This window comes from Mangrovicoccus sp. HB161399 (assembly GCF_013184745.1).
In the GTDB taxonomy this organism is placed as follows: Bacteria; Pseudomonadota; Alphaproteobacteria; order Rhodobacterales; family Rhodobacteraceae; genus Mangrovicoccus.
Map to the genome: position 1 here is coordinate 1 of NZ_JAATVU010000040.1, position 52,507 is coordinate 52,507.

Below are 52,507 nucleotides of genomic sequence, written 5' to 3' on the forward strand. Positions count from 1 at the left end.
CCGGACGCCGTGCGATGGGCTTCCGGGTGGGCCGCGCCGATCCTCGCCGCGGTCTCCTCCCCGTGCCCGTCAGCCAGGCCGGCCATGATCCGGGCGAAGACGCCCCTGCCGCTCCGCCGCTTCCAACGGTTGCAGGGCTTTTCCGGGGCTGTCGCGGCGCCGCTGGCGCCACGGTCCCCCGCAACTGTCAGGGCCTTGCTCCCTTGGCACGTCCCGCCACCGCACGCCATGGCGATTGATGAAGACAGTGCCGCTCGGGGCGCGCCGGTCATCAACCCGGGCCTTGCCGTGCGACTTCGGAAAGCAGGGCCAGAGACGCGCCATCTGCGTGCCGCTCAACCGGAGGAGATCTGACATGTTCGCCGCCCGTTTCCGGGCGGTGCCTCACGCCAGCCAACCAAATCAATGTGCCCTGACACTTGCAAGGTGCTGAAATAGTAGGGCTGCCGGAGCGGTTTCCGCGAATTTATTGGCCGCGGCAGACTGGCAGACCTGCCTTTTCCGCCTTGCGGCCTGGAAGCCGCAGCAGTCGCAATCGTCAGACGGCCAGCAGCCGCGGCAGCCGGACAAGGTTTGCCGCCGCCAAGGTGAAAATGAAGAAGCGGGATCACACCCGCTCGACCCCTTGATGAACGCTCAGCTACGCGCCGCCCGGTGTCCGGAACCGCATCGAACAGCTCTTCGATGCGGTTCCGGTGCCCTGGCGACAGGGCGCAGCACATGTGCCGCGCGGTCCGGCCATCGATGGCCGAGAACCGCGCCTCCTGCGCGAAAAGCGGCGCGATGCAGGCGCGCCTGCATTCGGACGCGACTCCAGCGGCATCATGAGCCCTGCCGGCTGCGAGCCGCCAGCCGCCCGGCGGACCCCTGCAAGTGGCGGTGCATCATGCCGGCGCTGCCTTGCGTTCCGCACTGCCGCGCGCCCGGGGCAGCTCGCCACGGCCCCCGGATCTGCCGCGGTGCTCCATCACCGCATGTCCCGTCAAGCATGGCATCGTGCCAGAGCCGGGCGATGTCCGGTAGAGCCGCACGTCCGGTTCAGACGTAGCGGCGAAGCTCGCATTCGAACGCTGCTCACCTCTGCGCGAGCGCACGAACGCCATCGGTCCGAAGGACTGCCCGAACGATTTCGCCATTGCGGCAGCGGCCGGCGGATCAGGCCGCGCGCACTCCGCCAGCGGGACATGCCGTCACCTGCCTTCCGCCGCTGCATCGCTCCGGGCAGCGCAGCCCGGGAGCCTCGGGACCATGCGACGTGCCGGGCCAAGCCCGGTCCCTCCGCCCCCGATTGCGAAAGGCTGCAGGCCAGAGCTGCCGCCACCTGCGCCCCCGTCCCTGCATCAACCGCGGCTTCCCGCGCAGCGCCCGCGGCGACGGCGCCGGCATTCCATGCAGGCTCGCCCCGCTGCAGAATCCGGACATCCAGTCCCCTGCCTCCGCCCGCAAGTCCGCCGGAAACGCAAAGGGGCGGACCGATGGCCCGCCCCGATAGGCTGCGTCTCCGCCTATGGCGCTATTCCGCCGCGATCCGGTCCATTCCGGGCATCTTGCCCAGCCCCTCGACGAAGAACGGGCGGAAGCCCGCAGGGTGCTCGCTCATCGGGAAATGGCCGAGCTCCTCCATCACCGACAGCGTCGCGCCGGGGATCGCCGCCGCGGTGCGCGCCGCGTCCTCGGGCGTGCAGGTGAAGTCATAGGCGCCGACGATCAGGTGCACCGGGGTGCGCGCCGTATCGATGTCGTTCAGCCGGCCGGTCAGGCTCTCGTCCCGGGTGTAGAAGCTCAGGTCGCCGCGGAACACGCCCGGGCCCGAGGACATGAACATCCACAGCGTGTTCCAGCGCTCCGCCTCCGGGGCGAAGGGCGAGATGTTGGTCGAGACCAGCGCCGCGCCCATCTCGCCGCCATGGGCGTCGGGGCGGTGGAACCAGTCGATGTCGTACCAGGCGGGCTGGAAATCCGATGCCTCGATGGCGATGAAGCCCGAGAAGCGCTCCGGCGCCTGCGCCGCCAGCTGCAGCGCGATCCGCCCGCCCATCGAGCAGCCCGCCAGAACCGGCCGGTCGAGCCCGAGCGTCTCGGCGACCTTCAGCACGGTCTCCATGTAGACTTCGGTGGTCAGCAGGTATTCCTCGGTCTGGAACCCCTCCGGCGGCAGCGACTTGCCGTGCCAGGGCATGTCGAAGGCGATGATCCGGTTCGAGGCGGTGATCTCCGCGTCGTTCAGGATGTGGCGCCACTGCCGGGTGTCGGCCCCCGCGGTGTGCAGGCACAGGACCGGACGGCCCTGGCCGGCTTCCTCGAAATAGATGCGCTGGCGGCGGCCGGCGATCTCTGCGGTCAGGTAGCGCCCGGCGATCGGTTCGATGCTCATGCCGCCTTCTCCCCTTGCGCGGCCCTCGGCAGGGCCAGGACTTCCTTGACGAAGCGCAGGTTCTTGACCAGCGCCAGCATGTCTCCGAGAATCTTCAGGCGGCCGATCTTGGCAATGGCGAAAATATCGTGGAAGCCGGGCGGCGGCACCGGCTGCCAGAAGGTCTCCAGCGCCGCGGCGTCGGTGGCGAGCGCGAAGCGCCACGGCGTCTTCTTCGACGGGCCCTCGGTCACCGAGACCAGATGGCCCTTCTCGAAGGCCAGGTAGTACTCGCTGCCGTCCACCTCGACCAGGACGGTCTCGGAGAACAGCGCCCCGAGCCGCAGCAGGTGCGGCCGCGCTTCGATGGCCTCGGCCATCTCCTCGAATCTCTCCAGCATGGGTCCTCCCGTTCGTCTGCCGTCTTGCGCACAGCCTGCATTCCGGCACCGCTGCCGCAATGCCGGGCGGGGTATGGACCGATACCGGCGTCCCGGCGGGGCCCGACCCGGCAGATGCCGGCGCCTGCCTTCCCGGCCGCAGCCGGATCGGGTCGGCACGCCGCTCCGGCGCCGCCGCCGCGGGAGGGCGTTGCCACTCCGGCACCCCAGGAGCCACCGCTGCAGGACACGCAGGGCTTGCAAGCGGCTTCCGGCGGCAGGCACGGAAGCGCCTGCGCGGTCCGCCCCTGCGAGCACCCGTGCGGCATGGCCAGCCGCTGCCCGCATGACAGGCCACTGGCCACGGGCCGGAGGAGCCGCAGGCAGACCCCGCGCCGCGCGCCCCAGCCGCAGGCTGACCTCCAGCCGGAGCGCGGGCTGCAGGGCCGGCCGCGTCTCCCATCCGCCGGAGGCCAGCGCGGGCCCGACCGCGGCCGGCCGGGAACGGCGCGCTGCGGGCAGCCGGGTCGGGCCTTCCTGCGCCTCTCCCGCCCTCTTGCCGGACCGCCGCCGCTGCGAGAGTATCGCGCGATACCGCCGCAGGCATTGGTCGCGCCGCAACGATCGGCCAAGCATTGGGGCGACCGGAAGCCCGCCGGAGGAGAGGCGGGCCGGAAAATCGGAGGACGCCCCATGGGCAAGGTCACGCTTGAAAACATCACCGACATCGTCATCGGCTCGCTCGGCCAGAACGGCGAGATCGACACCCGCCAGCGCGAGATCATGACCTCGCTGATCCGCCACCTGCACGGCTTCGTCAAGGATGTCCGCCTGCAGCACCACGAATTCCTCGCCGCCTGCGACTACCTCGCCCGCGCCGGCCAGACCTGCGATGACAAGCGCCAGGAATTCATCCTGCTCGGCGACATCGTCGGCGTCGAGGTGCTGGTCGACATGCTGACCAACGTGGTCGGCGGCAGCGAATCCGAGTCGACCGTGCTCGGCCCGTTCTACCGCGGCAACCCGCCGGTCCTGCCCAAGGGCGCCTCGACCGTGCAGAAGGATTTCGACGGCCAGGAGTCGGTCTATTTCGAGGGCCATGTCCGCGATGCCGAGGGCAACCCGCTGCAGGGCGTGATCCTCGATGTCTGGGAAGACGCGCCGAACGGGCTCTACGAGAACCACGACCCGGACCAGCCCGACTACAACCTGCGCGGCCGCTTCGAGACCGACGAGAACGGCCATTACGCCTTCCGCGCCATCCGCCCGGTGCCCTACCCGATCCCTTCGGACGAGACCGCGGGCGAGCTGCTGCGCTACATGGGCCACCACCCGAACCGTCCCGGCCACATGCATTTCATGATCGCCCGCGACGGCTACCGCACGCTGATCAGCCAGATCTACGACAGCTCGTCCAAGTGGCTCGACAATGACAGCGTCTTCGCGGTCAAGGACAGCCTGGTCGGCGAATTCGTCCCGGCGCCCGAAGAGCTCGGCACCGATCTCTACGTGAAGTTCGACTTCGTGCTCGCCCGCGCCGCCGCCGAAGAGGCGATCGCAGCGGAGTGATCCTCCCCCGCCCCCGGACCCGTCCGGGGGCTGCCAAGGCAATGAGGCGCCGCGGATCTCAGATCCCGGCGCCTTGTTTCGTTCAGACCTGCCGCGCCCGACGCAGGAGCGCCACCACGCCCAGCCCGCCGGACAGCAGGGCCGCAGGAGCCGGAACCGGAACCGGCACGTCCGGAATGCCGGGGACGATCTCGATCCGGTACGCGCCCGCCCCCATGTTGCCCAAGCCGATCACTGTCACCGAATAGCGCCCCGCGGCCTGGACGCCGAAGATGTCCGTCCCGGCGGAGGTGCTCCCCAGATGGACCGGATCCGGCATCAGCCAGAGCGAATAGCGGGCCGCCTCCCCCGAAAGGGTGACGGCATTGACGGCGAACGGCTGCAGGACGGCGAACGTGTACGAGTCCTGCTCGTCGGCCCCGTCGCCATGGCCCGCTCCCCCCGCCTCGTAGGCGCCGAAGATCGTAGACACGGCATGGCCTGGCAGGGTGCCGACATCCGTGCCTGGAACGACAACGTCTCCGGCATCTCCCGAGAGCGATTCATCGTAGACCGTCGCCGCCTGCGCGCCCGCTGCCGCAAGAGCCGCAGCGGCCGAAAGCGCGGCCAGTCGCTTCCTCATCATCCGATCTCCCTGCAATTTCCGGAACCCATGCAGAGTGTGGAATGCAGGCCGTCCCCCATGTCAAGAATTGCAGCCCCGACCTGCGGCCGCCGGCGCCGCTGCGGGACCCGGCCGTTCCGGCATGCCTTCTCGGGCCGGCCTGCCCCGCCGCGGGCCATGCCGCCTCTGGCATCCGGCAGCGATCCGGGGCAGTGTCGGTTCCCTGACACATGCGCCGGGGAGGGCGTCATGAACCTCAAGCAGCTCGCCTATTTCATGGCCGTCGCCGAAGAGCTCCATTTCGGCCGTGCCGCCGAACGGCTCGGCATCGCCCAGCCGCCGCTGTCGCGCCAGATCAAGCAGTTCGAGGAAGAGATCGGCGCACTGCTCTTCAACCGCGGCCGCTCCGCCGTCACCCTGACCCAGGCGGGCGAGCGCCTGAAGGAGCGCGGCGGCCAGATCCAGCGCCTCGTCGCCGAAACCGAGCGCGAGATCGCGCGGCTCGGCCAGGGCGCCGAGGGCCGCCTGCGCATCGGCTTCGTCGGCTCCTCGACCTACGGCATCCTGCCCAACATCGTGAAATCCTTCCGCGCCCACTGCCCGCAGGTCGACCTGTCGCTGCTGCCGATGAACAACGCCCAGCTGCACCGCCAGCTGATCCGCCGCGAGATCGATGTCGCCTTCGCCCGCCCTGCCCTGCGCGATGCCGAATTCACCAAGATCAAGCTGATCGACGAACCGCTGGTCCTCGCCGCGCCCGACACCTTCGCCCCCGCGCGCAGCGGCTTCGTCTCCCTGCCCGAACTCGCCGACGAAACCCTGGTGCTCTACCCGGAATTCCCGCGCCCCAGCTATGCCGATTTCGTGCTGGAGCGGCTCGAGGCGCAGGGCGCCGACACGGGCGCGCTGACGCGCGTCTTCGCCATGGACCTGCAGACCTCGCTCAGCCTCGTGGCGATCGGCGAAGGCGTCTGCATCGTGCCGGCCTCGGTCGCCACCGGCGCGCGCAACGGCATCCGCTTCCTCGCCTTCGAGCCGGAGCTGGGCCAGACCGAGCTGTCGCTGAACTACCGGCTGGACGAACAGGGCGTGCATGTCCGCAACTTCGCCCGCATCGCCCAGAGCGTCGCCCGCAAGATCCACTGAAACGAAAAGACCCCGGCACGGAGGCCGGGGCGGAACGGCGCCAGGGAGCAGGCGCCAGGGAGCGGGCACCAGTCCTATTCGGCGACGATCGGCACCGCGGCCGACCCGCCGCGGCGGTAGCGGCGCACGCGCTCCTCGTCGAGCGCGACGCCGATCCCCGGCCCTTCCGGCAGCCAGACCTGGAAGTCGCGATAGGTCAGCGGCTCGGCCAGGATCTCGTCGGTGAACAGCAGCGGCCCGAACAGCTCGCAGCCCCAGGCCCAGTGCTCGACCGTGCAGAAGAGCTGCAGCGAGGCCGCGGTCGCCACGCCCGATTCCAGCATCGTCCCGCCATAGAGCCCGATGCCGGCCGCCTGCGCGATGGCGATCACCTCGGCCGCATTGGCCAGGCCGCCCGACTGCGCGACCTTCACGGCGAAGGCGTCCGCCGCCCGGTCGCCGGCATGGCGCAGCGCATCCACCGGCCCGTTCAGCGCCTCGTCCGCCATCACCGCGATGGCCGATCCGTCGGTCAGCGATTTCAGCTGGTCGCGCTGCCGCAGGTCGATCGGCTGCTCCGCCATGGCGACGCCGATCTCCTCCAGCCCGCGCAGGCCCTCGCGCGCGGTATGCAGGTCCCAGGCCTGGTTGACGTCGACCGTCAGCGTGGCCCGGTCGCCGAGCGCCGCCTTGATCCGGCCGACATGCGCCAGGTCGTCCCGCAGCGCGCGCTTGCCGATCTTCAGCTTGAATTGGCGGTGGCGCCGCGTCTCCAGCATCTCCTCGGCTTCGGCGATGTCCTTCTCGGAATTGCCCGAGGCCAGCGTCCAGGCGACCTCGATCCCCTGCCGCACCGCTCCGCCGAACAGCTGCGCCACCGGCACGCCCAGCCGCTTGCCCAGGCCGTCCCACATCGCGATTTCCACCGCGGAGCGCGCGATCGGGTTGCCGCGCACCGCCCTGGCGATCAGGTTGCGGGCCGCCGAGATGTTGCCGGCATCCGTGCCGACCAGCACCGGAGCCAGGTAGTTGTCGATGGCCGACTTGATGCTCTCGGGGCTTTCCGAGCCATAGCTCAGCCCGCCGATCGAGGTGCCCTCGCCGAGCCCGGTGGAGCCGTCGGAGAAATCCATCCGCACCAGAACCACGGATTGCGCGGTCATGGTCGCCATCGACAGGACATGCCCGCGGATGGTCGGAAGGTCTATGATCTCGGTGGTGATGCGGTCGATGGTGATCATGCTGGCCTTGCCGTTCTACTCGTCTGCGTCAGGTGGGGTTCGTCTTCCCGGAAGGTCGCATTTCCGCCCGCGCGCTGTCGATTGCCGCGGCGGTCTCAGGTGATACCCGCGCGGCCCTGCCGGGCCGTCGCGACGCAGCGCCCTCTCCCCGCCCCGCCGCGCGCGCACAGGGCGGCCCCGCAAATGGGCACCCTTGGCGCCGGTGCAATAGCGGCGCTTTGAAGTGATTTAGCTTTCAAAACAGCCGCCGCCTGCCCGCGGCAGCTACGTCCGGTAACCTAGAAAGATCAGCGCTTCAGCGACTTGTCGAAGAACCGCACCAGGGCGGCATTCATGTCCTTGTGGAAGGCCGCGCGGTCGAAGCCCTCGGCATCGACGCAATACATCGCCCATTGCGCCGGATGCGCCATTTCCAGCGCCGGGTTGCAGGGCGCGAGGAAGGCGAAATGCCCGGCCCGCTCGACGACATGCACGTCCGGCGCCGCCGCCAGCCCCGCCGCGACCAGCGCGCCGTTGGTGTTGTGCGGCACCCGCAGGTCCAGGGCTCCCGACCAGATCTGCACCGGGATCTCGACCGCGGCGAGGTCGAGCGCGCCGAAGGCGAAGCCGAGCGCCGGCGCCGCCGCGGCCACCGCGCCGATCCGGCTGTCGCCGGCCACCTGCTCCAGAGCCGGTTCGACCTGCCCTGGCTCGGCGCCGTCGAGGAATCCCTTGCGGCAGGCATATTCCCGGGGATTGCCCGAGCAGAAGGATTTCGCCAGCCCGATATCCGGCAGCGCCCCGGCCGCGACCAGCGCGCTGTAGCCGCCCGCGGAGAAGCCGTAGACGCCGATCCGGGCGGCATCGACCTGCTGCGCCTCGGGCCAGGCCTCGGTCATGTAGTCGATCGCCGCGCGCAGGTCGGCGGGTCGGGTGACCATCCACTCGGACGGCAGCGCGCTCTCGTCCTGCAGGTTGTCGCCGCGGTGCTCGGGGACGGCGACGATGTAGCCCGCCTCCGCCAGCGCCAGCGCGGTATCGGCATGGCCGCCCATCCAGCCGCCCTGGCCGTGGCTGATCACAACCAGCGGATGGCGTCCCTCCGAGAGCGGCGCATCGAGGCTCAGATGCTGGCCGAACAGCGTCTCCGTCCCGGGCGGCGCGGCATCGCTCGGGTACCAGATGCCGACGCGCATCGGCGCCCCATCCTGTCCCTCGGCAGCGGGAAGCTCCTCCATCTCGAAACCGGCCGCCGCCGCCGCGCCGGGCAGCAGCAGGACAAGGACGGCAAGCGGGGCAAGGAGGGCTCTGGGCAGCATGGGACTCGGACAATTTCGGCCTGCGCTGGCTAGCAGGTTCCTGCAAATTGGTAAACGACCCGGGCGCCGCAGGCCTGCGCGGGTTTCGCGGCGAAACCGCAAGGGACTCACGCCGGTCCGAGGAGCCGCGCGAGCTCGTCCATCGCCCGTTCCAGCAGCTCGGCATCGACATGGCGCCCCTCGAAGCGGATGTAGTAGCCCTTGGCATCCGAGTGGCGCCGCAGGGTCACGCCGTTGCCGAGATGGCGGATGCCGAAGCCGTCCTCCCTTTGCCGCGCCGGCTTGGCGGCCTTTGGCCGTCCGCCGCGGCGGGGATCGCGGGTCTGGGCCTCGGCCTCCAGGCACCAGGGCTCCAGCGCCGCCCATTCCTCGGCCGGATCGCCCGAACCGCCCTGCCCGGCCGCCTGGCGCAGCTGCGGCCCCATCCCGGCGCGCAGCGCAGTGGCCAGCCTCAGCCCGGCCCGCTCGGTCAGCGCCTCGGGAAAGACCAGCAGGTCGCCCAGCTCTTCATGCACCAGCGCGAAGGAGCGGATCTTCGACCGCTTGGCCTTGGAGGCCGCGTGGAACAGCCCGTCGACGGCATCCTCGACTCGCTCGAAGGCGCCGTGGCTGACCGCCAGCACGGCGACCCGGCCGCGTTCGTAAGGCGAAAGATCGGCGCGGATCTCGTTCTCCTCGACCATCGCCAGATAGGCCCGCGCAGCCGATCCCGGCTCGCGGACGATGGCCTTGATCTGGGCGAAGCCCGGGTCGCCGGTCTCGGCCTCCAGCGCCCGGATCGCGGCCAGGCGGCGGAAGCCCGAGAGCAGGCCGAAGCGCGCGCCCGACGGATCGGCCTCGGAGAGCTCGAACACCTCCACCGGCAGGCGCAGACCGCTGGCGCGGATCGAGGCCTTTAGCTCCGCCATCTCCTCGGGATCCAGCTGCATCCGGTCGCGGGTCAGCTCGTCGGCGATGATCTCGCGGGTCGGCAGGCTCAGCAGCAGCCGGCCCTCGGCGGAGGCGCTGCGGTAGCTGTCGGCATCCTTGCGGTCGCGGGCACGCTCGGCACGCTCCTCCGGCGGCAGTGTCTCGGTCCGGGCGGCGGCATCGGCCGCGACCTGGGCGATGGGCGGCATCATGCCGGGGCCGCGCGGCGCGGCGGGCGCCGCCGGTTTCGCCGCGAAACCCGCCTCCAGTTCCGACAGCTCGGCAGCCGAAGGCGCGGTGAGTCTGGTCCGTTTTGCCATGTGCTAAATCTCCGTCACTCGGCCGCGCGGGCCATCTGCGCGTCGCGCCACCACGAGCCGATCAGGATCTCCTTCAGCTCGGCATAGGTCCGGTCGAAGGCCTCGCGGCCGCGGACATAGGTCTCGCGGTTGAACTGGCGGTAGTCGGCTTCGTAGATGCCGTTCACCTGCTCGCCGGCCTGGCCCACCAGCGCGGTGAAATCCTGGCGGTGGGCGTTCATGAAATCGCCGAAATAAGCCTGGATGACGTTGGCCAGATCGGCCTGCTGGCCGGTATCGAAGCGGGTGATCAGCGTGCGCACCACGTCCCATTCGAACTTTACCTCGTCGAGCCCCGCGGCGCGGCGCGCCGAGTTCTCGCCGTCCTCGATCGAGGCGAAGGTGGAATAGAGCATGTCGAAGAACCGCCCCGTGGAGTCGAATTCCAGGAAGGACGCCCCGAGCGGCACCAGCAGGATGTCGGCAGCGGCCAGCGCGTTGATCGTCAGGTAGCCGAGCGCCGGGGGCGTATCGAGCATGATGATGTCGTACTGGTCGAGGATGCCGTCGTCGGCAAGGAAGTTGCCGAGGGCATCCCAGAGCGGCCATTGCCGCAGCGCCATCCGCCAGACCGGGATCTGGAACTCGGCCCAGTACAGGTTCAGCTGCGCGCCGATCAGGTCGATATTCGGCCAGTGGGTCGACTGGATCACGTCGGAGGCCTTGGTCTCCAGCGCGGCGCCGAGCGTCTCGTCAAGGGGCAGGGGGGCCTCGCCGCGGGCTTCGCGCACCGCGTTCTCCTGCATCACCGAGCGGGCATAGTCGCGGGCCACCAGCGGGAAGACGGTCTTCCATTCGTCGGGCACCTGGCCGCCCATGATCGAGGTCATCGAGCCCTGGCTGTCGAGGTCGATCACCAGCACCTTGTAGCCGTCGAGCGCGGCCGACATCGCCAGATGCGCCGCGGTCGAGGTCTTGCCGACGCCGCCCTTGAAATTGGCCACGGCGACGACCTTGGCGGGCAGGCCCGGCGGGCGGTAGGGAAGGTAGTCCTTGGTGCCGCCCTCGGCGAGATGGGCGCGCAGGCGGAGGACCTCTTCGAGGGTGAACCACTTGGAGCCGCCGATGCCCTCGCCCTGCGGCAGGTCGGGATTGTTCTTCAGCACGCGGCGCAGATGCGCCGGGGCGACTGGGATCAGGTAGCGGGTGATTTCCCAGGTGGAGAATTTCCGCAGCCGCTTCTTGCCGTCGGGGGCATAGCCGCGCCGGGCCAGGTCGTCGCGGCCGCGGGCTGCAAAAGCGGCAGCCTTGGCGAATCTTGACGTATCGGTAGGATCGGGGAGCTTCGCCGCCGCGGCCTCCGGGTCTAGACCCAGATAGGGCGGGGGCGGAAGATCGGGCTTTTTTGCCATATGTATCGTCTGCCTCGGGATGTGCGCCGTTTCGCGCGATTTGCGGCGAATATCGCACATGCGGGCGCGCATGGGAATCTTTTCGGTCGCGGAGCCCCGTATCCGGGCACCTGGCCCCTGGGGAACCCGGACCGCGTGGTCGGCCAGGTGCGCTTGGCAGTCGCTGGCAGGGGGGAGGCGTCCAAGCCGATGGCGGGATTCGGAAAAAACCGGTTCCCGTGCGGGCGTGTGCTGCAGTTCCGGCCGGACATTTTGCGAGGTGCGGAGGTTTCGCGGCGAAATCCCTGCTTTGATCTCCCGGAGAAGGGCAATTCAAACTGTAGGATCTTTGAGTCTCTTTGGAGTCTTTAGGCAGTGGAAAGCTTGCGATTCCAAGGGGAAAGCGCAGTCCGGGTGTCCGGATCCGGGACAAGGGGCACCTGTTTGCGGGATGATGGGCACCCGGATGCGGTAGGAAGGGAGCCGATTCCCGGGGGCAGGGGCATCCGGATGCGGGAAGGCCCAAAAACGGCCTGTCAGAGTCGCTTTCAGGCGGTTTCGCGCCTTCAGGTGCCCGTTTCCGGGAGGCTTTGCGGGGCTTGAGGTACCTGTTTGCGGGGACCAGATCCCGCCAAAGGTGCCCAGATTCGGGAAGCGCAGGGCAGGGCCCTCCGGCATCCCGTGGACGGGTACCTGAGGAAGAGCTTGGTCCGGGTGCCTGACTGCGATACCCTGCGGGCCCAAGAGCAGAAGACTCGCGAGCAGACGATGGCACAGGCAGAGACCTCCCCGGACAGGACCAGGCTGACCGGATCCCTCCGGCGGGATTCGGTGAAGAAGAACGTGGCGGCGATCCATGTCTCGGGCAAGCTGACGCTGCTGCAGCGCAAGCTGTCGAACGTGCTTCTCCTGAATGCCTATGACACGCTGACGACGGCGCAGACCCACCGGATCGACGCCAAGACGCTGTGCCTGATGATCGGCTACAACTCCAACGACATGGACACGCTGAAGGCCTCGCTGCGCGGCCTGGCGGAGACGGTCGCGGAGTGGGACATGCTGGCCGAGGACGGCGAGCATGAATGGGGGGTCTCGGCGCTGCTCAGCTATGCCAAGCTGAAGGGCGGGGTCTGCGAATACGCCTATTCGCCCGCGCTGGCGGCAAAGCTGCACGACCCGAAGGTCTTCGCGCTGATCAACCTCAACATCCAGAAGCGGTTCACCTCGGGCCATGCGCTGGCGCTCTACGAGAACTGCTACCGCTTCGTGCGGACGGGATCGACGGGGTGGTGGCCGCTGGAGCTGTTCCGCCGTCTCATGGGCGTGGACGGCAGCGCCTATTACGAGGTCTACAAGCAGCTCAACGCCAAGATCATCAAGCCCGCCTTGGCCGAGGTGAACCGGACCTCGAACATCCTGGTGACGCCCGAGGTCCGCAAGCAGGGCCGGGCGGTGACCGACATCCGCTTCCTGATCCGCGAGAACCCGCAGCTGGCGATGCTGGACATCGACGACGGCGAGGGGCTGCGCCAGGGCGGGGTCTACCAGCGGCTGCGGGATCTGGGCGTGCAGGACCGGCTGGCGCGGCAGTGGATCGCCGAGCATGGCGAGGACTACGTCGCCGAGCGGCTGGAATTCGTCGCCGGGCAGGGCGGGGTAAAGAGCCCGCTGCGCTATCTCTCGGCGGCGATCAAGGGCGGCTACGGCGGCCGGGCGGCGGATCCGGAGCCGCCGCAGGAGACCGTGCAGGCGGCGGCGGAGCGGGCGCTGGAGGACGAGGCACGCGCGGCGGCGCAGGCGGCGCGGGACAGCGCGCTGGATGCCGAGCGCCGGGCGCGGGCGGCGCGCATGGAGCGGATCCGCGAGGCGGTGGCGGCGCGCACCCCGACCCAGCGCGACGCCGACCGGCGGCTGTTCCTGTCGCGTCTCTCCGATCCGCTGGAGCGCGGAGATTTCGAGCGTCTGGGCTGGTCCTCTGCGCTGAACGCGCGCGCCATGGCGGCGTTCTGGGAGGAACTGGTGCCGGGCCTGTTCGACGGCGTCTGACCCTTTCGCAGCGAAACCTTGCCCTGGGGGCGGGGGATGTCCGATGCTGCGCCGGAGGCGTGCCAGCGGGGCGCGCCGGATGGGGAGAATTTCCATGAAGGCTTTCATTGCTGCCATTCTGCCGCTGGGGCTTGCCGCCTGCGCCGGGGTCCCGGCGGGCGAGGAGGTGTCGCGCTCGGCGCCGAACCCGCAGGAACAGGCCTGCCTGCAGGCGGTGACCCTGACCACCGACAACGGCGACGTGGCGCTCCTGGGGTCGGAATTCTCCGAGGCCGGGACGCTGGTGCGGGTGGGCGTCGGTCCGGACCGCGTGCCCTGGCAATGCGTGGCCTATGCCGACGGCTCCACCGCGGGGGTGCAGTCGATGTCGGACGAGGGCTACCTGTGAGGTCCTGGCTGGTCCCGGCGGCGGCGCTGCTGGCGGCGGGGCCGGCCGCGGCACAGATGTCGGCGCCGGTGCAGTTCGGGCCGGGCGCGAGCGGCGCGGCGCTGTCGGGCACCATCTCCGGGCACGAATACATGGACTACGTGCTGGGCGCGCGGGCGGGGCAGCACATGTCCGGCACGATCCGGGCCGAGGCCACGAACGGAGACGGCTCTGTCTATTTCAACATCCTGCCGCCGGGCAGCGACGACGTGGCGATCTTCGTGGGCGCCGCGGATGAGGACGGCAATGCCGCGGAGGTGGCCCTGCCCGAGACGGGGGAGTACGTGCTGCGGGTCTACCTGATGGGCAACGACCGGGACGCGGGCCGGACGGTGGGCTACGTTCTGGAGGTCTCGATACGGTGATCTTCCCGGCTTGACCGGTGCGGGAGCGGGCGGCAGGCTTGTTCCCGGACACGGGAGGGAGGAACCGTGGCGGAGACCGAACTGGACAAGCTGGGCTGGCTGGGCCGCCGCCGCGCGCGGATCGCCCGCAAGCGCCGCGCCGAATGGGGTCCGGAGGGCCATCCCGCCCGCGAGGTGATCTTCCAGCTGCGCCAGCGCGCCCGCGCCTCGCTGCGCCGGGCCTTCGTCTTCCTGGTGCTGCTGTTCCTGACGGTGATCGCCGGGCTCGGCTATTTCCTCGGCGTGCCGCTCTACAGGGACTGGGTGGCCAGGACGACCGATGCGGCCCGCGCGCGCGAGGAGGCGGCGATTTCCGCTGCCGCCGTGGTCTGGGAGGGCGAGGTCGCGGAGCTGCGCGAAGGCTTTGCGCCCCTGATGGGGAAGGTGTGGCTGGCGCGGCCGACCGGGGCGCAGGGGGCGATCCGGGACATCGACTTCCGCGACCATGACCGGGGCGCCTTCGTCACCTCGGCAGGGGAGATCTTCCTCACGGCCGATGGCGGCGAAAGTTGGCGGGCGATGGAGCCCGCCGCGGAGGCCGTCCGCGACGCGGGCATCGACATCGCGGATTTCTCGGCGCTGATCGTCCGGTCGGGCTTCAACGCGGTCGACTATGGCGACAGCCTGCTTCTGGCTGCAGACCGCGGCCTCCTGCTGCGCCGCGACGCGCGCACGGGGACAGTTGCGGTCCTCGATCCGGGGATCGATCGCGACCTGCATGATGTCCGGCTCGCCCCGGATGGCCGGATCTGGATCGCGGGCGAAAGCGTGCTGAAGTCGAGCGGCGACGGCGGCGCGACCTGGCGCAGTTCCCTGCCGGTGGTCGATTTCGGTTCGGCCGTCGAGCTGCGGGCCCTGGCCTTCGGAGACGGGACGGGCGGAATGGCGGTCGGGCGGTCCCGCTCGGACAGCGCGGGCTTCGAAGACGCAGTGGCGGAAGAGAGCGGCGACGGGAAGCGCTGGCAGCTGTCCTCGCCGCGCTTCCGGTCGGCTTCGCGCCCGTCCATGCTGTCGGGATTGCGGGCCCTGGCCTTCGATTCCGGCGGAGCGGCCTGGACGGCCGGTGCCGATGGCGCGGTTCTGTACAGGCCGGCCGGGAGTTCCGACTGGCAGCTGAAGGCGCAGTTCGATGGTCCGTTCAACCGGATTGCCTTCGGGCAGGGCGGGCGCGGCTGGATGGCGGGCGACGATGGCAGGCTGCTGTCGACCCAGGATGGCGGCGGCTTCTGGGTCCCGGTGCCGACCAATGTGCGCGGGAACATGGCGGCGCTGGCCGTGCAGCCGCCGGGGCCGGAGGGCGGGCCGGAACGGGCCTGGGCCGGATCCGATGACGGACGGCTGCTGGCGCCCTACCGGCCGGCGCTGCCGCTGGAGCAGATGGGGCCGCGCGGAATGGAGCAGATGCTCTTCGACCTGAAGGATGTGCCGGGACTGGACGTGGAGACGATCAGGGCCGGGGTCACGCGGCTGTCGCAGGAGGAGACGGAGCTGGAGCGGCGGCGGCTGGCGCTGGCGGCGCTGCGTTCGGACGACGGGGAGGGCGCAGCCGTCGCCGCGGCGGCGCGGCTGGCGGAGGCGGCGGCCTCGCCGGAAGAGCGCGGCCGGGCCATGGCGCTGCTGGAGATCGCGCTGCGCCGCGAGGCGGGCGGCGGGGAGTCGGTCTGGCAGCATGTCGCCGACGGCGCCCCGGCCGGCATCCTGACGCTGTTCCTGCTGTCGACGCTTTCGGCGCTCTACCGCTACAACACCCGGCTGGCGGGGTTCTACCATGCCCGCGCGGACGCGCTGGAGCTGGGGCACGGCGCGCTGAGCGGGGAGGCGGCGGGGCTGGCCGCGCGGCTGGCGGAGATGCTCGCCGCCGACGGGGTGGAGTTCAAGGATGTCCGCACCCCCGCCGACCAGGCGGCGGAGATCGCGAAGGAGCTGGCCGGGCGGCTTCCCGGCCGCAGCTGAGCGGGCTCAGCGCACCTTGACGGAGACCGAGCCGACGCCCTCGACCGTGCCCTCGAGCAGGTCGCCCATCAGCACCGGGCCGACGCCCGAGGGCGTGCCGGTCATGATCAGGTCGCCGGGGCGCAGGGTGAAGCTCTGCGAGATATGGGCGATCATCTCGGGGATCGACCAGATCATCTGCTCCAGGTCGCCTTCCTGCTTCAGGTTGCCGTTAACCGCCAGCGCGATGCGGCCCTTCACCGGATGGCCGGTCTCGGCCACCGGATGGATCGCGCCGACCGGGGCGGAGCCGTCCACCGCCTTGGCGGTCTCCCAGGGGCGGCCCATCGACTTGGCGGTCGCCTGGATGTCGCGCAGCGTCATGTCGAGTCCGACGCCGTAGCCCCAGACATGCGCCAGCGCGTCGGCTACCGGGATATGCGACCCGCCCTTGCCGATTGCGGCGACCAGCTCCACCTCGTGATGCACGTCGGAGGAATGGCGGGGATAGGTGAAATCGGTGCCGGGCGGGCAGATCGCCGTATTGGGCTTCATGAAGAAGAAGGGCGGCTCGCGGCTGGAGTCGTGCCCCATCTCGGCGGCGTGCGCCGCGTAGTTGCGGCCGATGCAGAAAATCCGCCCGATCGGGAACACGGCCTCCTCTCCGGCGACGGGCAGCGTGACGGGCACGGGCGGCGCAACGGCGAAGCTTGGGTCCTGGGGCATGGCGGGTCCTTTCGGGATGGTCTCGGGGCCGCGTGTCCTGGGCGCGGCTGGCAAGAGTGAAACCACAAGCGGGCGCCGGGCGGGTTGCGGTGCTTCGCCGCGCATGGGGGCTTGCGCCCGCTGCATGGCCGGGCAGGATCGGCGCCGGACCATGGAGGGCAGGCAATGGCGGACGGATGGGCCGGCGCGGTGCTGGCGGCGGGGCGCTCGACGCGCTTCGGGGCGGAGGACAAGCTGGCGGCGGGGCTGAACGGGCGGCCGCTGGCGTCGCATGCGGCGGCGGCGCTGGCCGCGGTGCCGCTGGCGGCGCGGGCGGCGGTGTGCCCGGCGGGCCGGGCGGGGCTGTTCCCGGGCTTCGTCCGGCTGGAGGCGCCCGAAGGGTCGGAGCAGTCGGCCAGCCTGGCGGCCGCGGCGCGATGGGCCGCGGGGCAGGGGGCGGCCGGGCTTCTGGTGGTGCTGGGCGACATGCCCTTCGTCACGGCGGCGGATCTGGCGGCGGTGCTGGCGGCGGCGCAGGCCGGAGGGGGGGCGGCCTGCGTCACCGACGGGTCGCGGCGGATGCCGCCCGCCGCCTTTGCCGCCGCGCTGTTTCCGGCGCTGGCGGCGGCGGAGGGCGATCAGGGCGCACGGGCCATCCTGCGCGGCCTGGGTCCTGGGCAGCTGGTCGGGCTGCCCGCGGAACGGCTACGCGACATTGACACTGTCGGCGACCTCGCGGCTGCGCAGCGAGGCTAGCGGCGCCAGCCGGGCGCGGGCCTCGCCGGGCGTCATCGAGGTCCAGGACTGGAACGCCCGGTAGAAGCTGTTCGGGTCGCGGTAGGCCAGCAGGTAGCTGATCTCGGGCACCGACATCGAGCCGTCGCGCAGGTATTGCAGCGCCAGCGTCTCGCGGGTGCGGTCGAGCACGCCGCGGAAGCTCTCGCCCTCCTCCTGGAGGCGGCGCTGCAGGCTGCGGCGGCTGAGGCCGAGCTGGGCGCAGACATCGTCGGCGCCGGACTTGCCCGAGGGCAGCAGCTCCGCCAGGGCGGAGGCGACGCGGGTCGAGATCGAGGTGCCGGCCGCGCGGTCGCGCAGGCGGCGGCGCAGGGTCTGCTCCATGCCGCGCAGCAGGTCGTCATTCTGCGACAGCAGCGGCCGCGCGGCATCCTCGGCGGAGATCTCCAGCGCGATCTCGGGACCGGTGGCGACCGGGCAGCCGAGCCAGGCTTCGTATTCCGGCCGGTTGGCCGGGGCGACCGGCATCTGCACCTTCTTCGGCACCACGCGGGCGCCGGAATAGTGGCGGCAGAGCTCGGTCACGAAGGCGATGTCGAAGGCGCCCATATGAGGTTCCGCGGCCAGGTCGGGCTCGGCCATGGAGATGCCGATGCGCAGCCCGCAGCCGGTATCGGCGAAGCTGACCCGGACGGGCGCGGCCAGCGGCTTGAACAGGGCCAGCCGCTGCAGCCCGGTGCGGATGTTGCGGCTGGCGGTGAAGGCGATGATCGGCGCGTGCGAGGGCTGGCGGGCGGCGGCGCGGGCCAGCGCCAGCACCGCGCCGGGCGCGCCGGCCGAGCCGAGCTCCACCAGCGCGGTCCAGGCGTCCAGATAGGCGCGCGCGTTCACGCCGTGGGTCTCGGTTTCCAGATGGTCGGCCGGCAGGCCGGCCTGGCTCAGCACCTCGGCCGGATCGACGTCCAGCAGGGCGCACCCCATCTGGACCATCCGCGCCACCGGATAGAGCGACTTTCTACTCATGGGCTCCCCCTCCCGTTATGGTTGTTTTCGTCATAGTGCCACTCGGGGGGAGTCTGGCAAGCTCTGTGGCGCGAATTGTTAGCAGCTTGGCGCGTTCTGCAAGTTGGATGGCGTGGCGGATTCCGTGCGCCGTGTCAGGATGGCGGGACCGAAGGGACCACCTTGGGGCGCCCCGCGGCACCATGCCGGCGCGCCCCGAGCCCGAAGCCAAAGGTGGAGCGCGACATGACGACTTCTCTGACATTGAACGGCAAGCCGGTGACCGTCGAGGCGGAACCGGGAACGCCGCTGCTATGGGTGATCCGTGACGAGTTGAAGCTGACCGGCACCAAGTTCGGCTGCGGCGTGGCAAGCTGCGGCGCCTGCACGGTGCATCTGGACGGGGTTGCGGTGCGGTCCTGCCAGACCTTCATCGAGGATGCCGAAGGCGCCTCGGTCACGACGATCGAAGGCATCGGGGGCAAGGCCGCGCAGGCGGTCCAGGCGGCCTGGGCCGAGCTCGACGTGGTGCAGTGCGGCTATTGCCAGTCGGGCCAGATCATGTCGGCGGTGGGGCTGCTGTCGGAGACGCCGAAGCCCAGCGACGAGGACATCGACGCGGCGATGGAAGGCAATGCCTGCCGCTGCGCCACCTACCAGCGCATCCGCGCCGCGATCCATCGCGCATCCGACATCATGGAGGCCTGAGATGACCCTGCAGACGACACGCCGCGGATTCCTCAAGGCGGCAGGCGCGGGCGCGCTGGTGATCGGGATGGGGCCGAAGGGCCTGATGGCGCAGGGCGATGACGGCGGCATGCTGACGCCCTTCGTCCGGGTCGACCCCGACGGCACGGTGACGGCCATCGTGAAGCATTTCGAGATGGGGCAGGGCACGACCACGGGCCTGACCACGCTGATCGCCGAAGAGATGGGCGTGCCGATGGAGGCGATGAAGGCCGAATTCGCGCCTTCCGATCCGGAGGTCTACAACAACCTGTTCTTCGGCAAGTTCCAGGGCACGGGCGGCTCGACCGCGATGGCCAACAGCTGGATGCAGTACCGCCAGGCCGGTGCCGCCGCGCGGGAGATGATCCTGCAGGCGGCCGCCCAGGCCTGGGACGAGGACCCGCTGGCGCTGCGGCTGGAGAACGGCATGGTCGCGGGCCATGGCGATCCGGTCGGCATCGGCGGCTTCGTGGCGGCCGCCGCCGCGATGGAGGTCCCGGCCGAGCCGCGGCTGAAGCGCCCCGACGAATTCGTGCTGATCGGCCAGCCGGGGGTGAAGCGCAAGGACACGCCCGCCAAGATCGACGGCAGCGCGAAATTCGCGATGGACGTGCAGCTCGACAACCAGCTGGTCGCGGTGATCGCGCGGCCGCCGCGGATGGGCGCGGTGGTGTCGAATTTCGACGACAGCGGCGCGAAGGACATCAAGGGCTTCGCCATGGCCGGGACGCTGGCCAACGGCGCGGGCGTCGCGGTCTTCGCCGAGAACACCTGGGCGGCGATCCAGGCGCGCGACGCGGTCGCGGTCGAATGGGACATGTCCAAGGCCGAATCCCGCGGATCGGACGAGATCAAGGCGGAGCTGATGGCGGCGGTCGACGCGCCGGCCGAGTATGACGCGGCCGGAAAGCCGGAAGATGCCTCCGGCATCGAGGGCGCGGCGACGGTGGTGGAGAAGACCTTCTACTTCCCGCTGCTCGCCCATGCGCCGATGGAGCCGCTGACCTGCACCATCCGCCCCGATGCCGATGGCGGGATCACCCTGCTCGACGGCGCGCAGATGCCGACCGCGCCGCATATCGCGCTGTCGAAGATCCTCGGGCTGGAGATGCCGCAGATCCGGGTGGAGACACTCTATGCCGGCGGCTCCTTCGGGCGGCGCGGCAACCCGGCGGCGGACTACCAGGTGGAGGCGGCGCTGGCCTTCGCGCTGACCGACAAGAGCCGTCCGGTGAAGCTGGTCTGGACCCGCGAGGACGACATCAGGGGCGGCTGGTACCGCCCGGCCTTCGCGCACCGCGTGCGGGTGGGGATAGACGGCGACGGCAACATCGTCGGCTGGGACCACCGGATCGCCGGGCAGCCCTTGATGAAGGGGTCGCTCTTCGAGGCGGTGATGGTCAGGGACGGGGTCGACCTGAGCTCGGTCGAGGGCATCGCCGACACGCCCTATGCGATCCCGGGGATGTATGCCGGGCTGACCGACACGGCGAAGGCGACCTCGATCCTTTGGTGGCGGTCCGTCGGCAACACCCATACCGCCTATGTCATGGAGACCATGATGGACCAGGCGGCGAAGGCGGTCGGGCGCGATCCGCTGGAATTCCGCCTGGCGCACCTGCCCGGCGACAGGCCCGAGCAGGTGCGGCTGGCCGCGGTGCTGAAGGCTGCCGCGGAGAAGGCCGGCTGGGGCAGCCCGGCGGCCGGGCGCAGCCAGGGGATCGCGGCGCATTTCTCCTTCGGCACCTACGTGGCGGAGGTCGCGGAGATCTCCGGCAATGCCGCGGACGGGGTGAAGATCGAGAAGGTGACGGCGGCGGTCGATTGCGGGCTGGCGGTGAATCCGGACGTGATCAAGGCGCAGGTCGAGGGCGGCATCGGCTACGGCCTGGGCGCGATCATGCGCGACGAGATCACGCTCGAGGGCGGCGAGGTCGTGCAGTCGAACTTCCCCGACTACGAGCCGCTGCGGATCACCGATATCGGCAGGATCGAGGTGGAGATCCTCGCCTCGGCCGAAGCGCCCTCGGGGATCGGCGAGCCGGGCCTGCCGCCGGCCGGGCCGGCGCTGGCGAATGCCATCGCGGCCGCGGGCGAGCTGCCGGTGTCGCTGCCGATGGCCTCGAACGGGGTCAGCTTCGCCTGACCGGGGCGCGGGGCGGCGCGGGCCGCCCTGCGGGCCTTGCGGAATCCTGCCGCGGCGCTAGAGTCCGCCGCCCGCCCGTCCGGTGCTCCGGCGCGGGGGCGGCATCTCTGCAGCGACGGAAAAGGGGACGGCATGGCGGCCGCGGAAAAGAGCGCACGCTCTCTCGGGGATTTGCAGGCGGCCGGCCTGCTCGGCGCCGAGGTGACGCCGGACCTGGCGGCGGTGGCCGGGCGCTATGCGGTGTCGGTGACGCCGGGCGTGCTGCGCGCGATCCGCGGCGGCGATCCGGAGGGCGGCGTGGCGCGGCAGTACCTGCCCTCGTCCGAGGAGCTGCAGGAATTCCCGGCGGAGCTGGACGACCCGATCGGCGACGGGCCCCATTCTCCGGTCAAGGGCGTAGTGCACCGCTATGACGACCGGGTGCTGCTGAACCTGCTGAAGACCTGCGCCGTCTACTGCCGCTTCTGCTTCCGCCGCGAGATGGTCGGGCCTGGGGCGCGCGGGCTCGACAGTGCCGAATTGGAGGCGGCGCTCGATTACATCCGCGGCGAGGAGCGGATCTGGGAGGTGATCTTCTCGGGCGGCGATCCGCTGACGCTGTCGGCGCGGCGGATCCGGGCGGTGCTGGAGGAGCTGGCGCGGATCCCCCATGTCGGCGTCGCGCGCTTCCACACCCGCGTGCCGGCCGTGGCGCCGGAGCTGGTGACGGAGGAGCTTCTGGCCGCCTTGCGCGCCGGTCCGACGGCCTTCGTGGTGCTGCATGTCAACCATCCCGACGAGCTGACCGCAGAGGTGCGGGCGGCGATCGCGCGGCTGGCGGATGCGGGCATTCCGCTGCTGAGCCAGTCGGTGCTGCTGAAGGGCGTCAACAATTCGGCGGAGGTTCTGGGGCGGCTGTTCCGCGCGCTCGTGCAGAACCGGGTGAAGCCCTATTACCTGCACCATGCCGACCTGGCGCGCGGCACCGGGCATTTCCGCACCTCGATTGCCGAGGGGCAGGAGATCGTCGACGGCCTGCGCCAGGGCCATTCCGGCCTGTGCATTCCGGCCTACGTTCTCGACCTGCCGGGAGGCGCCGGCAAGGTGCCGGTGGCGCGGAGCTGGATCCTCGGCGAGGCGGAGGGCAGCTACCTGCTGCGCGACAGACACGGCGCGGAACATGCCTACCGAGACCACGCCGCGGCGCAGCAAAAACGGCCGGATCGCGGGTGACTCCGCCCCGGAAAGGGGCTGCGGCGCAAATTCCGCACAAATACCGGGCAAATACTGGCGCGATTTGCTGCGCCAGCGGGCAGATTTGTTGACCTACGGGTCAGCAGCCCTTACCTGAGGCCCATGCGCAACACGCAGAATATCCGGCCGCTCCCGCGTCTGCGCGGTAGAGGGGCCGTCGGAATCTTCCACCCCGGCCGGAACTCTTTCGCGAGTGCAGCGTTAGCGCATGGCAAAGGAGACACCAATGCAGCATGACCTTCCGACCACGGAAGACAGCCTGGCCGCGATACGGCCGTATTCCCGCGTCGCCATCCTGGGCGGCGGTTCCTGGGGCACCGCCATCGCGGCGATCGCCCGGCGCGCAGGGCGCCAGGTGACGATCTGGGCCCGCGACCCCGACGTGGCACGCGACATCAACGACAACGCCCGCAACGAGAAATATCTTCCCGGCATCCCTCTTCCCGAGGGGATCACGGCCTATACCGATCTTGCGGGCGCGGTCAGGGATGCCGAGGCGATCTTCCTTGTGACGCCCTCGCATTCGATCCGGGACATGGCGCGGCAGCTCAACCCGCTGCTGCACCGGCTGACCCCGATCGTGGTCTGCGCCAAGGGCATCGAGGCCGAGAGCGGCCTGCTGATGTCGTCGATCGTCGAGGAAGAGCTGCCCGGCCATCCGGTCGGCGCGCTCTCGGGACCGACCTTCGCGGCCGAAGCGGCCCGCGGCGACTACACCGCGGCGACCCTGGCCTTCGACTTCAAGACCATCGACCGGATCAACCCCGAGGGCAGCCCGGCCGCGCGGCTGGCCGTGTCCCTGGGCTGCGAGAGCTTCCGCCCCTACCTGTCCGACGATCTCGTCGGGCTGGAGACCGCCGGCGCGATGAAGAACGTCATCGCCATCGCCTGCGGGATGATGACCGGCGTCGGCTTCGCGGAAAACACCCGCGCGGCGCTGATCGCCCGCGGCCTGGGCGAGATCCAGCTGGTGACGCTGGCGCTCGGCGGCCGCACCGACACGGTGCTGGGCATGGGCGGCGTCGGCGACCTGACGCTGACCTGCAACTCGTCCACCTCGCGCAACATGAGCCTCGGCCTGCAGCTGGGCGAGGGCATCCCGCGCGAGCAGTGCTTCGGCGGCAGGAAGATGGTCGTCGAGGGCGAGCGCAACGCGCGCTCGGTCCATGACTTGGCGGGCCGCCTGGGCCTGCGCCTGCCGATCTGCGGCACCGTCTACCGCATCCTGCACGAGGGCGCCGACCTGCGCGAAAGCTTCGCGGCGCTCTGGGCGAGCCCGCTCGAAGCCGAGCCTTGGGCCATGTCCGTCGAAATTCCCCATCCTGTAAGCCTGGAGGCGTGATGACCATCCAAGACCGAGTGACCTTGCCCGAAATTGCCGAGAAGACGATGGTCCTGGCCACGGATCTCGACGGCACCTTCCTCGGCGGGACCCCGGAGGAACGGCGCGCGCTCTACGACTGGATCGAGGAGAACCGCGACACCGTCGGGCTGATCTTCGTGACCGGGCGCGACCCGGAATTCATCGCGGGCCTTGTCGAGGCCGAGGGCACGCCCTGGCCGGACTACGCGGTCGGCGACGTGGGCACCACCATCGCCCATGTCTCGCCCGAGACCGGGGTCGAGCCGATCGAGGAACTCGAAGAGCAGATCGCCGAGATCTGGGGCGATGCGGGCGACAGCGTCCGCGCGCGGCTGGACGGCTGGCCGGGGCTGAAGCTGCAGCAGACGCCGTTCCGCTACCGCGTCAGCTACGACCTGATCGCCGGCGAGTTCGACCATGGCGCCAAGGCCGCCGTGGAGGAGATGGGCCATGACTGGCTGATCTCTGACAACCGCTATTTCGATGTCCTGCCGAAGGGCATCTCCAAGGGTCCGTCGCTGAAGCGGCTGCTGGCGCATCTCGGAATTTCCGAGGGCCGCGTGCTGGCCGCGGGCGACACGCTCAACGATTACTCGCTGCTGACGGCCGGGGTGCCTGCGGTTGCGGTCGGAAATTCCGAGGCACCCCTCAAGGAGGCGCTGGCAAAGGGCGACCATCCCAAGCTGCACCATGCCCGGAAGCATGGCTGCGGCGGGATCGCCGAGGCCATCGTCCATTTCGATCTGCATCCGACGGGAGCGACCGCCCATGCCAAGTGATCTTGTCATCGTCTATCACCGCCAGCCCTACGAAGAAGTCGAGGTCGACGGAAAGATCCAGTACCGCGAGAACAAGTCGCCGAACGGGATCGTGCCGACGCTCAAGAGCCTGTTCGGCAAGGTGCCGACCGGCGCCTGGATCGCCTGGAAACAGGCGGAGGACCCCGCGAATCCGGGCTTCGAACAGGTCATCGAGATCGACGACGCCTACGGCAAGTACCGCGTCAGCCGCCTGCCGCTGACGAAGGAGCAGGTGTCGAGCTTCTACCACATCACCTCGAAAGAGGCGTTCTGGCCGATCCTCCACAACTTCAAGGAACGCTACAACTACGATCCCGTGGACTGGCCGACCTTCCAGGAGGTGAACCGGAAATTCGCCGAGGCCGCCGCGGCCGAGGCCAATCCGAATGCCATCGTCTGGGTCCATGACTACAACCTGTGGCTGGTCGCGGGCTACCTGCGCAAGCTGCGCCCCGACGTGCGGATCGCCTTCTTCCACCACACGCCCTTCCCCTCGGCGGACATGTTCAATGTCCTGCCCTGGCGCAAGGAGATCATGCAGAGCCTGCTGTCCTGCGACGTGGTCGGCTTCCACATCCCGCGCTACGCGGAGAACTTCGTCGGCGCGGCGCAGTCGCTGCTGGATGTCGAGGTCACAGGGCGGCGCGACGTGCCCGAGAGCCTGATGACCGATGGCGGGGCGCTGTCCGACCGCCGCGTGCCGCACAGCCTGCGCTACCGCGACCGCGACATCACCGTGGCGACCTCGCCGGTGGGCGTGAACGTGAACTACATCGAGGATCTGGCCGCCACGCAGGAAACCGAGGACAAGGTCGCCGCCATCCGCGAGGAGCTGGGCGACTGCCGCCTGATCCTCTCGGTCGGGCGGACCGACTACACCAAGGGCGGCGTGGAGCAGCTCCAGGCCTATGAACGCCTGCTGAAGCGGCGCCCCGACCTGCGCGGCAAGGTGCGGCTGATGCATGTCTCGGTGATGGCGAATGCCAACATGACTGCCTACCAGGAGGTGCAGTCCGGGCTGGAATCGCTGGCAGGCCACATCAACGGGCTCTACGGCAGCTTCGAATGGCAGCCGCTGGCCTTCATCTCCAACCCGGTGCCGTTCAAGGACCTGATCGCCTACTACAAGGTGGCGGACGTGGCCTGGATCACGCCGCTGGCGGACGGGATGAACCTGGTCTGCGAGGAATATGCCTCGGCGCGCACCGATGGCGACGGCTGTCTGGTGCTGTCGGAATTCGCCGGTGCCGCGGTGGTGATGTCGGACGCCGTCCTGACCAACCCGTTCTCGCACCGCTCCATGGATGCCGCGATCGAGCGGGCGCTGGCGATGGACGAGGAGACGCGGCGCCACCGCATGGCCTCGCTGCGCGCGGCGACCCACCGCCACAGCGTAGAGGCTTGGGCCGCCGAGCAGATGCGCAGCTTCGACGGTTTCGGCGCGGCGCTCGAAATGGCCGGGGCCAGCTGAGCGCATGGACGCCCTAGCCGCGCGCGCCCCGGAGGCGCTTGACCCGGGCAGCCTTCCGGCGCCCGCCCGAGAGACGCGTCTCCGGCAGCTGTGCCTGACCGCGTCGGAGGCCTATCCCGCGCTGGAGGAGGCCTTCCTCTCTGCACGGCGCGAGATCCACGCCTCCTTCCGGGTCTTCGATCCCGCCACGCAGCTGCGCGGCGAGCGGGCGCGGGCGGCCGGAAAGACCTGGGCCGATCTGGTGGCGCATGTGCTGGGCAAGGGCGTGCATGTCACGCTGGTCCTGTCGGATTTCGATGCCATCGCCCGGCCCGAGCTGCACCGCATGGCCAATGCCCATGCCCGCGCCTTAGAGCGGCTCCGCAGCGGGCTGCCCGGGGGGGCGGGCCGGCTGACCGTGCGGCTGGCGCCGCATCCGGCGCGGATGGGCCTGCTGCCGCGGCTGGCGCTGCTGCCGGTGATCCGCAAGCACCTGTCGGAACATGCCGCGGCGCTGAACGGCATGGCGCCTGCGGAGCGGCAGGCAGCGTTGGAGGAAAGTCCGGGCATCGCGCAGCACCTCGAGGAACGCGGCGGCAAGCTGAGGGTCAAGCGGCTGATCCTGCCCGATGTGCTGCCCGCCACGCATCACCAGAAGCTCGCGGTCTTCGACCGGTCGCTTCTCTATATCGGCGGGCTCGATCTCGACGAGCGCCGCTGGGACACGCCGGAGCACCGCCGCGCGGCCGCCGATACCTGGCACGACGTGCAGGTGCTGATGGAAGGGCCGGTGGTGCAGGAGGCGCAGGCCCATCTGGACCGCTTCCTCGACGAGACCGCCGGACGCCAGGCGCCGGTGCCGGGCAGGGAGCTGCTGCGCACGCTCTCCGCGGCGCGGAAGATGCCGCTGCCGTTCTTCGGGCCGCGCACCCTGGTTGCCGAGCTGAACGACGTGCATCTGGAGGCGATCTCGCGCGCCGAGCGGATGATCTACCTGGAGACGCAGTTCCTGCGCGACACGCGGCTGGCCCGCGCGCTGGCCCGGCGGGGCAGGGAGGTCCCGGAGCTGCAGCTGGTCGTGGTGCTGCCCGCCGCGCCGGAGGACGTTGCCTTCAACAGCGACCACGGGATCGGCATGCGCCATGCCGAGGCGCTTCAGGTGCGCTGCCTGAAGATGCTGGGCAAGGCCTATGGCCGGCGCGCCTATGCGGTCTGCCCGGTGCAGCCGCGCGCCGCCGCGCCCGATCCCGACGGCGAGCGCGACACCGTGAAGGGCGCGCCGCAGGTCTATGTCCATGCAAAGGTCTCGGTCTTCGACGATGCGGTGGGGATCGTCTCCTCGGCCAATCTCAACGGCCGGTCGCTGCGCTGGGATACCGAGGCCGGGGTCGCGCTGAGGCGGCCGGAGGAGGTCGCGGAGCTGCGCGACCGCTGCATGCGCCACTGGATCGGCGGTGCCTTCTCCGCCCATGGCGACGCCTTCCGCTGGCGGGCCGATGCCTGGCGGGCGCGGGCCCGGGCCAATGCCGCGCGCGCGCCGCAGGACCGCAAGGGCTTTGCCATGCCCTACCCGTGGGCGCAGGCCGATGATTTCGCTGTGGAAGTGCCGGGTTTCCCCGAGGAAGCCGTCTGATCGCGGCGCGCGCAACGCGCGCCACCCCCGGCGGGTTCCCGCCGAAAGACGAATTATTTCAAACAACTACACGGGAACTTTCATCACCCTAATCCGGTTTCCCCTCCGATCGCAAGACGACGATCGGGAAATCTGGGAGAGAGAGATGACCAAGTTCACCGTCGCTTCGACCGCACTCGCGCTTGTCCTGGCCGCGCCGCTTTCGGCACAGACGGCCGACGAGATGAGCGGTTTTGCCTACAACCCGACGGGCCAGGAGGTCCGCGCCTCGCAGTTCATCGGCGCCCGCGTCTATGCGCAGGATCCGGACCGCGAAGAGACCGCCGCCGCCGACATGCCGGTCGAGGGCACGGGCACCGAGGATCCCGCGGCCGACCAGGTCGCGGCCGATGCCGGCACGCCGGCCGACCCGCGCGACAACTATTCGGACGTGGGCGAGATCGGCGACGTGCTGATGAGCCAGGACGGCGAAGTCGAGGCAATCCTCGTCGATGTCGGCGGCTTCCTCGGGATCGGCGAGAAGGAAGTCGCCATCTCGATGGACAAGCTGCAGTTCATGCCGGACGGCAAGGATGCCGATGACTGGTTCATCGTCTTCGACTCGACCCGCGAGACGCTGGAGAACGCCCCGGCCTACGAGGATCCCGAAGAGACTGCCGGTCTCGATGCGGCCGATGCCAATGTCTCGGCGCTGCCCGATGCTGCCGACGGCACCGCGGCCGTGGCCCCGGCAGGCCGGGAACTGAGTGAGGCTGCCTCGGATACCGCCGAGTGGACCGAGGAGAAGGCCGCGCAGGCCGATGCCGCGATGGACGAGGCGGGCGACAAGGCTGCCGCCGCGGCTGACAATGCCGGCGAAGGCATCGAGAATGCTGCCGAGGCCACCGCCAATGCCGCGGAGAACGCCGCCGATGCGACGGCCGATGCGGCCGGGAATGCCGTCGAGGCAACCGGCGAGGCGCTGGACAATGCAGGCGACGCGGTTGCCGGCGCTGCCGCCACGGCGGGCGCCGAGATGCAGGATGCCGGGCAGGACATGGCGCAGGCCGCCGACGAGGCGACCGACATGCCCGATGGCGACTACGTGACGGCGGATGTCGGCGAGCTGACGACCGAGCAGCTGACCGGCGCGCGCATCTATGACCTGAACGACAAGCGCATCGGCGAGATCCACGAGATCGCGATGAGTGCCGACGGCCAGGCCGACAAGGCGATCGTCGATGTCGGCGGCTTCCTCGGCCTGGGCGAGAAGCGCGTCGAGCTGGGCTTCGACCAGATGAACATCGAGAAGCTCAATGGCGGCGACGAGCTGCGCATCCAGGTCAATGCGACCAAGGACGAGCTGATGCAGATGCCGGAATACGAGGGGTAACGGCCCCGTGCCCCCCGTGGGCGGTTCCTTCCCCGGGGCCGCCCGCCCTTTCCTCCGGGACCCAGCCGACAGGCCGACAAGATGACCGCCTTCCTGCCCCATATCCAGCTTTCCGCAACGCCCGGCCGCCACGCGCCGGTCGCGCTGCTGCACGGCTTCCTCGAAAGCGCCGCGCTGTGGCAGGCGCTGCCGCCGCGGCTTTGGGAGGGACGGATGGCGGTGGCGCTGCCGCTTCCGGGCCATGCGCCGTGGAAGGGCAGCGATGCCGATCTGGAAATGGCGCTGGAGGGCGACGCCTTCCTCGACGGCTATGCGGAGCTGCTGGAGCGGCTGCGCCCGGGCGAGCCCTGGCGGCTCGTCGGCCATTCCACCGGCGCGATGGCCGCGCTGGCGCTGGCACGGCGGGCGCCGCATCTGGTGTCCGACATCTGCGCGGTGGCGCCGCTCTTTTCCGGGGCGGTGGCGGGGCGCGGCCTGCAGGGCGCGCTGGTGCGGCTGCCGGGCATCGGCCGGATCAGCTTCCGCTGGCTGGTCTCGCGCTGGCTGGCCGATCCCGCGGGCTTCCGCGCGGGCGTGCGCCAGGTGACCGCCCGGCCCGATCCGCGGCTGGAGCTGTTCGACGGGGTGCGGGCCGATCTGGCCGCCAGCCGTCCCGGCCAGCTCTACCGTTTCGGCAGCTGGATCGGCGGCCAGGACATGGCGGCGGATCTGCATGCCCTCGACCGCCCGGTCCATGCTATCATCTGCGACCGCGACCCGGTTGTCCGGCCGCGCCATCAGCTGCAGCTGATCTCCTCTGCGCCGAAAGCCTCGGCGGCCGTGCTGAAAAGCGGCCATCTGCCGATGCTGGAAACGCCTCTGGCTTTCGAGCGGGCCTTCCTGGCCTGGCGCGACCGCCATGGCGCCGCGGCACGCGATCCGGGGGGGCTGCCGCTGCGGGCGGCCGCGTCCGGGCGCGCGCAGGCGATGTGAGGACGCAGATGGAAGACGGGAACGAAAAGGACGACACCGGGCTGATCGGCACGCTGATCCGGCAGGGCATGGGCATCCTGCATGGCGAGCTCGACCTGGTGAAGGCCGAGATCGAGCGGGCGCTGAGGCATGTTGTGATCGCCGTGGTGCTGGCGGTCTTCGCCGCCGTGCTGGGACTGACGGCAATGAATTTCGCGGCCAGCGCGGCCGTGCAGCTGCTGGTGGACGACGGTTGGGATCCGACCGCCGCGACCGGCGCGGTGGCAGGGGGGCTCGGCACGGCCGCGCTGGCCTGCCTGATCGGCGGGGCGCTGCTTCTGCGCTCCATAGGCTTCAAATCTGGACGGGACCGGCGGCACGGACGCCGCTTCTGATCCCCTATCAAGGAGGACTGACCATGGCCAAGGGACTGACGCCGGAAGAACTGGAACGCGAGATCAGGAAGCAGCGCGAGGCGCTGGCCGACACGCTTGAGCAGCTCGGCGAGCGGCTGGGCCAGGGCAATCTCTGGGCCGAGGCGGCGACTCTGGCCTCGCATTACGGCAAGGATGCCGGCAGCTACGCCGTCAAGGCGGCGCGGGCCAATCCGGGCAAGGCGGCGGCGATCGGCGCGGGCGCCGCGCTGGCGATCTGGGGCGCCTCCAAGCTCCTGTCGAAGCCCGAGCCCGAGACCCGGTTCCAGCGCTTCCGCCACCGCGCCGAAGATGCGCTGGGGATCGACGACAAGGACACCGAGTCCCTGGTCAAGGTGCTGAAGGCCAGGCTGGAGGCGCTGGAGCTGCAGCGCGACGCCGAGGAGCGCCGCAAGGCCGAGCGCCGCAAGGAGCGGATGCGGGCGGTTCGCGGTCCTTTGGTCTACGGTCTCGGCGTGCTCGCCATCGGCGCGGCGGCAAAGGCCCTGCGCGGCAAGGACGGCGGCGGCAGCGCCGAGGAGCGAATGGAGGACATCGCCGAGGATCTGGCCAAGGCGATGGACGAGATGGGCGAGAAGATGCCCGAAGGCGCCAAGGAGGCGCTCCGCCCGAACGGCCGCCACTGATGCAGATCGGGATCGGCGACCGCGTGACCTGGTCCTGGGGCCAGGGCACGGGCGCGGGCCATGTCATCCAGCGCTTCACCGGGGACGTGACCCGCGAGATCAAGGGCACCCAGGTGAAGCGCAGGGCATCCGAGGAGGAGTCGGCCTTCCTGATCGAGCAGGAAGACGGCGACCGGGTGCTGAAATCCGTCTCCGAGCTGGACCGCGGCTGAGGCCGCCGCCGCTCGGGGGCAATCCGCGAAAGGAACTTTCCCATGATGGAAGTATCGGGCCTCGGCGCCCTCATCCTGCTGGTCCTCGACGTCTGGGCCATCGTTTCCGTGCTGCAGTCCCCGGCCACCACCGGCAAGAAGGTGCTCTGGGTGCTGTTCATTCTAATCCTGCCGCTGATCGGCTTCCTCGTCTGGCTCTTCGCCGGACCGCGCGGGACCCGGGGCACGGTCTGAGATGGGGCTGCTGCCGCATTACCCCCGCGATGTCTGGAAGGCGTCGCTGAAGGGCGCCTTCGGGCAGATCGACGAGCGGAACCTGTCGCTGATCGCGGCCGGCGTGGCCTTCTACAGCCTGCTGTCGCTGTTCCCGGCGATCACGGCGCTGGTGTCGGTCTGGGGGGTCTTCGCCGATCCGGTGGAGATCGAGGCGCAGCTTTCGCTGCTGTCGCAGCTGGCGCCGCAGACCGCCTACGAGCTGATCGCGGGCCAGGTAGCCGCGCTGGTCAATGCGCCGCCCTCGGCGTTGAGCTGGGCGGGCGCAGTGTCCCTGGTCTTGGCGCTCTGGTCGGCGAAGGCCGGGGTGGGGGCGATGACCCGCGGGCTGAACGCGGTCTACGGCGAGAAGAACCGCAGCGGCTTCGGCGACATCGCCGTGTCGCTGATGCTGACGGTGATGCTCCTGGTGCTCACCGCCTCCGTTCTGGCGCTGCTGGTCGTGCTGCCGGTGATCCTCGCCTTCATCCCGATCGGCTTCCTTGCCGAGATGGCAGTGCGGGCGGCCAAGTGGCTGGTGGCGATCGGGCTGATCGTGCTGTCGCTGGGCATCATCTACCGGATCGCGCCGAACCGCCGTGCGGCCCGCGTGCCCTGGCTGAGCCCCGGCGCGCTGCTGGCCACTGCGGTCTGGGCCGTCGCCTCGGTCGGCTTCACCGTCTACCTGGAGCGCTTCGCCTCCTACAACGAGGTCTACGGCTCGCTCGGCGCGGTGATCGCGCTGCTGATGTGGTTCTTCATCTCGGCGCTGGTGGTGCTGCTCGGCGCGGCGGTCAATGCCGAGCTGGAGCGCCACACGAGGGAGGACAGCACCGTCGGGCGGCCGCGGCCGATCGGCGAGCGCGGCGCGGAGGCGGCCGACACCTATCTGCCCGTGAAATGAGCGCCGCCGGGGCCACGGGCCGCGTCAACCATTTAACCCGAAACGGTTCGGAGGCATTTTAATCTTCTGGTACTCAATTTGGTGACGAATACGTCTCAATTGCGACAACGCCGGAAGAGCCCCGATGCCGAACACCAATCCGCTCATGCGCATGCAGAATGCCCATCTGCCGCTCTATCACCACGGCATCTACACGGCCGCGGTGACGGCGGTGATGCGCGAGCTGATGGGCGAGGCATCGGTGCAGGGCCCGATCGCCGTCGGCACCAGTGCCGAGGTTGAGCTCCGCCCGGGCAGCAGCACGGTCGAGTTCGGCACCGACATGATCGCCTGGTATCTCGATGCCGATCTGGTCGCGCCGTCGCGGATGCGCGTGGTCTGCAGCCCGGTGGCGGAGGCGCCGCTGCCGATGCGGCGCGCGGCCGGCGGCGTCGGCTTCGCGGTCTTCGGCAATGGTCCGCAGCTGGCCGGCATCCGCGCCGGGGCGACCGAAGCCTGCCGCGCCACCGGCAACCGGGCCGGGAGCTATCACGTCGCCTGCTTCGACGGGGGGCTGGTGGTCATCGACCGCGACCTCCAGAAGGACCTGCCGCGCGGCGCCAGCCCGATTGCCCTGCGCGACTGGATGGAATCGCACCTGGGCGGCTACCTGGCGCTGGTGCGCGACCGCGAGGCCTCGCCCGAGGCGACGGTGCAGTTCCTGACCGGGGTCGACCGGATCGTGAAGACGCTGCTGCCGGGCTATCTGACGCCACAGCCCGACCGGCTGTTCGATGCCGCGCTGGAAGGCGTGCGCTTCCTGCCCAGCCGCCATCCCGCGCCCAAGCTGTCGGCGGATATCAGCGCCGCCTGATCCGCCGGGTCCGGAATGACCGGGGCCAGGAAATTTTTCCGCAGATTGCGGGGAACTTTTCCGGCCGGGCCGGGGTTGGCAGGGCGTGATCCCGGCGGAGGGCATGCGGTGTCCCCCGAAAGCCTGCCCTGCCGCTGGTCTCACGCTTCTCCCCCGTGCCTGTTCCGCCCTGGCCTCCGGTCCAGGGCGGATGTCGTTCCGGCGGCGCGCCCCGGCAGAAGAAAGCCGCGCGGAACGGCAGGTTCCGCGCGGCTTTTCCGCATCTTGGGGAAGGGGTGTCCGGTCAGGACGCCTTCTTCAGGAACTCGTCGATCTTGGTTTCGGCCTCGTCCTTGGCCAGGCCGTATTTCTCCTGAAGGATGCCCTTGAGCTCCTCGCGGTCGCCCTTGGCGCGGGTCACGTCATCTTCGGTGAGCTTGCCCCACTCCTGCATGACCTTGCCCTTCCATTGGCCCCAGTTGCCTTCAACGATATCCCAGTTCATGGGTCTCTCCTTTTCTGGCTGCTTCGGGGAGACAACGCGGAAAGGGCCGCTGCGTTCCGGGACGCACGGTTTCGTCAGGTGCCGCGAGCGCGCTCAGGTGCCGAAGCCGCGGTCCGCCGCCGGGCGCCAGGTGTGGGAGTCGAGCACCGCCGGGTCGGTATCCACCGCGTCCCAGTCGCGGGTGATCTCGAAATGCACCGGCTCGTCCTCCATCCACAGTGCATGGGTCAGCCCGTGGATCAAGGGCGGCAGTCCGTAGCGCAGGCCAGACAGGGAGGCGCCGGAATGCGCGTTCGTCACGGTCGCGCCGTAGTTGAAGCAGTAGATGTTGTTCAGCACCGGCGTCTGCCCCTCGACTTTCTCGCGGAAGCGCAGGTCGCGGGTCAGGTACGGGTAGGTGATCAGCCAGGTATCGGGCAGCCCCTCGGGCGGCTGGTACACGTCCTTCCACAGCAGGATGTTGCCGGCGAAGGGACGCAGCTCCGGCCTGTTATGCGCGTCGATGGAGAAGCCGCAGCCGATGAAGACATGGTCGAAGAGATGCACCGTGCCGTCGCTGGCGGTGATCTCGACCTTGTCGCCGATCATCCGCGCCCCGGTCCAGGTGGCGCCGGGATGCAGCGCGAAGGCATCGAAGGCGGCGCAGCGGTCGACGCCGTCCTGAGTCGGCGGCTGGCCGTAGGTGAAGATCGTCTGGATCCAGCGCCATTTCTCCTCGTCGGTCATCGAGGCGAAATGGCGGAGATAGCCTGACTTCTCCAGGTAGCGGAAGGCGTTGGAACTGAGCACCTGCTTGCGCCGCATGAAGAGCGTGACTGCCCCGGCGCCGAGTTCCAGCAGATCCGCTGCGCGGTCCCAGGCGGTTGCCCCGGCACCCAGCACGGCGATGTCCCGGCCGCTCCAATCCAGGCTGTCGACATCGTCGGTGCAGAGCGTATAGGCCGAGACGGGCAGATTCTGCCGCACGAAATCCGGCACGTACCAGTCGCCCATGCCCTCGATCCCGGTGGCAAGCACCACCTTGCGCGCCAGCACGCTGTCCCCGTCCGCCAGCCGCACGCGGACAAGGCCGTTCTCGTCCTCGAAGCCCGCGGCATCGGCCTCGTTCCTGACCGGCAGGCTCAGTGCCGCGCGGAACCATTCCAAATAGGCGTGCCAGAGCTGGCGCGGCCATTTGTCGAGCGCCTCCCAGCCCTCCTCGCCATAGACCGCCTCGAACCAGCTGCGCCCGGCAAGCGAGGGCATGCCAAGCTCCGGCCCTCCGACATGCTTGGGCGAGCGCAGCGTCCACATCCGCGAATAGGTGATCCAGGGGCCCTCGCGGCCCTTCGGCGCGCGGTCGAGGATCAGGAAATTGCCGACCTTCTCCTGCAGCAGTCCGTGCCCGACCGACAGCCCGCATTGGCCGCCGCCGACGATCACCACGTCATAGAGATGCTCGCCCGAAGGGGCCGCGCGCGGGATCACCCATTGGTCCTTGGGATAGAGCAGGACCTCCAGATCGTGATGCACGCGTGCGGTCAGGGCGGCGAGCCGCGCCTCGCAATCGGGCAGGGGCAGAAGGTCGAATTTCGGGCGCAGCCCGGTCCGGAGGCCTTCATGATCCAGGGCCGTCATCGCGATCAGGCGCTCGCGCAAGCCGTTGAAATCCGGGGTTTCCACCGTCCATCCGGTTTCGAGAACACGCGTCTCACCCATACCAAGCCTCATCTCGGGAATCTGCACAAGTCGCAGGCATTCAGGCGGGAATGCCTCGGATGTGTCAAGAATTATCTTTACAAATATATCACCAGAATTTCACAACGGAGATGTTCGAATCGTCCGGGGCGGAGAAAGCCGCGGACCGGAAAAACAGGGATGGCAGACATGACGCAGAAGACAGGGATCACCCGGCGCGGCGCATTGAAGATGGGGCTCGGCAGCGTGGCCGCCGCAGGTCTGATGGCCCGGCCGATCTTCGCCCAGGGCGCGCCGGTCCGCATCGCGCTGGCCGCGCCGATGACCGGCGACTCGGCCTCGATGGGGCTGAACGCGCAGCGCGGCGCCGAGGCGGCGATGAAGCTGATCGAGGCGGCGGGCGGGCCGTCCGTGACCTTCGACATCTTCGACGACATGGGCCAGCCGCGCGAGGCCGCCTCGGTCGCGCGCCGCATCGCGGATTCGGGCGATTACGACCTGGTGGTCGGCCACGTGAACAGCTCCTGCACGCTGGCGGCGATGCCGATCTATTCAGACTACGAAATCCCGGTGCTCTGCGGCTCCTCCTCGAACTCGCAGGTGACGGAGTCGGGCTGGGACAACATCGTGCGGATGACGATCCGCGACGATTACGGCGCGCAGCAGTATTCGGCCTTCGCGGTCAACAACCTCGGCAAGAAGAAGATGGCGATCCTCTTCGCCAATGACGATTACGGCCGGGGCCTGCGCGACAAGATGATGGTGGCCGCCGATGCGCTCGGCGCCGAGGTCGTGGCCGAGGCGGGCTTCACCCCGAATCTCGACAAGGATTTCTCGTCGATCGTCAGCCAGTTCAGGAACGCGGGCGCCGAGGCCTTCATGCTGAACTGCAACTATACCGAGGGCGGTCTCTTCCTCGGCCAGGCCAAGTCGGCGGGGGTCGAGGGCATCGCCACGGTCGGTCCGGATTCGCTGCTCTACAACGAATATATCGAGCTGGCGCAGGGCGCGGCCGAGGGCAGCTACATCCTCGCCGCCTACGACCCCTATGCCGATAGCGACACCACCCAGGCCTTCATGTCGGGCTTCCGCGAGGCCTATGACGCGCTGCCGAGCCAGGTCGCGGTCTTCACCTCCGACCTGTTCATCCTAGCCCACCAGCTGATGGCTGCCGGATCGACCCCGAAGACGCTGATCGGCGACATCAAGGGCACCGAGTTCGTGGGCGTCGGCGGGACCTATCACTGGGATGCCAAGGGCGACGTCAAGGATCGCACCTTCGCGGTGATCACCGTCAAGGACGGCAAGTTCGCGTCCACCGGCGCGGCCGTCGACGAAACCGGGCTCGACGCGCTGCGCTGAGTCTCCGGGCCGGCGGGGGCTCCCAGCCCCGCCGGTTGCCCTTCCATCGCCCGTGACGCGGAGGCCCCCGCTTGGACTACTACCTGGAGCAGCTCTCGAACGGCATCGCCGTCGGCAGCATCTACGCGCTGATCGCCCTCGGCTACAGCCTGGTCTATTCGATCCTCAACCTGATCAACTTCGCCCATGGCTACGTAATCATGGTCGGGGCCTTCGTCGCGCTGGCGCTGCTGCAGGCGGGCCTCCCGGCGATCCCGGCAATCTTCCTGGCCTGCTGCGCGGGCGCGCTGATCGCCATGGGGGTCGAACGCATAGCCTACCGCCCGGTGCGCCATTCCAACCGGATCGTGCCGATGATCTCGGCGCTCGGCGCAGGTCTCGTTCTGGCGGCGGGCGCGCAGCTGATCTGGGGACCCGAGGTCCATGCCTTCCCGCAGCTGATCCCGCGCGTGCCGGTGGAAATCGGCGGCGTCACGCTGTCCTCGCAGTCGCTGATCATCCTGGCGATCTCGCTGGTGCTGGTGGCTGCGGCCTCGTGGTTCCTGCACCGCACCCGCTTCGGCATCGCCGCGCAATGCGTCTGCCAGGACCTGGCGACGGCGCAGCTGATGGGCATCCCGGTCAATCTGATCATCGTCGCGGTCTATGCGATCGGCGGCTTCCTCGGGGTCGCGGGCGCCGTGCTGTTCGCGATGTATTTCAACGCGGTCTTCATCCAGATGGGGCTCCTGGCCACGACCAAGGCCTGGGCGGCCGCCATGCTGGGCGGGATCGGCAGCTTCTCGGGCGCGTTCTGGGGCGGCATCCTGCTGGGCCTCGCCGAGACCGCCGCGGTAATGACTGCCGGATCGGCCTATCGCGACGGGGTGAGCCTCGCGATCATCGTCCTCGTGCTGCTCCTGAAGCCGAACGGGCTTTTCGGCACGGCCTCGGCGGAGCGGTCCTGACATGGCGATGACCGAGACCTTCCGCACGCCTTTCACGGTGAAGTTCGGCCCCTGGCTGTTCCTGATCCTGATGGCCTGCCTGCCGCTGGTCCTGCCTGGACGGTTCTGGCTGCATATCTTCTCGCTGACGATGATCTACGCGATCTTCGTGCTGGGCCAGAATGTCGTCACCGGCTGGGCGGGGATGCTGACGCTGGGCCAGGCGGCCTTCGTCGGCATGGGCGCCTATGCCTCGGTGCTGCTGACCATGCAGGCCGGGCTGTCCTGGCCGCTGGCTTTCCTGGCCTCCGGCGTCATCTGCGCCGCCTGCGGGGCGGCGCTGGCGCTGCCATGCCTGCGGGTGAAGGCGGATTTCCTGTCGCTTGTCACCATCGCCTTCAACCAGATCTTCTTCATGGTCGCGAACAACTGGATGGAGCTGACCCGCGGGCCGATGGGCATTCCGGGCGTGCCCTCGATGCAGATCCTCGGCTGGAAGGCGCGGTCGTCTTCGGACCAGTTCTGGCTCATCCTCGGCGTCGCCGCGATCCTGTTCTTCCTCGTGGCGCGGCTGATGCACGGGCAGCTCGGCCGGACAATGAAGATGATCCGCGACGACGAGGTGGCGGCGGGCGCATTGGGCGTGAACGTCACCGGCTACAAGGTGTTGGCCTTCGCCATCGGCTGCGGGGTCTGCGGGCTCGGCGGCAGCCTCTACGGCCATTACATGCGCTTCGTCTCGCCCGACATGTTCAAGCTCGAGGAGTCGCTTTTGATCATGCAGATGGCGATCCTCGGCGGGCTGGCCTCGATGCCGGGCTGCGCGCTCGGCGCCTTCCTGATGATCATGATCCCCGAGGCGCTGCGCTCCTCCGAGCCCTGGCTGATCACCATCCGTCCGGGCGTGGCCGGGGCGACGCTGGTGGCGCTGATGATCTGGCGGCCGAACGGGCTCCTGGGCTTCGGGCAGATGCCGCGCTCGATCCGGCGGCTGCTGCGGCTGGAGAAGGAGGCGCGGCCATGAGCCTGCTGGAATGCCGGGACATTTCGCGCAGCTTCTTCGGCGTGAAGGCGCTCGACGGCGTGTCGCTTTCCGTCGCCGAGGGAGAGACGCTGGGCATCATCGGGCCGAACGGCTCGGGCAAGACGACGCTGTTCAACATCATCTCGGGGCTCGACCGCAGCCATGAGGGCCGGGTCACGCTCGGCGGCCGAGACATCACGACGGCGCGGCCGCACCGGATCGTCGGTCACGGCCTGGTGCGCACCTTCCAGAACCTGCGGCTCTTCAAGGGCATGACCGCGCTGGAAAACGTCGTCTCCGGCGGGCATTCGCGCAGCTACAAGGGGCTGGCGGGCCAGGTTCTGGGCCTGCCCGCGATGCGCCGCTCGGAGGACGAGCTCGAGATGCGCGCCCGCGCCTGCCTGGCCGAGGTGGGGCTTGCGGGCTACGAGGAGGCCTCGCCCGCCGAGATGTCCTATGGGCAGACCAAGCGGCTGGAGCTGGCGCGCGCGCTCAATGCCGAGCCGAAGATCCTGCTCTTGGACGAGCCGACGGCGGGGATGAACGACGTGCAGGCTGCCGAGATCCTCGGACTGGTGGCGCGGGTGCGCGACCGCCACGGGCTGACGCTGATCGTGATCGAGCACAACGTGCCGGTCCTGTCGCGCTTCGCCGGGCGGATCGTGGTGCTGGACGCGGGCCGCAAGCTGGTCGAGGGGCGTCCCGAAGAGGTCACCAGGGATGCGCGCGTGATCGAAGCCTATCTGGGGGCGGGTGCCGAATGACCCTGAGCATGACCAATGTCACCGCGGGCTACGGCGACCGGATGATCCTCAACGGGCTCGACCTCGATATCGCGCCGGGCCAGCGGATTTCCCTGATCGGCCATAACGGCGCCGGGAAAAGCACGATCCTGAAGGCGATCACCGGGCAGATCCCGGTGAAGGGCGGCGAGATCCGCTTCGATGGCGCGCCGATGAAGGGACTCGCCCCCGAGGCCCGCGTCCGTCACGGCATCGTCCAGGTTCCCGCCGGGCGGCACGTCTTCCCGCAGCTCTCGGTCGAGAAGAACCTGCGCGTCGGCGCCTTCACCCGCTCCGACCGGGCCGAGATCGAGCGCGATCTCGACCGCTACATGGAGAAATTCCCCGTCCTGCGCGCCAAGGCCAGGCGGCCTGCGGGCACGCTGTCGGGCGGCGAGCAGCAGCTTCTGGCCGTCGCCCGCGCGCTGATGGGGCGGCCCCGGCTCCTGCTGGTCGACGAGCCGTCGCTCGGGCTTTCGCCGGTGATGGTGGACGAGGTGTTCTCCTATCTTGGCTCGCTCACCGGCGTCTCGGTCGTGCTGGCCGAACAGAACGTGCGCATGGCGCTGAAGGTCACCGAGGAGGCGGTGGTGCTGTCGCAGGGCGCGATCCAGCACCGGATGGGCGCGGACCGGCTGATGCAGGATGCAGAGTTCCGCCGCTCCTATCTCGGCGGCTGAGGCCGCAGGACAATGACAAAGGCAAGGCCCCGGCAGAGCAGGCGGCCGGGACACGAAGGAAGGTTTCCCGAGAGATGAAGATTGCGGTTCTCAACCCCAACAGCTCGGAGGCGGTGACGCGTTCGATGGCGGCCTGCCTCGAGGGGCTGCAGGCGCTGACCGGCCACCGGATCGAGTGCCACACGCTCGAGGGCGCTCCGATCGGCATCGAAAGCGATGCCGATGTCGCGCTGGTCGCGCCGATGGTGGAGGACTGGGTGCGCACGCATGAGGCGGATGCCTATGTCGTCGCCTGCTTCTCCGATCCGGGGCTGGCGGCGGCGCGCAAGGCAGTGGCGGCGCCGGTCTTCGGCATTGCGGAATCCGCCTATGTCCGCGCGCTGGTGCTGGGCGAACGCTTCGGCGTGATCTCGCTGGGCCCGTCCTCCATCGCGCGGCACCGCGCCATGATCGAGCGTCTGGGGCTGATCGCGCGGCTCGGCGGCGACCGGGCGGTGGACATGTCGGTGGCCGAGGCCAATGATGCCGAGGCGGCGCGCGCCGCCGTGCGCAGGGTGGCAAGGGCGCTCCGGGACGAGGACGGAGCGGAGGTGCTGATCCTCGGCTGTGCCGGCATGGGGCAGCAGCGCGGGCCGCTGCAGGCGGAAACCGGCTGCATCGTCGTCGATCCGGTGCAGGCCGCGGTCTCGGACGCGGTGCAGGCGCTCGACATGAACTACGTGAAAGGAGCGGTCCATGCTTGACCGTGTGGTGAAGGGCACCGTCGTCGCGGCGGAGGCCACCATCGAGAACGGCTGGGTCGGCATCGCCGGCGGCCGGATTGCCGCCATCGGGCAGGGCACCCCGCCGGCTGCCGCCGAGACCGACGACTACCGGACCGCGCTGATCCTGCCCGGCGCCGTCGATGGCCAGACCCACGCCACCAGCTGCAAGGGCCTGCCGGGCATCGCCGATACCACCGCCTCGGCTATTGCCGGCGGCGTCACGACGCTGGTCGACATGCCCTATGACAATCCGCTGCCGCTAGACCGGCCGGAACGCTGGGACGACAAGGCCGCCGCCGTGGCCGGACATGCTCATGCCGACATGGCTTTCTACGCCACGGCCACGCGCGAGACCGGCACGGCCCATGTGGCCGAGCTGGTGGCGAAAGGCGCCGTCGCCTTCAAGATCTCCTCCTTCGAGTCGAGCCCGACCCGGTTTCCGCGCATCGGCGAGGATCTGACGCTCGACCTCTTCGAGGCGTTGGCCGCCACCGATGTGCCGCTGGGGCTGCATAACGAGGATCAGGAGATCGTGCTGGCCCGCATGGCGCGCGCCCGCGCCGCCGGGATCGAGGGCATCGAGGCGCATTCCACCTCGCGCCCGCCCGCGGCCGAGCTGGCCGCCACCGCGCAGTTCTATGCGCTCGGCCAGGCGGCCGGGGCCCATGCCCATCCGGTGCACCTGACCCTGGGCGAGGGCTTTGCGCTGACCGCCATGTTCGCCGCCACCGGCATGCGCGCGACGGGCGAGCTCTGCGTGCATTACCTGTGGTTCGACGCCGCCCGCGACGGCGCCGCCCATGGCGCGCGGATGAAGGTCAACCCGCCGATCCGCCCCGGCGCCATCGAGGGGCTGTGGCAGGCGCTGGAGAGGGGCGAGGTCGCCTTCGTCTCCTCCGACCATTCGAGCTGGCCCATCGACAACAAGCTGACCGCCTCGATCTTCGACGCGGGCGCGGGCATCCCCGGGCTCGAGACGCTGCTCCCGTCCTTCTTCACGCTGGCAAAGGTGCGCGGCCATGATGCGGCGCGGATGGCGGCAGAGTACCTCTCGGCGCGTCCCGCGAAATTCTTCGGCATCGACGACCGGAAGGGCGCCATCGCCATCGGCCGCGAGGCCGACCTCGCCGTGCTGGAGGAAGGCGCCTTCGTCTGGGACGAGGCCCAGGCGCATGACGGGCTTAACTGGAGCCCGTTCCACGGCGCCACCTTCGCCGCCCGCGTCGCGGCCAGCTATCTGCGCGGCACCCCTGCCTGGGACGGTGCCGCCATTCTCAACGCACCCGGATCGGGCCGTCTGGTGACGCGCGCGACCTCCGGCTGGTACGCCTGAAGGACGGACCCATGCCCCTGATCCACGAGAAGACCGGCGGTGTCTTCGTCATCTCCGCCACGCCCTTCCACCCCGATGGCGCCATCGACTGGGACAGCCTCGACCGGCTGACCGACAGCTATTTCGAGGACGGGGCCGACGGGCTGACCATTCTGGGCATGATGGGCGAGGCGCCCAAGATGACCCAGACCGAGGCGGCCGGGATCGCCGCCCGCGTCATCGCCCGTGCGGGCGACCGTCCGGTGGTGGTCGGCGTCTCCGCCCCCGGCCTCGCCGCGCTCGGCGAGCTGAGCCGGGAGGTGATGGACCTGGGCGCCGCCGGCGTCATGGTCGCCCCGCCCGGCAGCCTGAACACCGATCCGAAGATCCACGGCTACTATGCCCAGGTCTGCGAGCTGCTCGGGCCGGAGGTGCCGGTGGTGCTGCAGGATTTCCCGCTGGCCACCAAGGTGCAGATCTCCGACGAGGTGCTGGCCCGGATCATCGCCGACATGCCCTCCATCAAGATGCTCAAGCACGAGGACTGGCCGGGCCTGTCGAAGATCTCGAAGATCCGCGCCGCCGAGGCTGCGGGCCAGCGGCGGATTTCGATCCTCTGCGGCAATGCCGGGCTGTTCCTGCCCGAGGAGGTCGCCCGCGGCGCCGATGGCGCAATGACCGGCTTCGGCTATCCGAAGATGATGGTCGAGGTCACGCGGCTGGTGAAGGCGGGCGAGATCGACCGCGCGCAGGACCTCTTCGACGCCTATCTGCCGCTGATCCGCTACGAGAGCCAGCCGGGGCTGGGCCTGTCGATCCGCAAGCATGTGCTGGCACGGCGCGGCGTGATTGCCTCGGCCGCTGTCAGGAAACCGGGCGGGATGCTCGACGCGGCCGCCATGGCCGAGGTCGACCGGCTGATCGCCCGGCAGGAGAAACGCCTGGAGGAGCTGGGCTGATGGATTTCGGACTTTCGGGGAAAACCGCGCTGGTCCTCGGCGCGAGCCGCGGCCTCGGCGCCGCCTGCGCGCGCGAGCTGGCGCTGGAAGGCGTCACTGTCCATGCGGCTGCACGAAATGCGGCTGCGATTGCCGATTGGTCGGCCGATCTGCCCGCAGGCCGGGTGATCCCGGTGGCGCTTGACCTTTCCGACCCGGATCAGGTCGCCGCGGTCGCGGGCGAGATGGCGAAGACGGGCATCGACATCCTGATCGCCAATTCCGGCGGCCCCAAGGCCGGCCCGGCGATGGGCCAGAGCACCGCCGCCTGGCAGGCCGCATGGGAGGCGATGGCGCTGCCCATCATCTCGCTGGCCGAAGCGCTGCTGCCGGGAATGTGCGCGCGCGGCTTCGGGCGGATCATCACCATCGGCTCGTCGGGCATCGTCTCGCCGATCCCGGGGCTGGCTCTGTCGAACGGCATCCGCGGCGCGCTTGCGGGCTGGTCGAAGACGCTGGCGGGCGAGGTGGCCCATAAGGGCGTGACCGTCAACATGGTGCTGCCCGGGCGGATCGGCACCGATCGCGTGGCCGAGCTCGATGCCGGGCGCGCCGAGAAGACCGGCCAGAGCGTCGAGGCGGTTGCCGCCGCCTCGCGCGCCACGATCCCGGCAGGGCGCTATGGCGATCCGGCGGAATTCGCCGCCGTGGCCGCCTTCCTCGCCTCGGCGCGGGCTTCCTATGTCACCGGCTCGATGATCCGGGTCGACGGAGGGATGCTGCGCAACCTCTGAGCCGCGGCTCAGGCGGGCAAGGGCTCCATCTCGGCCTCTTCGGCAACCGCGCCGATCTGGCCCGTCCGGCTGCGGTATGCGCGGGCGGCCGTCACCAGCGCCCGGAAGATCCGGCGCTGGCGGCGCAGGTAGAACAGGTGCTCGGGATGCCACTGCACCCCGAGCGCGAAGGGATCGCGGATGCGCTCGACCGCCTGGACCATGCCGCCCTCGTCGCGCGCGGCGATCACCAGCCCGTCGCCCAGATCCTTCACAGCCTGCGAGTGCAGCGCGTTGACCCTGAGCCCCTTGCGCCCCATCAGCCGCGCCAGCCGCGAGCCCTCGGCGGTGCAGACCGTTTTGCGCGGCAGCACCGTCCAGACATGGCGGCTGGTGGTGTAGACCTTGTAGGCGTCCTGGTGGAGCGTGCCGCCGAGCGCGACATTCATCATCTGCGCGCCGCGGCAGATGCCGAGGATCGGCGTGTTCTGGGTCCATGCCTCGGAGACCAGGCGGCGCTCCAGCTCGTCGCGGGCGGGGTCGAGCCGGGCCGCGGTGACGAATTCGCCGCCGTAGAAATCCGGCGAGATGTCGTCGCCGCCGCCGATGACCACGCCGTGCACCGCATCGACATCGGCATCGCGCCCGGCCTGCCAGCGGATCGCCCGCCCGCCGGCCAGCCAGACGTTGAAGGCGATCAGCGGGAAGATCCTCCATCCGGAGCGCCGCGAGACTGTGACGCCGATCAGGGGCCTGTCCATCATCCGCTCCGGCTCAATGGTCCTTCAGCACCCGGTCGAGACGTTCGACCCAGGCGCCTTCCGAAAACGGGCGGCCGCGGAAATTCTGCAGCCAGTCGCGTCCCGTGCGCTCCAGCAGCCGCGGCATTGCCGCCAGCGCTTCGACCGTGCGCCATTTCTCCCATTCGCCCGTGATGGTCCAGCCCGGCTCGTCGATGCGGCTGGAGGGCAGGCGGAAATGCCATGTCGGCCTTGCGGAGGGGGCGTCGGCCCCGAGCTTCGCGGTGATCCGCCCGCCGTCGATCGAGCGGAACAAGGGCAGCATGTCGAGCCCGTAATTCCGCGACGGGGCGTGCTCCAGGTAGAGGTCGATGAGCCGGTCGATGGAGGTGCCGTCCGGGTCGAGCCGCAGGAGCGCCTCGCGCAGCGCGTCGGGCCAGGGCGAGGTGAAGGGCAGGGCGCGGCGGGCCATGCTCATCGGCTCGTGCTGGCGGAACCACGGTTCCAGCACGGCCCAGGCCTGCATCACGGGCAGGATCGCCGCCACGCTGCAATCGGTCTGCTCGGGATTGAAATGCACGCCGAAGCCGCTCATCACGCCGGACCGCGTGCCCTCGGCGCCGGCCTCGCGCAGCACCTCGGCCAGCTTGTCGAGCTCGGGCAGGTCCTCTTCGGGGATCGGTCCGGTGATGACCTCGGCCGGGATCACCTGGTGGGCGAGGGTGCCGACCAGGTCCGGGGCGCTGGCCAGCTTGTCCTTGAAGGATGTGTCGAGCTCGATCCGCACATCGCCCAGCCGGGTTCCGGCCACTTCGCGGTCGAAGCGCCCCTTGCGGGCAATCTCGCCGCCGAGATGTCCGGCGACGAGGCTGGCGATGCGGTCCTCGTCGAGGCCGGAGAATTCGATTTCGACGCCGACGCGGCGTCCGGTGGGCGCCCCGGCGGGCGCCAGGCCGAGCGTTTCGAGATGTTCCATGCTCCGCAAACGCGGCAAGTCTCCGCCGGTTCCCTCCTGCCGGGTCATGCGGGCGAGAATTCCTCCTCCGGGTCCTCCTCGGGCAGGGGATCCTCGAAGGGATCCTCCTGGAAGCCCTGCACCACGAAGCGGCAGGTCAGGTGGTATGCGTGCTCGCCGTCCTCGATCTGGGCCGTCGCGCCCAGCTGCGAGGCAAAGGCGCGGATCAGGTTGGTGCCGAGGCCCGAGGAACTGATCGCATCCCCGGGCATCACCGGCACGGGACCCTTGGAATTCTCGACGGTCAGGCAGGCATGGCCGCCGCCCTCGTCGACCAGCGTGACCCGGATCCAGCCCGGCCGCCCCTTCTCGTTCCCTGCATATTTCAGCGCGTTGGTGATCGCCTCGGTGGTCAGCAGGCTGATCGGCACCGCCTGGTCGGGATAGAGCCTCAGCCGGTCGAAGCGGGTCTCGATCTCGGTGCGCCGGGTTGGGCCGGCGAATTCGGCGAGCTGGTCGACCAGGTCCTTCAGCAGGGGGCCGGCCTGGACCGCGCCGAGATTTTCCGTGCGGTAGAGCGTGCGGTGCACCGTGGCCAGCGACAGGACGCGCGCCTGCAGGCGCTTCAGCGCGTGCTTGGCCTCGGGCGCCTTCAGCTTGCGCATCTGCATGTTCATGATCGAGGAGATCAGCTGCAGGTTGTTCTTCACCCGGTGATGGACTTCCTTCAGCAGGACGTTCTTGTCGTGGATCAGCATCTCCAGCTCGGCCTCGTCGCGCAGGATGGTTTCGCTGGCGGTGAGGAACGTGTCGAAGATCTCGGCGATCTCGGCGGGCATGTCGGGGGTCGAGCCCAGCGGCAGGCTGCGGTTGCGGGCGAAGCGGCGCAGATCGTAGCGCAGCCGCCGGACATGGCGCAGCGCCAGCCGGTCGACGGCGACATAGGCGACGAGCAGGCTGGCCAGCCACATCAGCACCGGGAAGAGCGGGATCGCAACGGCCATGCCGACCAGTCCCGGCTGGGACACGTCGGGCGCCCAGATGCCGATCGCGTAGACCGTGCCGTCGATGATCGGGCTGACCGAATAGACCTGCGGGATGCCGCCGCGGCTGTCGGCGCGGAAGGTCATGCCGGTGTCGGTCGCCAGCGAGGCCAGCTCGCGGTCGGCCGGCAGCAGCGAGGTCGCCTCCTCGTCGCCGTCCGAGCTGGTCAGCACCGTGCCGTCGCGGTTGAAGGTCTTGAACACGGCGTCGCCGGGCGTGTCGCCGAGGGCGGCAAGGTCGCCCTGCTCGAGCGAGACGAAGACGAAGGCCACCGGCTTTTCGTTCTTTATCACGGGCACGACGGAGATCAGCACCGGGCGGTGCGAGACCACCGGATTGGAGGAATAGTTCACGAAGGTGCGCGGGTTGGCCAGCAGGTCCTGCAGCACCGGCCAGTCGGAGACGTCGTAGCTTTCGCCGGTCGAGGCGCAGCTGATCGTGCCGTCGGGCAGGATGACCCCGGCGGAGGCGACGTCGGGATGGGCCCCGACGAAATCCTTCATCCCCGCGATGCAATTCGCGGTGTTGCCGGGATAGGCGGCGACGGCCTGGCCCAGGCCGGTGGCGGCACCGAAGGCCCACAGGATGTTCTCGCGGCTCTGCCGCGCAGCCGCGCTGGTCTCGTCGGCCAGCCGCGCTTCGGTCTGGGCGGCGATGCGGTTGACGACCTCATGGGTCTGCAGCACCGCCAGGAGTCCCACCGGCACGAGGGCAAGCGACAGGAACAGCATCAGCCGGACTGTCAGGCGCCGATGGAACTTCACTGGAGTCGTGGGCACGGGCTGGACTTCCTCAGGCGGTGGCGGTCCGGCCGGCGGAGATCACCGCCATCGTCGCCGGATCTGTCATTTCCATCGCTTCGTTCTCGTTGAGGTGCATCAGCTCGGCCAGCCGGGCGCGGCCGCGGTTGATGCGGCTCTTGATCGTGCCGACGGCGCAGCCGCAGGTCTCGGCCGCCTCCTCATAGGAGAAGCCGGAGGCCCCGACCAGGATCAGCGCCTCGCGCTGTTCGTCGGTCAGCTGGTCGAAGGCAACGCGGAAGTCGCGCAGCGCCAGCCGTCCGTCATGGGCGGGCTTTTCCGAGAGCTGCGCGGTCAGCACGCCGTCGCCGTCCTCGACCTCGCGGACCTTCTTGCGGCGGTCCGAGTAATAGGTGTTGCGGAGAATGGTGAAAAGCCAGGCGCGGAGGTTGGTTCCGGTCTGGAACTTGTCGAAATTGCTCCATGCCTTCAGGACGGTGTCCTGCACCAGGTCGTCAGCAGCGGCAGGCTGACGGGTGAGGCTCATCGCGAAGGCGCGCAGCGAAGGCAGCAGCGCGATAAGTTCTTCCCGGGGATCGGGGTGGCTCATTTTCGGGTCTCCTGCTCGCGCAGCTGCTGGAGCAGCTGGGAGAGCTGATCGGGAATGGGCTGGTTCGCTGTCTCCTCGAAAATCCTCTTGAGATTCTCGTCGATCTGTTTCTGGACAGCGTCCTTGTCGGGCTTGGAGCTTGCCATCTCGTCCTCGTGCAATATTTTTTTGGCCGCGCGGAACAAAACGTCTCCCATGGGGTTCGGTTCCCGAGTGCATCAAAAAAAGTTGGAAGCTATGAGCCAGGACATCAATATCGCGGACTCGGTTGCAGCGGAACTTCCCTATCTGCGGCGCTATGCCCGTGCCCTGACCGGCAGCCAGGCTAGCGGAGACCAGTATGCGGTGGCGACGCTCGAGGCGGTTCTGCAGAATTCCTCGGCCGTGACCGAAAGCTCGTCGGTCCGCGTGGGCCTCTACCGGACCTTCCATGCCATCTGGGCCAGCTCGGGCCGCCAGATCGAGTCCGGAGAGACCGGGGCCCTCGCCAAGGCGCAGCGGCGGCTCGACCACCTGACCGCGGGCACGCGCGAGGCGCTGCTGCTGTCGAGCATCGAGGAATTCTCGGAGCGGGAGGTCGCCGAGATCATGGAAGAGACCGTGGAGTCGGTGCACCTGCTGATCGAGAAGGCGCGCGACGAGATGGCCGACCGGGCCGCGGGCCGGGTGATGATCATCGAGGACGAGACCATCATCGCGATGGATCTGGAGGGCATCGTCTCGGGCATCGGCCACGAGGTGACCGGCATCGCCCGCACGGCGAGCGCCGCGGTGGAGCTGGGCAAGGCCGACAAGCCCGACCTTGTGCTGGCCGACATCCATCTGGCCGATGACAGCTCGGGGATCGATGCGGTCAACGAGCTGCTGGCGCATTTCGGCACGCTGCCGGTGATCTTCATCACCGCTTATCCGGAGCGCCTGCTGACCGGCGAGCGGCCGGAGCCGGCCTTCCTGATTGCCAAGCCCTACAACGAGGACCAGGTGCGCTCGGCCGTCAGCCAGGCGCTGTTCCTGTCCTCGACCGAGGAACTCTCGGTCTGAGCGAACCCGGACTGTTCGGACGGAACGGGGGGAGGAGCCGAAGGGCCGCCTCCCCTTTTCCGTTCGGTCCGCGCGGCAGCGGCGGCGGTCCGTGCCGGGAAAAAGAGAGGGCCGGGCGTTTCCGCCCAGCCCCACAACCCCACCTGTAACAAGGGTCGTTCGGTGCGGCGCCGCGGGTGCTCCCGCAGTCGCCTGAATCCTTCCGGCCTGCTGCCGGATCATGATTGGCCTTTGCAACCTTTTCATGACCCTTGGCAAGATCCCGGGCCATGCCCTGGTGTCATGCCGTTCATGCATGTGCTGCATCGGCTCCGGCCCGGCGGCAACGGGCGCTGCCGTTCCGCCTGTCCTGTCCGGGATGAACGCCTGCAGGGGCCGGGGGTTCCGGCGGTCCGGGACTTTTTTTGCGCGGATGCCGCGCGCGGTGTCCGGGCCGGCGGAGGATAGGTGGACGGGCGCGAGTGCGGACGCCCGTCCCATGCCGTTGCTGAAGGGCGTCAGCGCGGCACGTTTCCGCGGAACGCCCGGGCGACGAGGGCGATCACGAAGAGCACGAGGAATACGAAGAACAGGATCTGCGCGATGCCGGCAGATGCGGATGCGATGCCGCCGAAGCCGAACAGGCCGGCAACCAGGGCGACGACAAGGAACACTAGGGCCCAGTAAAGCATGGTCTCTCTCCTTTGGTTGCGCCTCCGGAGGAAGCGATTGACCTGTCAACCCCAAAGGCGGGAGAGAGTTCCGTGCTTCACGAAAATGCGCGGAAGCCGAGCCGGGACAGCGCGTCGCGGAAGGTGGTTCCCGAGAACGGCACCGGCAGAACGACGATGCTGTCCGGCGGCAGCCCGCCGCCTTCCAGGTCGATCGTGTCGCCGAGCAGCAGCACCCGGGCGCCGCGCTCGGCCGCGCGGGCGGCGACGCCCGCATCCAGGCGGTCGTTGCGCATCAGCTTGAGCACGCACAGCGTGAGATGGCCGAGCCCTTCGGCCAGCCTCTGCGCCGCCTCGGTGTCGCGGCACATGTGGATAACCGCGTCGGGCAGGGACTCGCGCAGGAGCATGCCGATATCGGACTGGATGAACGGGTCGCGTTCCATCACCAGAACGACCGGCGGCTTGAGTGGTGTGGCTTCGGTCACTGGATACTGCCTTCTGGTCAAATTCCCTGTATGGAACCTTACCGGCGAGGGCGCATTTAACTGTGACATAGCGCAGGGATAATGACATGACCTTGAAATGCCGAACCTGCCCGCTCCGGCGCCGCGACTGCTTCGTTCCGATGGCGGAGGCCGAGGTCGCCGCGATGGAGCGGTTCAAGACCGGCGAGCTGACCGTCGACGGACGCAGCTCCATCCTGATGGAAGGGTCGAACAGCCCGCAGCTTTTCACGGTTCTCGAAGGCCAGGGACTGCGCTACAAGACGCTGCCGGACGGGCGGCGGCAGGTGATCAGCTTCGTCTTCCCCGGTGATTTCATAGGGTTGCAGGCGGGGGTGATGGCCGAGATGCGCCATTCAGTGGAAAGTTCGACGCGGATGCGCCTCTGCGTCTTCGAGCGCGCGAACCTGTGGTCCTTCTTCCGCGACAATCCCGAGCGCGCCTTCGACCTGACCTGGCTCTCGGCGGTGGAGGAGCATTTCCTCGGCGAGAATGTCCTGACGCTGGGCCAGCGCAGCGCTGCCGAACGCATCGCCTGGGCCTTCCTGCGCATCTGGGAGCGGCTGGAGGGGCTGGGACTGCGGACCAACGGCTCGGTACCCTTCCCGCACCGACAGCAGGATCTGGCAGATGCGCTGGGGCTGTCGCTGGTGCATACCAACAAGACGCTGGCCAAGCTGCGCCGCGAGCAGATCGCCGGCTGGTCCGATGGGCGGCTGGCGGTGCTCGACACCGCGCGCCTGGCGGAGCTGGCGCAGGCCGAGGAGGGCGAAGGCATCCAGAGGCGCCCGCTGCTCTGATGAAGCTGTCCCCATGGATGATCCGCATGGCCGAGGGCCGCACGGGCATCACGGTGCTCTCGGCGATGGAGGCCACCTTCCTGCCGATTCCGCTGGAGGCGGTGCTGGTGCCGCTGATGATCGCCCGCCCGAGCAATGCGCTGTCGCTGGGCGCCTGGTCGCTGGTGGGCTGCCTGATCGGCACTGCGATCCTCTACCTGATGGGGCTGCTGCTGGCCGATCCGGTCGTGCTGCCGCTGCTCGACTGGCTGGGGCTGGCGGCGCAGTTCGAGACGGTGAAGGGCCGCCTCGGCGGCGGCCAGCTCTTCGTCACCGTGCTGATCCTGTCGGTCTCTCCCTTTCCGATCCAGCTGGCCTCGGTCGGCTCGGGGATGCTGGGCAGCTCCTTCGCGATCCTGATGGCCGCCGTGACGGTCGCTCGCGGCGGACGCTACATGGGCCTCGGCGTGGCGGCGCATTTTCTTGGCCCGCGGCTGCGGGACCTGCGCATCCCACGCTGGGCCTGGGTGCCCATTCTCGGGCTGCTGCTGGCGCTGTTCTGGTGGACGTCGCGCGGCCTGTGACGCCTGCGATGCCCCTGATCCCTCCCGGGGCGGCGCCGCTGGTCCTACGCAAGCGTTCCCGGAATCCGATCCCTGCACCTCTATCAACGGGCACTAACCCAGCCTCTGTGGCGCTGCGCCCCAATTGCACCAATTAAGGTGGGTGTCGAATTTTAATGGTTTCAGTGCCTTGAATGGATGATCGCGCCACTCATCGGAGATTGTGATGCGCGTGGGACCTCCATCTCGCCGCTGCTGCAGCATTTTCCGGCATGGCCAGGTCCCGCAGCTCCAGATGGGATCGCGCATAGCGTCGCCGCGCTGGCCCAAGACCTGCTCTGGCCGACCGGCGTGGCGGGAGAGCAATTCGCTCTCCGCCACGCCGGGGCCGAACCGCTATCCACTCTGCGGCTAAAGACGCGGCGCTCGCGGAGCTATCTTGATCAATTGCAACGGTTTGAGGCGTCGATATGCGCGCTGCCGGCATCAGGCCTCGAAGACCTCGCTCTGCCGGTCGCCGACGCACGAAGCTTGGCCGCATCGTCTCTCTGAAGTGCCGTCGCGACGGGCCTGGAACACGGTGGCGCGGGGGCAAGATCACTCTGCCCAGGAGGTCCGTTCCATCCTGGCTGCGCGCAAGTCGATCCAGAACGGGGAAATGCCGCTGCGCGGGCTGCTTCGCAACTTCGGCCCGAAGGTCGGTGCAATCCCGCGCGGCAGGGTCGGGGCCCGGATCCGGGAACTGGCGGCAGGCAACACGATGCTCGAAGCCGCGGCGG

General features: G+C 69.4%; 52 protein-coding genes and 2 pseudogenes. 35 read left to right on the forward strand and 19 right to left on the reverse strand.

The genetic code is table 11. The features are described from left to right. From HCC78_RS33850 to HCC78_RS19925, 3 genes and pseudogenes are all read right to left on the reverse strand, one after another. Positions 1-357: pseudogene (locus HCC78_RS33850) on the reverse strand (hypothetical protein); the annotation flags it as partial. Positions 358-1,513: 1,156 nt separating this feature from the next. After that, a complete protein-coding gene (locus HCC78_RS19920; protein ID WP_172330548.1) occupies positions 1,514-2,374 on the reverse strand; it encodes an alpha/beta fold hydrolase in 861 nt (286 codons plus the stop codon). Beyond that, positions 2,371-2,754: a hypothetical protein gene (locus HCC78_RS19925; RefSeq protein WP_172330549.1), complete on the reverse strand. Its 384-nt coding sequence runs from the start codon at positions 2,752-2,754 to the stop codon at positions 2,371-2,373. Before HCC78_RS19925 ends, HCC78_RS19920 begins: the two co-directional genes overlap by 4 nt. A gap of 672 nt (positions 2,755-3,426) precedes the next feature. Here HCC78_RS19925 and HCC78_RS19930 point away from each other — a divergent pair. Next, the gene (locus tag HCC78_RS19930) at positions 3,427-4,302 is read left to right on the forward strand and encodes a dioxygenase (protein ID WP_172330550.1); all 876 of its coding nucleotides are present in this window, start codon (positions 3,427-3,429) and stop codon (positions 4,300-4,302) included. Between the two features lie 82 nt (positions 4,303-4,384). Here HCC78_RS19930 and HCC78_RS19935 read toward each other — a convergent pair whose 3' ends face one another. Beyond that, positions 4,385-4,927 (reverse strand): hypothetical protein, encoded by a 543-nt coding sequence (locus HCC78_RS19935; RefSeq protein ID WP_172330551.1) that lies wholly within the window; start codon positions 4,925-4,927, stop codon positions 4,385-4,387. 228 nt (positions 4,928-5,155) lie between these two features. On the opposite strand from HCC78_RS19935, the gene HCC78_RS19940 reads away from it, so the two are divergent. After that, complete coding sequence (locus HCC78_RS19940; RefSeq protein ID WP_172330552.1) at positions 5,156-6,052, forward strand: LysR substrate-binding domain-containing protein; 897 nt, start codon at positions 5,156-5,158, stop codon at positions 6,050-6,052. 74 nt (positions 6,053-6,126) lie between these two features. Here the strand turns inward: HCC78_RS19940 and HCC78_RS19945 are convergent, their stop codons facing one another. The 4 genes from HCC78_RS19945 to HCC78_RS19960 form a co-directional block, all read right to left on the reverse strand. Continuing rightward, on the reverse strand, positions 6,127-7,272 hold the full coding sequence (locus tag HCC78_RS19945) for a muconate cycloisomerase family protein (protein ID WP_172330553.1): 1,146 nt from the start codon (positions 7,270-7,272) through the stop codon (positions 6,127-6,129). Between the two features lie 287 nt (positions 7,273-7,559). Continuing rightward, on the reverse strand, positions 7,560-8,570 hold the full coding sequence (locus HCC78_RS19950) for a prolyl oligopeptidase family serine peptidase (protein ID WP_172330554.1): 1,011 nt from the start codon (positions 8,568-8,570) through the stop codon (positions 7,560-7,562). Positions 8,571-8,677: 107 nt separating this feature from the next. Continuing rightward, complete coding sequence (locus HCC78_RS19955) at positions 8,678-9,799, reverse strand: ParB N-terminal domain-containing protein (RefSeq protein ID WP_172330555.1); 1,122 nt, start codon at positions 9,797-9,799, stop codon at positions 8,678-8,680. Between the two features lie 14 nt (positions 9,800-9,813). Further along, positions 9,814-11,190: an AAA family ATPase gene (locus HCC78_RS19960; RefSeq protein WP_172330556.1), complete on the reverse strand. Its 1,377-nt coding sequence runs from the start codon at positions 11,188-11,190 to the stop codon at positions 9,814-9,816. Between the two features lie 747 nt (positions 11,191-11,937). Between HCC78_RS19960 and HCC78_RS19965 the strand changes: the two genes are divergently transcribed. From HCC78_RS19965 to HCC78_RS19980, 4 genes are all read left to right on the forward strand, one after another. Then, positions 11,938-13,215, forward strand: a complete 1,278-nt coding sequence (locus HCC78_RS19965; RefSeq protein WP_172330557.1) for a replication initiation protein — start codon at positions 11,938-11,940, stop codon at positions 13,213-13,215. A 94-nt stretch (positions 13,216-13,309) separates the two neighbouring features. Further along, positions 13,310-13,603: a hypothetical protein gene (locus tag HCC78_RS19970; RefSeq protein ID WP_172330558.1), complete on the forward strand. Its 294-nt coding sequence runs from the start codon at positions 13,310-13,312 to the stop codon at positions 13,601-13,603. Beyond that, positions 13,600-14,007 (forward strand): hypothetical protein, encoded by a 408-nt coding sequence (locus HCC78_RS19975; RefSeq protein ID WP_371743869.1) that lies wholly within the window; start codon positions 13,600-13,602, stop codon positions 14,005-14,007. The genes HCC78_RS19970 and HCC78_RS19975 overlap by 4 nt, the downstream gene beginning before the upstream one ends. Positions 14,008-14,073: 66 nt before the next feature. After that, complete coding sequence (locus HCC78_RS19980; protein ID WP_172330559.1) at positions 14,074-15,999, forward strand: hypothetical protein; 1,926 nt, start codon at positions 14,074-14,076, stop codon at positions 15,997-15,999. A 6-nt stretch (positions 16,000-16,005) separates the two neighbouring features. Here HCC78_RS19980 and HCC78_RS19985 read toward each other — a convergent pair whose 3' ends face one another. After that, complete coding sequence (locus tag HCC78_RS19985; protein ID WP_216671235.1) at positions 16,006-16,704, reverse strand: fumarylacetoacetate hydrolase family protein; 699 nt, start codon at positions 16,702-16,704, stop codon at positions 16,006-16,008. A 165-nt stretch (positions 16,705-16,869) separates the two neighbouring features. Here HCC78_RS19985 and HCC78_RS19990 point away from each other — a divergent pair, with 165 nt between their 5' ends. Beyond that, positions 16,870-17,439, forward strand: a complete 570-nt coding sequence (locus HCC78_RS19990) for an NTP transferase domain-containing protein (RefSeq protein WP_172330561.1) — start codon at positions 16,870-16,872, stop codon at positions 17,437-17,439. On the opposite strand, the gene HCC78_RS19995 is transcribed toward HCC78_RS19990, so the two are convergent. Continuing rightward, positions 17,389-18,441, reverse strand: a complete 1,053-nt coding sequence (locus HCC78_RS19995; RefSeq protein ID WP_172330562.1) for an AraC family transcriptional regulator — start codon at positions 18,439-18,441, stop codon at positions 17,389-17,391. The two genes, HCC78_RS19990 and HCC78_RS19995, sit on opposite strands and share 51 nt — an antisense overlap. A 225-nt stretch (positions 18,442-18,666) precedes the next feature. On the opposite strand from HCC78_RS19995, the gene HCC78_RS20000 reads away from it, so the two are divergent. The 15 genes from HCC78_RS20000 to HCC78_RS20070 all read left to right on the forward strand — a co-directional run bounded on the left by HCC78_RS20000 (position 18,667) and on the right by HCC78_RS20070 (position 33,378). Continuing rightward, complete coding sequence (locus HCC78_RS20000) at positions 18,667-19,128, forward strand: (2Fe-2S)-binding protein (RefSeq protein ID WP_172330563.1); 462 nt, start codon at positions 18,667-18,669, stop codon at positions 19,126-19,128. A 1-nt stretch (position 19,129) separates the two neighbouring features. Then, the gene (locus HCC78_RS20005; protein WP_172330564.1) at positions 19,130-21,295 is read left to right on the forward strand and encodes a xanthine dehydrogenase family protein molybdopterin-binding subunit; all 2,166 of its coding nucleotides are present in this window, start codon (positions 19,130-19,132) and stop codon (positions 21,293-21,295) included. A 132-nt stretch (positions 21,296-21,427) separates the two neighbouring features. Continuing rightward, positions 21,428-22,507 (forward strand): lysine-2,3-aminomutase-like protein, encoded by a 1,080-nt coding sequence (locus HCC78_RS20010; RefSeq protein WP_172330565.1) that lies wholly within the window; start codon positions 21,428-21,430, stop codon positions 22,505-22,507. A 247-nt stretch (positions 22,508-22,754) separates the two neighbouring features. Beyond that, entirely contained in the window at positions 22,755-23,870 is a 1,116-nt protein-coding gene (locus HCC78_RS20015; RefSeq protein ID WP_172330566.1) for an NAD(P)H-dependent glycerol-3-phosphate dehydrogenase, read from the forward strand. After that, a complete protein-coding gene (locus tag HCC78_RS20020) occupies positions 23,870-24,670 on the forward strand; it encodes an HAD-IIB family hydrolase (protein WP_172330567.1) in 801 nt (266 codons plus the stop codon). The genes HCC78_RS20015 and HCC78_RS20020 overlap by 1 nt, the downstream gene beginning before the upstream one ends. Beyond that, positions 24,660-26,162: a glucosylglycerol-phosphate synthase gene (gene ggpS / locus HCC78_RS20025; protein ID WP_172330568.1), complete on the forward strand. Its 1,503-nt coding sequence runs from the start codon at positions 24,660-24,662 to the stop codon at positions 26,160-26,162. Before HCC78_RS20020 ends, ggpS begins: the two co-directional genes overlap by 11 nt. Positions 26,163-26,166: 4 nt before the next feature. After that, positions 26,167-27,774, forward strand: coding sequence for a phospholipase D-like domain-containing protein (locus HCC78_RS20030; RefSeq protein ID WP_172330569.1), 1,608 nt, complete (start codon positions 26,167-26,169; stop codon positions 27,772-27,774). Positions 27,775-27,919: 145 nt separating this feature from the next. Then, positions 27,920-29,146: a PRC-barrel domain-containing protein gene (locus tag HCC78_RS20035; protein WP_172330570.1), complete on the forward strand. Its 1,227-nt coding sequence runs from the start codon at positions 27,920-27,922 to the stop codon at positions 29,144-29,146. A gap of 81 nt (positions 29,147-29,227) precedes the next feature. Continuing rightward, entirely contained in the window at positions 29,228-30,118 is an 891-nt protein-coding gene (locus HCC78_RS20040; protein WP_172330571.1) for an alpha/beta fold hydrolase, read from the forward strand. 8 nt (positions 30,119-30,126) lie between these two features. After that, positions 30,127-30,492: a phage holin family protein gene (locus tag HCC78_RS20045; protein WP_172330572.1), complete on the forward strand. Its 366-nt coding sequence runs from the start codon at positions 30,127-30,129 to the stop codon at positions 30,490-30,492. Between the two features lie 23 nt (positions 30,493-30,515). After that, positions 30,516-31,157, forward strand: coding sequence for a DUF3618 domain-containing protein (locus HCC78_RS20050; protein WP_172330573.1), 642 nt, complete (start codon positions 30,516-30,518; stop codon positions 31,155-31,157). Beyond that, positions 31,157-31,369: a DUF2945 domain-containing protein gene (locus HCC78_RS20055; RefSeq protein WP_172330574.1), complete on the forward strand. Its 213-nt coding sequence runs from the start codon at positions 31,157-31,159 to the stop codon at positions 31,367-31,369. The genes HCC78_RS20050 and HCC78_RS20055 overlap by 1 nt, the downstream gene beginning before the upstream one ends. 42 nt (positions 31,370-31,411) lie before the next feature. After that, positions 31,412-31,603, forward strand: coding sequence for a PLD nuclease N-terminal domain-containing protein (locus HCC78_RS20060; protein ID WP_172330575.1), 192 nt, complete (start codon positions 31,412-31,414; stop codon positions 31,601-31,603). 1 nt (position 31,604) lies between these two features. After that, complete coding sequence (locus tag HCC78_RS20065) at positions 31,605-32,525, forward strand: YihY/virulence factor BrkB family protein (RefSeq protein ID WP_172330576.1); 921 nt, start codon at positions 31,605-31,607, stop codon at positions 32,523-32,525. 124 nt (positions 32,526-32,649) lie between these two features. Next, entirely contained in the window at positions 32,650-33,378 is a 729-nt protein-coding gene (locus HCC78_RS20070; protein WP_172330577.1) for a hypothetical protein, read from the forward strand. A 283-nt stretch (positions 33,379-33,661) separates the two neighbouring features. On the opposite strand, the gene HCC78_RS20075 is transcribed toward HCC78_RS20070, so the two are convergent. Further along, on the reverse strand, positions 33,662-33,862 hold the full coding sequence (locus tag HCC78_RS20075; RefSeq protein ID WP_172330578.1) for a CsbD family protein: 201 nt from the start codon (positions 33,860-33,862) through the stop codon (positions 33,662-33,664). A 93-nt stretch (positions 33,863-33,955) separates the two neighbouring features. Further along, on the reverse strand, positions 33,956-35,560 hold the full coding sequence (locus tag HCC78_RS20080) for an FAD/NAD(P)-binding protein (RefSeq protein WP_172330579.1): 1,605 nt from the start codon (positions 35,558-35,560) through the stop codon (positions 33,956-33,958). 168 nt (positions 35,561-35,728) lie between these two features. On the opposite strand from HCC78_RS20080, the gene HCC78_RS20085 reads away from it, so the two are divergent. The 9 genes from HCC78_RS20085 (at position 35,729) to HCC78_RS20125 (ending at position 44,121) form a co-directional block, all read left to right on the forward strand. Next, complete coding sequence (locus HCC78_RS20085; protein ID WP_172330580.1) at positions 35,729-36,901, forward strand: ABC transporter substrate-binding protein; 1,173 nt, start codon at positions 35,729-35,731, stop codon at positions 36,899-36,901. Between the two features lie 71 nt (positions 36,902-36,972). Then, positions 36,973-37,848: a branched-chain amino acid ABC transporter permease gene (locus tag HCC78_RS20090; protein WP_172330581.1), complete on the forward strand. Its 876-nt coding sequence runs from the start codon at positions 36,973-36,975 to the stop codon at positions 37,846-37,848. Position 37,849: 1 nt separating this feature from the next. Next, positions 37,850-38,851, forward strand: a complete 1,002-nt coding sequence (locus HCC78_RS20095) for a branched-chain amino acid ABC transporter permease (protein WP_172330582.1) — start codon at positions 37,850-37,852, stop codon at positions 38,849-38,851. Continuing rightward, on the forward strand, positions 38,848-39,615 hold the full coding sequence (locus tag HCC78_RS20100; RefSeq protein ID WP_172330583.1) for an ABC transporter ATP-binding protein: 768 nt from the start codon (positions 38,848-38,850) through the stop codon (positions 39,613-39,615). Before HCC78_RS20095 ends, HCC78_RS20100 begins: the two co-directional genes overlap by 4 nt. Next, the gene (locus HCC78_RS20105) at positions 39,612-40,313 is read left to right on the forward strand and encodes an ABC transporter ATP-binding protein (protein ID WP_172330584.1); all 702 of its coding nucleotides are present in this window, start codon (positions 39,612-39,614) and stop codon (positions 40,311-40,313) included. The genes HCC78_RS20100 and HCC78_RS20105 overlap by 4 nt, the downstream gene beginning before the upstream one ends. A 74-nt stretch (positions 40,314-40,387) precedes the next feature. Beyond that, positions 40,388-41,056 carry an aspartate/glutamate racemase family protein gene (locus tag HCC78_RS20110; RefSeq protein WP_172330585.1) on the forward strand — a complete coding sequence of 223 codons (669 nt, stop codon included), beginning with the start codon at positions 40,388-40,390 and terminating at the stop codon, positions 41,054-41,056. Beyond that, positions 41,049-42,410: a dihydroorotase family protein gene (locus HCC78_RS20115; protein ID WP_172330586.1), complete on the forward strand. Its 1,362-nt coding sequence runs from the start codon at positions 41,049-41,051 to the stop codon at positions 42,408-42,410. Before HCC78_RS20110 ends, HCC78_RS20115 begins: the two co-directional genes overlap by 8 nt. A gap of 11 nt (positions 42,411-42,421) precedes the next feature. Further along, positions 42,422-43,348 (forward strand): dihydrodipicolinate synthase family protein, encoded by a 927-nt coding sequence (locus HCC78_RS20120; protein ID WP_172330587.1) that lies wholly within the window; start codon positions 42,422-42,424, stop codon positions 43,346-43,348. Continuing rightward, complete coding sequence (locus HCC78_RS20125; RefSeq protein ID WP_172330588.1) at positions 43,348-44,121, forward strand: SDR family oxidoreductase; 774 nt, start codon at positions 43,348-43,350, stop codon at positions 44,119-44,121. Before HCC78_RS20120 ends, HCC78_RS20125 begins: the two co-directional genes overlap by 1 nt. An 8-nt stretch (positions 44,122-44,129) precedes the next feature. On the opposite strand, the gene HCC78_RS20130 is transcribed toward HCC78_RS20125, so the two are convergent. Genes HCC78_RS20130 through HCC78_RS20150 form a run of 5 tightly spaced genes read right to left on the reverse strand, consistent with a single transcriptional unit; the run spans position 44,130 to position 48,386 of the window. Next, positions 44,130-44,861, reverse strand: coding sequence for a gamma-glutamyl-gamma-aminobutyrate hydrolase family protein (locus HCC78_RS20130; RefSeq protein WP_172330589.1), 732 nt, complete (start codon positions 44,859-44,861; stop codon positions 44,130-44,132). Positions 44,862-44,874: 13 nt separating this feature from the next. Continuing rightward, complete coding sequence (locus HCC78_RS20135) at positions 44,875-45,816, reverse strand: amidoligase family protein (RefSeq protein WP_172330590.1); 942 nt, start codon at positions 45,814-45,816, stop codon at positions 44,875-44,877. 44 nt (positions 45,817-45,860) lie between these two features. Then, entirely contained in the window at positions 45,861-47,618 is a 1,758-nt protein-coding gene (locus tag HCC78_RS34910) for a sensor histidine kinase (RefSeq protein ID WP_172330591.1), read from the reverse strand. A gap of 13 nt (positions 47,619-47,631) precedes the next feature. Continuing rightward, positions 47,632-48,189 (reverse strand): RNA polymerase sigma factor, encoded by a 558-nt coding sequence (locus HCC78_RS20145; RefSeq protein WP_172330592.1) that lies wholly within the window; start codon positions 48,187-48,189, stop codon positions 47,632-47,634. Continuing rightward, positions 48,186-48,386 (reverse strand): NepR family anti-sigma factor, encoded by a 201-nt coding sequence (locus HCC78_RS20150; RefSeq protein ID WP_253949269.1) that lies wholly within the window; start codon positions 48,384-48,386, stop codon positions 48,186-48,188. Before HCC78_RS20150 ends, HCC78_RS20145 begins: the two co-directional genes overlap by 4 nt. 40 nt (positions 48,387-48,426) lie before the next feature. Here HCC78_RS20150 and HCC78_RS20155 point away from each other — a divergent pair, with 40 nt between their 5' ends. After that, complete coding sequence (locus HCC78_RS20155) at positions 48,427-49,230, forward strand: response regulator (RefSeq protein ID WP_172330593.1); 804 nt, start codon at positions 48,427-48,429, stop codon at positions 49,228-49,230. Positions 49,231-49,727: 497 nt separating this feature from the next. On the opposite strand, the gene HCC78_RS20160 is transcribed toward HCC78_RS20155, so the two are convergent. Then, positions 49,728-49,901 (reverse strand): DUF1328 domain-containing protein, encoded by a 174-nt coding sequence (locus HCC78_RS20160; RefSeq protein ID WP_172330594.1) that lies wholly within the window; start codon positions 49,899-49,901, stop codon positions 49,728-49,730. Positions 49,902-49,978: 77 nt separating this feature from the next. Further along, positions 49,979-50,368, reverse strand: coding sequence for a hypothetical protein (locus HCC78_RS20165; RefSeq protein ID WP_172330595.1), 390 nt, complete (start codon positions 50,366-50,368; stop codon positions 49,979-49,981). A gap of 86 nt (positions 50,369-50,454) precedes the next feature. On the opposite strand from HCC78_RS20165, the gene HCC78_RS20170 reads away from it, so the two are divergent. From HCC78_RS20170 to HCC78_RS33860, 3 genes and pseudogenes are all read left to right on the forward strand, one after another. Next, complete coding sequence (locus HCC78_RS20170; RefSeq protein ID WP_172330596.1) at positions 50,455-51,186, forward strand: Crp/Fnr family transcriptional regulator; 732 nt, start codon at positions 50,455-50,457, stop codon at positions 51,184-51,186. Next, positions 51,186-51,749, forward strand: coding sequence for a YqaA family protein (locus tag HCC78_RS20175; RefSeq protein ID WP_172330597.1), 564 nt, complete (start codon positions 51,186-51,188; stop codon positions 51,747-51,749). Before HCC78_RS20170 ends, HCC78_RS20175 begins: the two co-directional genes overlap by 1 nt. A gap of 418 nt (positions 51,750-52,167) precedes the next feature. Further along, positions 52,168-52,507 (forward strand): annotated as a pseudogene (locus HCC78_RS33860) (hypothetical protein); the annotation flags it as partial.

Coding starts and splice junctions, on each gene's coding strand:
- HCC78_RS19920 (WP_172330548.1), bottom strand. CDS start 2,374: ATGAGCATCGAACCGATCGCCGGGCGCTACCTGACCGCAGAGATCGCC.
- HCC78_RS20085 (WP_172330580.1), top strand. CDS start 35,729: ATGACGCAGAAGACAGGGATCACCCGGCGCGGCGCATTGAAGATGGGG.
- HCC78_RS19945 (WP_172330553.1), bottom strand. CDS start 7,272: ATGATCACCATCGACCGCATCACCACCGAGATCATAGACCTTCCGACC.
- HCC78_RS20155 (WP_172330593.1), top strand. CDS start 48,427: ATGAGCCAGGACATCAATATCGCGGACTCGGTTGCAGCGGAACTTCCC.
- HCC78_RS20135 (WP_172330590.1), bottom strand. CDS start 45,816: ATGGAACATCTCGAAACGCTCGGCCTGGCGCCCGCCGGGGCGCCCACC.
- HCC78_RS20095 (WP_172330582.1), top strand. CDS start 37,850: ATGGCGATGACCGAGACCTTCCGCACGCCTTTCACGGTGAAGTTCGGC.
- HCC78_RS20130 (WP_172330589.1), bottom strand. CDS start 44,861: ATGGACAGGCCCCTGATCGGCGTCACAGTCTCGCGGCGCTCCGGATGG.
- HCC78_RS19990 (WP_172330561.1), top strand. CDS start 16,870: ATGGCGGACGGATGGGCCGGCGCGGTGCTGGCGGCGGGGCGCTCGACG.
- HCC78_RS20055 (WP_172330574.1), top strand. CDS start 31,157: ATGCAGATCGGGATCGGCGACCGCGTGACCTGGTCCTGGGGCCAGGGC.
- HCC78_RS20080 (WP_172330579.1), bottom strand. CDS start 35,560: ATGGGTGAGACGCGTGTTCTCGAAACCGGATGGACGGTGGAAACCCCG.
- HCC78_RS19995 (WP_172330562.1), bottom strand. CDS start 18,441: ATGAGTAGAAAGTCGCTCTATCCGGTGGCGCGGATGGTCCAGATGGGG.
- HCC78_RS19985 (WP_216671235.1), bottom strand. CDS start 16,704: ATGCCCCAGGACCCAAGCTTCGCCGTTGCGCCGCCCGTGCCCGTCACG.
- HCC78_RS19940 (WP_172330552.1), top strand. CDS start 5,156: ATGAACCTCAAGCAGCTCGCCTATTTCATGGCCGTCGCCGAAGAGCTC.
- HCC78_RS20015 (WP_172330566.1), top strand. CDS start 22,755: ATGCAGCATGACCTTCCGACCACGGAAGACAGCCTGGCCGCGATACGG.
- HCC78_RS20120 (WP_172330587.1), top strand. CDS start 42,422: ATGCCCCTGATCCACGAGAAGACCGGCGGTGTCTTCGTCATCTCCGCC.
- HCC78_RS20170 (WP_172330596.1), top strand. CDS start 50,455: ATGACCTTGAAATGCCGAACCTGCCCGCTCCGGCGCCGCGACTGCTTC.
- HCC78_RS20105 (WP_172330584.1), top strand. CDS start 39,612: ATGACCCTGAGCATGACCAATGTCACCGCGGGCTACGGCGACCGGATG.
- HCC78_RS20150 (WP_253949269.1), bottom strand. CDS start 48,386: ATGGGAGACGTTTTGTTCCGCGCGGCCAAAAAAATATTGCACGAGGAC.
- HCC78_RS20145 (WP_172330592.1), bottom strand. CDS start 48,189: ATGAGCCACCCCGATCCCCGGGAAGAACTTATCGCGCTGCTGCCTTCG.
- HCC78_RS20125 (WP_172330588.1), top strand. CDS start 43,348: ATGGATTTCGGACTTTCGGGGAAAACCGCGCTGGTCCTCGGCGCGAGC.
- HCC78_RS19930 (WP_172330550.1), top strand. CDS start 3,427: ATGGGCAAGGTCACGCTTGAAAACATCACCGACATCGTCATCGGCTCG.
- HCC78_RS20020 (WP_172330567.1), top strand. CDS start 23,870: ATGACCATCCAAGACCGAGTGACCTTGCCCGAAATTGCCGAGAAGACG.
- HCC78_RS20045 (WP_172330572.1), top strand. CDS start 30,127: ATGGAAGACGGGAACGAAAAGGACGACACCGGGCTGATCGGCACGCTG.
- HCC78_RS20160 (WP_172330594.1), bottom strand. CDS start 49,901: ATGCTTTACTGGGCCCTAGTGTTCCTTGTCGTCGCCCTGGTTGCCGGC.
- HCC78_RS20100 (WP_172330583.1), top strand. CDS start 38,848: ATGAGCCTGCTGGAATGCCGGGACATTTCGCGCAGCTTCTTCGGCGTG.
- HCC78_RS19960 (WP_172330556.1), bottom strand. CDS start 11,190: ATGGCAAAAAAGCCCGATCTTCCGCCCCCGCCCTATCTGGGTCTAGAC.
- HCC78_RS20035 (WP_172330570.1), top strand. CDS start 27,920: ATGACCAAGTTCACCGTCGCTTCGACCGCACTCGCGCTTGTCCTGGCC.
- HCC78_RS19970 (WP_172330558.1), top strand. CDS start 13,310: ATGAAGGCTTTCATTGCTGCCATTCTGCCGCTGGGGCTTGCCGCCTGC.
- HCC78_RS20005 (WP_172330564.1), top strand. CDS start 19,130: ATGACCCTGCAGACGACACGCCGCGGATTCCTCAAGGCGGCAGGCGCG.
- HCC78_RS20000 (WP_172330563.1), top strand. CDS start 18,667: ATGACGACTTCTCTGACATTGAACGGCAAGCCGGTGACCGTCGAGGCG.
- HCC78_RS20110 (WP_172330585.1), top strand. CDS start 40,388: ATGAAGATTGCGGTTCTCAACCCCAACAGCTCGGAGGCGGTGACGCGT.
- HCC78_RS20115 (WP_172330586.1), top strand. CDS start 41,049: ATGCTTGACCGTGTGGTGAAGGGCACCGTCGTCGCGGCGGAGGCCACC.
- HCC78_RS19955 (WP_172330555.1), bottom strand. CDS start 9,799: ATGGCAAAACGGACCAGACTCACCGCGCCTTCGGCTGCCGAGCTGTCG.
- HCC78_RS20175 (WP_172330597.1), top strand. CDS start 51,186: ATGAAGCTGTCCCCATGGATGATCCGCATGGCCGAGGGCCGCACGGGC.
- HCC78_RS20060 (WP_172330575.1), top strand. CDS start 31,412: ATGATGGAAGTATCGGGCCTCGGCGCCCTCATCCTGCTGGTCCTCGAC.
- HCC78_RS19925 (WP_172330549.1), bottom strand. CDS start 2,754: ATGCTGGAGAGATTCGAGGAGATGGCCGAGGCCATCGAAGCGCGGCCG.
- HCC78_RS20050 (WP_172330573.1), top strand. CDS start 30,516: ATGGCCAAGGGACTGACGCCGGAAGAACTGGAACGCGAGATCAGGAAG.
- HCC78_RS19935 (WP_172330551.1), bottom strand. CDS start 4,927: ATGATGAGGAAGCGACTGGCCGCGCTTTCGGCCGCTGCGGCTCTTGCG.
- HCC78_RS20075 (WP_172330578.1), bottom strand. CDS start 33,862: ATGAACTGGGATATCGTTGAAGGCAACTGGGGCCAATGGAAGGGCAAG.
- HCC78_RS20030 (WP_172330569.1), top strand. CDS start 26,167: ATGGACGCCCTAGCCGCGCGCGCCCCGGAGGCGCTTGACCCGGGCAGC.
- ggpS (WP_172330568.1), top strand. CDS start 24,660: ATGCCAAGTGATCTTGTCATCGTCTATCACCGCCAGCCCTACGAAGAA.
- HCC78_RS20010 (WP_172330565.1), top strand. CDS start 21,428: ATGGCGGCCGCGGAAAAGAGCGCACGCTCTCTCGGGGATTTGCAGGCG.
- HCC78_RS19950 (WP_172330554.1), bottom strand. CDS start 8,570: ATGCTGCCCAGAGCCCTCCTTGCCCCGCTTGCCGTCCTTGTCCTGCTG.
- HCC78_RS20070 (WP_172330577.1), top strand. CDS start 32,650: ATGCCGAACACCAATCCGCTCATGCGCATGCAGAATGCCCATCTGCCG.
- HCC78_RS20040 (WP_172330571.1), top strand. CDS start 29,228: ATGACCGCCTTCCTGCCCCATATCCAGCTTTCCGCAACGCCCGGCCGC.
- HCC78_RS19965 (WP_172330557.1), top strand. CDS start 11,938: ATGGCACAGGCAGAGACCTCCCCGGACAGGACCAGGCTGACCGGATCC.
- HCC78_RS20065 (WP_172330576.1), top strand. CDS start 31,605: ATGGGGCTGCTGCCGCATTACCCCCGCGATGTCTGGAAGGCGTCGCTG.